Below are 45,734 nucleotides of genomic sequence, written 5' to 3'. Positions count from 1 at the left end.
CACGGCACCCCCACCACCTGGCACACCACCCCCACCACCACACCCCCCACCAACCTCCCCACCTACCCCTTCCAACACCACCGCTACTGGCTCGAAGGCCCTGCCGCACACAGCGACGCCGGAAGCCTCGGCCTCGACGCGACCGACCACCCGTTCCTCACCGCCGTCACCACGCTCGCCGACGGCGACTCCCTGCTCCTCACGGGCCGGATCTCCGCCGCCTCGCACACCTGGCTCGCCGACCACGCGGTGAACGGCACCGCGTTGCTGCCGGCCACCGCCCTGCTGGAGCTGGCCCTGCGGGCCGGCCAGCAGGCGCAGACCCCCCGGGTGGACGAACTGACGCTGGAGGCGCCGCTGTTCGTGCCCGAGCGCGGCAGCATCCGCGTCCAGGTCGCCGTGCAGGCGCCGGACGAGGCGGGACTGCGCCGGATCTCGGTGCACTCGCGCCCCGAGACCGGATCCGACCTGGACGCCGGGGACGAGCCGGCGCAGTGGACCCGGCACGCCTCCGGCGCCCTGGCCCCGGCGCCGCACGAGTCCCCCGCGGAGGCGCCCTGGCCGCCCGCCGGTGCCGAGCCCCTCGACGTGGCGGACCTGTACGGGGAACTGGACCGCCTCGGGTACGAGTACGGGCCCGCGTTCCAGAACCTCACCGCCGCCTGGCGCGACGGCGACACCGTGTACGGGGAGGTCTCGCTCGCGCCGGAGCACCACGACGACGCGGCCCGTTTCACCCTGCACCCGGCGCTGCTCGACTCCGCCCTGCACACCATGGCCCTCGGCGGTTTCCTGGGCGACGGCGTCCGGCTCCCCTTCTCCTGGAGCGACGTCTCCCTGCGGGCCGAGGCCGCGACAGCGCTGCGGGTCACCGTCTCGCCGGGGCCCGGCGGACAGGATTCCGTGACGGTGTCCGTCGCCGATCCGGCCGGGGAGCCCGTACTGACGGTCGGCGCGCTGACCCTACGGCCGGTCGCACCGGGGCAGCTCCCCTCGGGGAGGCGCCCGTCCGGCGTCCGCTCGCTGTACGAACCGGTCTGGACCGAGGTGGCCGAGCCGTCGGCGCCCGCCGAAGTGGGCCCGTACGAGCTGCTCGACGCGACGGACACTCCCGCGGGCCCCGCCCCCGAGGCGGTGCGCGCCGCCGTGGCGGACGTGCTCGGCCGGCTCCGGGACTGGATCGAACGGGACACCGACGGCACGCTGGTGGTGCTGACCCGGCGCGCCGTCGCGGCCGGGCCCGGTGACGCGCCCGATCTGACGGCCGCCCCGCTGTGGGGCCTGGTCAGGTCGGCGGCCACCGAGAACCCGGGCCGGATCGTGCTGGTCGACGTCGACGACCCCGACGGGTCGTCCCCGTCGCGCCGGGCGCTGGACTCCGCGCTCGGCACCGGCGAGCCGCAGTTCGCCCTGCGGGAGGGCCGGATCCTCGTCCCGAGGCTGGTGGCCGCGCCCGGCGGCGACCCGCTGGCACCGCCCGCCGGGGCCGGGGCCTGGCGGCTGTCGACCCCGGGCGGCACGCCCGACGACCTGTACGCCGCCCCCCACCCGGAGGCGGAGGCGCCGCTGGCCGAGGGCCGGGTGCGGATCGCGGTGCGGGCCGCGGGGCTGAACTTCCGCGACGTGCTGACCGCTCTGGGCATGGTGCCGGTCGGCGCCCCGCTCGGGACCGAGGCCGCCGGCACCGTGCTGGAGACGGGTCCCGGGGTCGAGGGGCTGGCGGTCGGCGACCGGGTGTTCGGGCTGGTGCCGGGCGCGGTGGGCCCGGTGGCGGTGGCCGACCGGCGGCTGATCGCCCGTATCCCGGACGGCTGGTCCTTCGCCCGGGCCGCGGGTGTCCCGGCGGTGTTCACGACCGCGTACTACGGGCTCGTCGAGCTGGCCGGGCTGCGGCCCGGCGAGCGGGTGCTGATCCACTCCGCCGCCGGCGGGGTGGGCCTGGCCGCGCTGCAGCTGGCCCGCCGGCTGGGCGCCGAGGTGTTCGCGACGGCGAGCCCCGCGAAGTGGGGCGCGCTGCGGGCGCTCGGCGTGGACGGGGCGCACCTCGCCTCGTCCCGTACGACCGGCTTCGAGGAGAGCGTGCGCACGGCCACCGGCGGCGACGGAGTGGACGTGGTGCTGAACTCCCTGACCGGGGAGTTCATCGACGCGTCGCTGCGGCTGCTGGGGCCGGGCGGACGGTTCGTCGAGATGGGCATCGCCGACCCGCGGGACCCGGAGGCGGTCGCCGCGGCCCGGCCCGGGGTCGCGTACCAGCCGTTCGAGCTGCTGGACATGGACCCGGAGGCGGTCGGCGCGGCGCTGACCGCCGTCCTCGCCCTCTTCGAGCGGGGCGAGCTGGAGCCGCTGCCGGTGACCACGTGGGACGTGGGGCGGGCACCGGACGCGTTCCGCTGGTTCGCCCAGGCCCGGCAGGTCGGCAAGGTCGTCCTCACGCTGCCCGCGCCGTCCCGGCCGGGAACGGTGCTGATCACCGGCGGTACGGGCACGCTGGGGTCGGCGCTGGCGCGCCACCTGGTGACCGAACGCGGGGTACGCGACCTGCTGCTGACCGGCCGCCGGGGCCCGGAGGCTCCCGGGGCCCGGGAGCTGGCCGAGGAACTGACCGCACTGGGGGCGCGGGTGCGGATCGCCGCCTGCGACACCGCCGACCGGGAGGCGCTGGCGTCCCTGATCGGATCGGTCGACCCCACGCATCCGCTGACGGACGTGATCCACGCGGCGGGCGTGCTGGACGACGGCGTACTGGCCTCGCTGACGCCGGAGAAGACGGAAGCCGTACTGCGTCCCAAGGTGGATGCGGCCTGGCACCTGCACGAGCTGACCCGGGGGCTGGACCTGTCCTCGTTCGTCCTGTTCTCCTCCGCCTCGGGTCTCCTCGGCGGCGCCGGACAGGCCAACTACGCGGCGGCGAACGTCTTCCTGGACGCCCTGGCCGTCCACCGCCGGGCGCTCGGCCTGCCGGCCGTGTCACTGGCCTGGGGCATGTGGGAGGACGCCAGCGGGATGACCGGGCACCTGGCCGACGCGGACCTGGCCCGGATCGGCCGCGGCGGCCTGGTCCCGATGACCGTGCCCGAGGGCATGGCGCTGTACGACGCGGCGCTGGCGGCCGGGCAGCCGCTGCTGGCGCCCGCGCCGCTGGACCTGACCGCGCTGCGGGACGGTGCGGGGCCGCAGGGGGTGCCGGCGGTGCTGCGGGCGCTGGTCCGCGGTCCGGGCGTACGGCGGGCCGCCCAGGCGGTCCGGGTGTCGGCCCAGGGCTTCGGCGAGCGGCTGTCGGCCCTGCACGGGCCGGAGCGCGAGCGGGTGGTGCTGACGCTGGTGCAGGACCAGGTCGCGGCGGTGCTCGGCCACGCGGCCGCCGACGGGATCGCGGCGGACCGGGCGTTCAAGGAGATCGGCTTCGACTCCCTGACGTCGGTGGAGCTGCGCAACCGGATCGTCGCGGCGACGGGGCTGCGGCTGCCGACGACGCTGGTGTTCGACTTCCCGACGCCGCAGGCCCTGGCCGGTCACCTGCTGGGGCTGCTCGCACCGGACGACGCGGCCGCCGACCTGGACCGGCTGCTGGCCTCGGTGACCTTCGACAGCCCGGACTTCCCCGCCCTGCGCGACCGCCTGCGGGCCGCGCTGTGGCGGTGGGAGGAGGAGGCCGGGCCGGCGGACGGCCTGGACGGGGACGGGATCGGTGACCTCGCGGAGGCCACCGACGAGGAGCTGTTCCGCGAACTGGACGGGGAATTCGATGTCTCCTAGGACCTTCGGCGCAGAGAGTGTGACGGCGATGAGCGGCAACACCACCGGCAACGGCAACACCACCCGCAACGAAAACAACAACGGCAACAGCAACGGCACCTCCAGCGAGGACAGGCTCCGCGACTACCTGAAGCGGGCCACGGCCGACCTGAAGCAGGCCAAGCGCAAGATCCGGGAGCTGGAGGACCGGGGCCGCGAGCCGATCGCGATCGTGGCGATGGGCTGCCGCTTCCCGGGCGGCGTCGACTCCCCCGAGGCCCTGTGGAAGCTGGTGGCCGAGGAGCGCGACGCGGTCTCCGGCCTGCCGCTGGACCGGGGCTGGGACCTGGACGGGCTCTACGATCCGGACCCGGACCGGCCGGGCACGACGTACACGCGGGAGGGCGGCTTCCTGCACGAGGCGGGCCGGTTCGACGCAGCGTTCTTCGGGATGGGGCCCCGCGAGGCGATCGCCACGGACCCGCAGCAGCGACTGCTGCTGGAGGTGGCGTGGGAGACCTTCGAGCGGGCCGGGATCGCGCCGGCCTCGCTGCACGGGAGCCGGACGGGCGTGTTCGCCGGGGTCGTCTCCCAGGCGTACGTACCGCCGCCCGCCGAGGTGCCCGACGGGTACGAGGGGCACCTGATGACGGGCAACGCGACCAGCGTCGCGTCCGGGCGGATCGCCTACCACCTGGGGCTGGAGGGGCCGGCCGTCACGCTCGACACGGCCTGCTCGTCCTCCCTGGTGGCGATGCACCTGGCGGCCCGGTCGCTGCGCGCCGGGGAGTGCGATCTCGCGCTGGCCGGCGGGGTGACCGTCATGGCGACGCCGCTGCTGCTGGTGGAGTTCAGCCGGCAGCGCGGGCTCTCGCCGGACGCCCGGTGCAAGGCGTTCGCGGCGGCCGCGGACGGAACGGGCTTCGCCGAGGGCGTCGGCCTGGTCCTGCTGGAGCGGTTGTCGGACGCCCGGCGCAGCGGGCGCCGGATCCTGGCCGTGCTGCGCGGCTCGGCCGTCAACCAGGACGGCGCGAGCAACGGCCTGACCGCGCCCAACGGGCCCACGCAGGAGCGGGTGATCGCGCAGGCGCTGGCGTCGGCGCGGCTGGCACCGCAGCAGGTCGACGTGGTGGAGGCGCACGGTACGGGCACCCGGCTGGGCGATCCGATCGAGGCGCGGGCCCTGCTCGCCGCGTACGGGCAGGGCCGGCCGGCGGGCGAGCCGCTGCTCCTGGGCTCGCTCAAGTCGAACATCGGGCACACCCAGGCGGCGGCGGGCGTCGCCGGCGTCATCAAGATGGTCGAGGCGATCCGACACGGGGTGGTGCCGCGGACGCTCCACGTGGACGAGCCGACCCCGCACGTCGACTGGTCGGCCGGGGCGGTCGAACTGCTGACGAAGTCGGTTCCGTGGCCGGACCGGAAGCGGGCCCGGCGGGCCGGGGTGTCGTCGTTCGGGATCAGCGGCACCAACGCCCACGTGATCCTGGAGCAGGCGCCCGAGGCACCCGAGGCCGCAGGGGCCGCCGCAGCCGGATCGGCCGGATCGGCCGCTCCCGGCCCTGCCGCGCCGCCGCCGGTGCCGGAGCCGCCCGCGCCGTGGCTGCTGTCGGCCCGCTCGCCGGACGCGCTGCGGGCCCAGGCCGGCCGGCTACTGGCCCGGCTGGAGGACTCCGGGACCGACTGGCCGGACGCGGCGGTCGGGCGGACGCTGGCCCTGGGGCGCAGCCACCTGCGCCACCGGGCGGCCGTCCTGCCGGGCGGCCGAGCGGGGGCGCTGACGGCGCTGGCGGACCTGGCGGCGGGCCGCGTCGCCCCGCGCACGGTGCGGGGCGATGCGGGCGAACGCCCGACCACCGCGTACCTGTTCACCGGCCAGGGCAGCCACCGGGCGGGCATGGGGCGCGGGCTGTACGAGAGCCGTCCGGCTTTCCGGGAGGCGCTCGAAGAGATCTGCGCGGCGTTCGACGGCTCGCTGGAGCGTCCGCTGCTGCCGGTGCTGCTGGCGGCCGAGGGGAGTGCCGAGGCGGCACTGCTGGAGCGCACCGAGTACGCGCAGCCCGCCCTGTTCGCCCTGGAACTGGCGCTGTTCCGCCAGCTGGGGCGGCTGCTGCCGGAGCCGGAGTGGGTGGCCGGGCATTCGGTCGGCGGCCTGACGGCCGTCGTGGCGGCCGGGGTCCTGTCGCCCGCGGACGGGGCGGCGCTGGTCGCGGCCCGCGGCCGTCTGATGCAGGAGCAGCCGGCCGGCGGGGCGATGCTGGCCTGCGAGGCGTCGGAGCAGGAGGTGGCGGCGCTGCTCGGCGAGTACGGCGGCCGGGTGGGGCTGGCCGCCGTCAACGGCCCGTCCTCCGTGGTGGTCTCGGGTGACGCGGACGCCGTGGCGGAGATCGCGGCGGCGCTCGGCGTGTGGCGGCGGCGGACCAGCAGGCTACGGGTGAGCCACGCGTTCCACTCCGCCCACATGGACGGGGCGCTCGACCCGCTGCGCACCGTGGTGGCCGGGCTGGACTTCCGGCCGCCCTCGCTGCGGATCGCCTCCGACCTGACGGGCCGGCCCGTGGAGCTGGAGGAGCTGCGCGAGCCCGACTACTGGGCGCGCCAGCTGCGTTCGACCGTGCGCTTCGGCGAGGCGGTCTCCGCGCTGCACGGGGCGGGGGTGACGGCCTTCGTGGAGGTGGGGCCCGACGCGGTGCTGGCCCCGATGGTCACGGCGGCCCTGCCCGCCGGGGCCTCCCCGCTGGTGGTGCCCGCGCTGGTGCGGGAGCGGCCTGAGGAGTCCTCGCTGGCGGGGGCGCTGTCCCGGCTGCACGTGGCGGGCCGGGCGGTGGACTGGCGGGAGTGGTACGGCGGTCCCGCGGAGGCGGGAGCGGACCTGCCGACGTACGCGTTCGAGCACGCCCACTACTGGTGGCCGGCCCGGGACGCGGCCAGGCCGAGGCCGCTGGCGAGCGTACGGTCGCTCACGCAGCCGCAGCCGCACTCGACGCCGGCGGACGCCGTGGACGCTTCCGGGGCGGGCGCTTCGGGAGCCGGCGCTTCCGGGACGGGCGCCTCCGGGGCCCGTGCAACCGGGGCGGCCGCCGGCCAGGCAGCGGACGGTCCGGCGGCCGAGGCCTCGTACCTGGACCTCGTCCGCGTCCACGCGGCCGACGTCCTCGGTCATGCCTCGCCCGAACTCATCGACGCCGAGGACAACTTCCTCGACATCGGCTTCTCCTCCTTCACCGCGCTGGAGGTCCGCAACCGGCTGTGCGAGGCGACGGGCATGCTCCTGCCGCCCGTCCTGCTGTACGACTACCCGACTCCGGCGGCCGTGGCCCGGTTCCTGCGGGAGCAGTCGCCGGCAGCCTGACAGCGGTGAGCGGCGGGGGGGCCCCGCCCCCCCCCCGGGGCCCCCCCCCCCCCCCCCCCCGGCGGGCGGGGGGGGGGGGCGCCCCGGGGGCGGCCCGGGCCCCCGCCCCCCCCCCCCCCGCCCCCGGGGGGGGGCCGGGGCCGGGGGGGGGGGGGGCCGGCCCCCCCCCCGGGGGGGGGGGGCGGGCCCCCCCCCCCCCCGCGGGCCCCCCCCCCCGCCCGCACGCCCGGTGCGATCGGAAGCAGGGCTACCAGGTGACCGGCAGCCGCAGGATCCCCTGGACCGAGCCTCCCGGTTTGGTCCCGAGCTGCTCGACCGGTTCGGAGAGCCGCAGGCCGGGGATCCGTACCGCGAGTTCGTACAGCGCGATCTCCAGCTCGGCGCGGGCCAGGTTCTGGCCGATGCACTGGTGGATGCCGTACCCGAAGGCCAGGTGGTGCCGGGTGCCGCGCCCGACGTCCAGGGTGTCCGGGTCGGGGAAGGCCTCCGGGGCACGGTTCGCCGCGGCGTTCGGCAGGTAGACGGCGTCTCCCTCCCGGATCACCAGCCCGGCGATCTCGATGTCGGCCGCCGCCACCCGCTGGAGTTCGTCCGCGACGGACAGGAACCGCAGGAGCTCCTCGACCGCCCCGGAAGCGAGCGTCTCGTCGGCGCGCAGGCGGGCGAGCTGCTCGGGGTGCAGCAGGAGGGTCAGCACGCTCAGCCCGATCATGTTGGCCGTGGTCTCGTGCCCCGCCACCAGGAGGAACATGGCGATGGAGGAGAGTTCCTCCCGGGTCAGCTCGCCCGGTGCGAGCCGGTCCGCGATGAGCTCGTCGATCAACCCCTCGCCGGGCTCCGCCCGCTTGGTGTCGATCAGCTCGTCGAAGTACCGGATCAGCGCGGTGGCCGCGGCGGACGCCTCCTGCGCCGTGCTGGTGGCCATCAGCATGCGCCGGGTCTGCTCCTCGAAGAACTCGTGGTCCCCGTAGGGCACTCCGAGCAGTTCGCAGATCACCGTGGACGGCACGGGCAGCGCGAACTCGGGGACCAGGTCCGCCGTCCGCCGCTCGCCGGCCAGCAGGCCCTCGATGCGGTCGACGACGATCCGGCGGATGGCCGGCCGCAGGGAGTTGACCCGCTTCACGGTGAAGCTGGGGATGAGCATGCGGCGCTGCACGTCGTGCTCGGGCGGGTCCATGCCGACGAGTGCGACGAGCTTCGCGGCGGCCATCCGGGGCACCAGCACCGGGAAGTCGGGCCGCGACCGGTCGGAGGAGAGCCGCGGGTCGACCAGGAGCCGTCGGGTCTCCGCGTAGCCGGTGACGGCCCACGCCGTGCGCCCGTCGTAGAGCCGGACCCGCGCCAGCGGACCTTCCTTCTTCAACTCCTCGTACCCGGGCGGCGGGTGGTAGGGACACTGTCTCGACATGGGAAACGCGGGCAGCATCGGGCCCCCTGGCTTTCGGAACGGCAGGACGGCGGACGCCGCCCGCATGACCCGGCATTTTCCGCATCCCCGATAAAGCACCTCTAAAGCCCCCGGGCCGGCCGCAGCCGGCCCGAGGCCGCCTCGCCGGGACGCGGCGGTCGGCGTGTGAAAGGCTCTTCCTCCGGAGGCGACGCCCGCGGGTGTCCAAGGGCGAGGGGGCGAGCACGGTGGTGCGACCGGCGAGGGGCGCGAGCGGGTTCCGAGGACCGGATGGACACGAGCCGCTTGGGTCCACGGACCGGGCGGCCTTCCGCCGGGCCTGCTTCGAGACCGCGAGGGGGATCGGGGCCCGCGTGGCCGAACCGCCGCTCGCCGGGGTGGCCGCCTTCCACGCGATCACCCTCACGACGCGGGCCGCTTCGCACACCGTGCTGTGCCACGCCCACCTGCCGGTCGTCGCCTTCACGGTCACCCCGCCCGCGCCGGGAAACGTGTGGGACTTCGTCGACCCCCCGGACTGGGCCCGCGGTTTCGAAGCCGCCGGCTTCCAGGTCCTGACGGCGCGCCGGCTGGGCACGCCGATGTCCCGTGTGGACGTGGGTGATCTGTCGCGGGCCGAGCTCGTTCAGGTTCGGTACTGGCGGCCCGAGGTGCTGGGTGACCTGCTGTTCAACTGGTGGGACTGACGCTGTGCCGCTCCCGGCGGCTGGTGCGGGAAGAATTCCCCGGCCGTGCGCGCTGAGGAACGTATGACACGTGGACACGACATCACCATCGAGCAGGGCACCGAGCACGTGCGCGTCGTGAAGGACGGACAGGTGCTGGCCGAGAGCCGGCGGCCCCTCGTTCTGCGCGAGACGGGCTGTCCCCCGCGGTACTACCTGCCGCCCCAGGACGTGCGGACCGACCTGCTGACCCCCTCCGACACCCGTACCCACTGTCCGTTCAAGGGGGACGCCGGCTACTGGTCCGTGCCCGGCGCAACCGACCTGGTGTGGGCGTACGCGGACCCGAAGCCCGATGTCGCCGCCATCAAGGACCACTTCTGCTTCTACGACACCGAGACCGTCTGAATCACGGGGGCGCCCGTCGCGGTTCGTCCGGATGGCGCAGCGTGCCCTGGCGCGGACGGGGCATACGGGTCGGACGACCAGTCCATCCCCGGAGGCCTGCCTTGCTGTCCCGTGTGTCCGCTCTGATCGCCGTCCGCCTCCACGACGCGGCCGGGGGCGAGGTGCCGCTCCTCGGCCGGTTCTCCTACGACAGCGCCGACCCGTACGCCGTACGGGCCCAGTTCTTCGCCGGGGACACGGTCCTGCCGCACTGGTACTTCGACCGCCAGATGCTGGCGGACGGCCTCCACGGTCCGGTGGGTGACGGGGACGTCACCTTCCGGCCGCAGCGGACGGCCGGCGGCGAGGAGCTCAGGGTCACCCTGCGGGATCCCGCCAGCGGGCCGGGGGTGGTCCTGCTCGTGAACGCGCGGGCCGTCGCCACGTTCCTCGACGAGACGTACGCCGTCACCGCACCCGGCAGCGAGACCTTCGACGCGGACGGCTTCCTCGAGGACCTCCTGACGCGCTGAACCCCCGGTCCCCGACCCCCGGCGCGAACCGGGGCCGGGAATCGGGGGCCGGGGACGGGGGTCGGGGGCCGGAGGGCCCGCGGCCGCCGCAGCCTAGTCCGGGGGCTCCTGGGCCTTGGCCCGTCCGGAACCGTCTCCCGCGCCCTTGTCCGCCTTCGGCTCCTCGGCGTCTGCTGCGCCTGCGCCTTCGGCGTCGGATCGGGGGGCGTCACCACCCGCGCCCGGCAGGTCGGGAGCCCCCGGTCCGACCGGGGGCAGGTCCGGGGTGACCGGGTTGCGCTTCTCCGGTACGGGCGCCGGAAGTTCCGGCTCCGAAGCGTCGGACATGGTGTTTCTCCTCGCTCGATTCGTACGGTTGTTCTGGCCTGCGTCTGCCCCGCTCCGCGCGGCGGAACCCTGCGGCCCACCTTCGGGCCGGGCCCCGGACCGGACCGCGGTACGACTCCGCACCGGTTTCAGTCCGCGAGCCGGTGTTCGCGTCCCGCCGCGTCGAGGGTCTCGGTGAGGACCCGCACCGCTTTCGGGCCGACTCCGTGCATCGCCCGCAGCTCGGCCCCGGTCAGCTCGGCGACCTGCGCGAGCGTGGTGATGCCGACGCCGGCGAGCGCCCGTGTGGCGGGTCCCCCGATGGCCCGGGGCAGGTCGCCGGCCTCGCCCGCGGCCACGGCTTCCCCGGCCTCCGCCCGGGCGGCGAGCTGCTTCGGTGCGCGGGCGAGCCAGGCCCGGCGCACCCAGTGGTTGAGCTGCCGGCCGTCGATGTCGGCCAGCGGGACGCGTACGCCGATCAGCGCCGCCCCCCTCGTCAGCCGCTCCGCGGTCGGATGCGCGCCGAGGAGCTCGTCCCCCTCCGCCGCGGGAAGGCGGAGCCGTACGCGGCCGGCGTCGTCCGCCGCCGCGAACCAGGTGTCCCGGACCGTGAAGGAGACGAGGCCGGAGGACGTGGCGTGCTCCTCTCCCGTCTCGGGGAGCGAGAGTGCGGTCCTGCGGAGCTGGGCGAGGGTGGTCATGCGGCCCACTCTGACATGCCGGCCGGGGCCCGCGCCCGACGGTCCGCACGCCTGTGCGCGTCCTCCGTACCGGGGCCTGCCCTGCCCCCGACCCCGCCCTGCCCTCGCCCCCGACGTCCCGCCCCACCCCGCCCCGCCCCCGTCAGACCGTGATCACCGTCTTGCCCAGGAGCGTCCGCGACTCGATCGCCTCGTGGGCCGCGGCCGCCCGGTCCAGCGGGAACGTACCGCCGATCACCGGGCGGAGGTCGCCCGCCGCCGCCGACCGGAGGACCTCGGCCGCGAAGGCGGCGTGCTCGGGGACCGTCATCTGGACGTCCCCGATGCCGAGCAGGCGGACTCCCCTCGCCGCCGCGTCCGCCGGGTCGACCGGCGCGAAGCCGCCCGTCGGGGCTCCGTGCGCCGAGAAGCGGCCGCTGTCCGCGACGAGGGCGTACGCGGCCAGGCCGATCTCCCCGCCCACCCCGTCCAGCACGACGTCCGCTCCGCTGCCGCCGAGCGCCTCGCGGGCCTGCCCCGCCCAGTCGGGAGAGGCCCCGTCGATGACGGCGTCCGCGCCCAGCTCCCGCACCAGGGCGGTCTTGCGCTCACCCCGCGCCACCCCCACGACCCGCGCGCCCGCGGCCTTGGCCAGCTGGACCAGTACGGTGCCCATGCCGCCCGACGCACCCACGACCAGCACCTGCTCCCCGGGCTTGAGAGCCGTGACGTCCAGCAGCTTCGTCGCCGTCACGCCGTCGTGCACCAGTGCCGCCGCGTCCGTGAGCGAGACCCCGTCCGGCACCGCGGCCAGGGCCTCGACCGGGGCCACGGCCAGCTCCGCGTAGCCGCCGGTGGAGCCGATCGAGGCGACGACCCGGCGGCCGGTCCACCCGGGGTCCACGCCCTCGCCGGTGGCGCGTACGGTTCCGGCGATGCCGCCGCCCGGGACGTACGGCGGGGTGATCGGGAAGAACTCCTGGCCCCACCCCCGCCGCACCTGGGTCTCCACGAAGATCGTGTCGACCGCCGCCACGGCGACCAGCACCTGACCCGGGCCCGCCACCGGGTCCGGCAGCTCCACCGGAACCAGTACCTCCGGGCCGCCGAACTCCTTCGCCTGTGTCGCACGCATAGCGCTTGTCCCTCCGCCCGGGCTTCCGGTCTCTCCGATGCCCGTGCCACGAGTCTCCAACGTCAAGCGCGGTTGAGGTCAAGCGGGCGCGCGTCGGACCCGCCACACGGGCGGGCGAAGCGGCAGGAGCCGGCCCCGGGGAGTTCCTTAACGGGACGTTAGATCTCCGTGCCCGGCCTTGTCCGGCTCCGGGGGCGACCCGATGCTCTGGTAGCCGCACCACCCCTGACCAGCCGTCGGGGCGATCGCCCCGCTCCACTGCCCACTCGTCTCGCCGTCCGTCTGGAGCCGCCATGCCCCCGTCCGCCGTCAAGCCCGCCCCGTCGTCCGCGGAGGAGCGCAAGAAGCGCCGCCTCGCGCTGATCGGCGGGTCCCTCGGCAACCTCGTCGAGTGGTACGACTGGTTCGTCTACGCCAGCTTCGCGATCTACTTCGCCGACTCCTTCTTCCCCGGCGACAATCCGACCACGCAGCTGATGAACACCGCGGGGATCTTCGCCGTCGGCTTCCTCATGCGGCCCGTGGGCGGGTGGATCCTCGGCCGCGCCGCCGACCGGCACGGCCGCAAGAGCGCGCTGACGCTCACCGTCACCATGATGTCGGTGGCCGCCCTGCTGATCGCCGTGGCCCCCACCTACGGCCAGGCCGGGTACTTCGGCGCTCTCGTACTGCTGCTCGCACGCCTGCTCCAGGGGCTGAGCATCGGCGGTGAGTACGCGGCCAGCGCCACTTACCTGACCGAGGCGTCGGCCCGCAACCGGCGCGGGCTCGGCTCGTCGTTCCAGTACGTGTCGATGACCTGCGGCCAGCTGCTCGGTCTCGGCATCCTGATCACGATGCAGCACACGCTCACCACGGACCAGCTGGAGAGCTGGGGCTGGCGGATCCCGTTCCTCCTGGGGGCGCTGTTCGCGGTGGTCGTCTTCTGGCTGCGGCGCCGGCTCCAGGAGACCGACGCCTTCCGGGAGGAGGAGTCCGCCGAGGCCCACGACACCACCGCGCGGGGCTCGTTGAAGGCCCTGTGGCAGTACCGGCGGCAGGCCGGCCTGGTCATGGCACTGACCCTCGGCGGCACCGTGGCGTACTACACCTACACCACCTACCTCACCAAGTACCTCGTCGGCAGCGCGGGCATGGAGAAGACGACCGCCACCCTGGTCAGCTTCACCGCGCTGACGCTCTTCGCCGTCCTCCAGCCGTTCGCCGGGATGCTGTCGGACCGCGTCGGCCGGCGCCCGCTGCTCATCACCTTCGCGGTGGGCTGCACCGTCGGCACGCACCCGATCATGACCGCCCTCGGATCGGCGTCCTCGTACTGGTCGGCCCTGGGACTGTCCCTGCTGGCCCTGGTGATCGTCACCGGATACACGTCGATCAACGCGGCGGTCAAGGCGGAGCTGTTCCCGACCCGGGTGCGCGCCCTCGGGGTGGCGCTGCCGTACGCGATCGCCAACGCGCTGTTCGGCGGCACCGCGGAGTACGTGGCGCTCTGGTTCAAGAACAGCGGCCGCGAGTCGATGTTCTTCTGGTACGTCTCCGGGTGCGCGCTGGTGTCCCTCGTGACGTACGTCCTGATGCCGGACACCCGCAACGCCGCGCTCAGCCGCGCCGAGGCCGAGGCCGCCGACGGGACGGCGGACCGGGCCACGGACCGGGCCGCCGCCGAGCCCGCCCGCTGACCGGCACCGATGACCCGGGGCGGCAGCTGCCCTAAGCTGCTGCCCCGGGATCACGGGACACGGGTCCACGGATCCCCAGGTCCACAGGTCACGAGCCGGGCGTCACGAGGAACTGTCTATGCACGCGCTTCTCGTCGAGGACGACGACCGCATGGCCCGGGCCCTCGGCACGGCGCTCGCCCAGCGCGGACACACCGTCCGCCGGGTCGGCCGCGCGACGGACGCCCTACGCCACGCCCACGAGGCCGAGTTCGTCCTCCTCGACCTGGGGCTGCCCGACCTGGACGGCCTCCAGCTGCTCCGCCTCCTGCGTACCGTCTGCGACGCGCCGCTCATCGTGGTGACCGCCCGCTGCGAGGAACGCGACATCGTGCAGGGCCTGCGGGCGGGAGCCGACGACTACGTCGTCAAGCCGTTCCGCATGGCCGAGCTGATCGCCCGCATCGACACCGTGCGCCGCCGGACGGACGCGCGCACCCCGCGCTCCGGGTACGGGCCGGCGGGCGCGGCGGGCCGGGCGGTGCGCGCCGGAGACGTCGAAGTCGACCTGGCGGGGCGGACGGTCACGGTGGCCGGCGCCGACGTCCGGTTGACCCGCCGCGAGTTCGACGTACTGGCGCACCTGGCCGCACGCCCGGACGAGGTCCACTCCCGCGCGGAGATCCTGGACCGGATCTGGGGCGACGCCTTCCTCGCCGCCTCCCGCTCGCTGGACGTCCACGTGGCGGGCATCCGGGCCAAGACCGGCCGTTCCGGGCTGGTGCGCACGGTCCGCGGGTTCGGCTACCAGCTCGGCTGCCCGCCGGACCGCGGCGGGCAGGACGGGCACGGCGGGCGGAGCGGACGGTGAGGCGCAGGCTCCTCGCCGTGCTGACGGTCCTCATGGGCGTCGCGGCGCTGCTCCTGTGCGTCCCCCTGGCCGACGCCTACGCGCGGGGGCGCACCGAGCACCTGCTCCTGCAGCGGCGTTCGGAGGCCGTGCGGTTCGCGGACCTGGCCGACCGGGTGCGGACCGGTGCCGACCGTGCGGAGCTGTCCGCCGAGATCAGCCGGTACGCACAGCTGTACGGAGCCGGCGTGGTCGTGGTCGACACGCAGGGGACGACGGTGGCCCGGGCCGGGAGCGAGGACGCCCCGGTCGCGCCCTCCGCGGTGGCGGACGCCCGTCGGCGGGCCCTCACCGGCCGCTCCACCGACCGGCTGCCCGTCATCCGCCCCTGGGGGCCGGGGAGCGCCGTGCTCGCCGAGCCGGTGGGCCGGGACGAGCGGGTCAGCGGGGCGGTCCTGATGACCGTCCGCACCGACGCCGCACGCCGGGACGTGACGGTGCGCTGGGGGCTCATCGCCGTGGCGGCGGTGGCGGCGTTCGCGGCGGCGGCCCTGGTGGCGGCCGGGATCTCGCGGTGGCTGATGCGCCCGGTCCTCGACCTCGACCGTGCGGTGGAGGGGCTCACCGCCGGCAGTCTGGGCGCGCGGGCCGCCTCCGACACGGGGCCGCCGGAACTGCGCCGCCTGCGACGGCACTTCAACACCATGGCGGAGGCCGTGACCGCGTCGATCGGGCGCCAGCGCGACTTCGTCGCGGACGCTTCCCACCAGCTGCGCAACCCGCTGGCCACGCTCGTGCTCCAGCTGGAGAACGTCGAGCCGCACCTCGCACCGGGCCCCGGCCGGACCGAGCACTCCCGGGCCCTGGACGAGGCGGAACGGCTGGAGGAGCTGCTCGACGGGCTGCTGGCCCTGGCCCGGGTGGAGTCGGGCACGGCGGAGCCGGACGAGCAGGACGTGGCCCGGGCCGTCCGGGATCGGGTGGCCGCCTGGACCCCGGTCTTCCGTGACGCGGGGCTGGACCTGACGCTCTCGTGCCCTCCGGCGGGCCTCACGGCCCGGGCCCTGCCCGACGCGGCCGGCCGGATCCTGGACGCGCTCCTCGACAACGCCGTCAAGTTCGTGCCGCGCGGCGGCCGCGTGTCGGTGTGTGCGGCACACGGCACGGACGGGGGCGCGGTGGTCCGGGTGTGCGACGACGGCCCGGGGGTCACGGAGGACCAACTGGGTCTGTTGGTCCGGCGCTTCGCCCGCGCCCCGGAGCACCAGAACGTCCGCGGCAGCGGGCTGGGGCTGGCCATCGCCGACGAGATCGCCCGCGCCGGCGGCGGCCGGCTCACCGTGGGCGGCAACGCGCCGCACGGCCTGGCCGTGGAGTTCCGGCTCCGGCCCCCGTGAGCCGGCTCCTCCCGCCGAGCGGGACGGTGCCGCGACCGCTCAGCCGTACACGGACCGGTAGTGGGCGACCGCCCCGGGGTGGAGCGGGACGCCGCCGGTCGAGATGGCGAAGCGGGGCTCCAGCCTGGCTCCCGCGGTCACCTCCCGCAGCAGGTCGCGCCACCGGCCGAACAGCACCCGCAGCAGGTCGCGTACGACGCCGTCCGGTACGTCCGTGCGGGCCAGGAGGTAGTTGCCGACCCCGATGGTCCCGACCGGTTCGGTGAGTCCGTACGCCCCGGCCGGAAGCGTGACCGCCGAGTAGACGGGGCCGTACCGCTCCCGCAGCGCGCCCACGTAGCCGTCCAGAGGCAGCATCCGCAGCGGGACCCCGCGCGCCAGCTCGGACAGGGCCGGCGTGGGCACGCCGCCGGACCAGAACAGCGCGTCGACGGCGCCCCCGCGCAGCGCGTCCACCGAGGCGTCGAGGCCCAGGCGCCGTTCGCGGACCGGCGCGGTCCCGCCGCCCGGGCCGGCCGCGCGCAGCACGCGGTCCGCCACCACCTGCACCCCCGACCCCTCGGCCCCGGAGGCGAGCCTGCGGCCCGCGAGGTCCGCCACCGCCCGTACGGGCCCCCGCGCCGGAACGACGAGGTGCGTGTGGTTCACGTAGATCCGGGCCAGCGCCGTCACCGGGGCGGGCCGGGAGAAGGGCTCGTGTCCCGTCACCGCGCCCTCGGCCACGTCCGCCATGGCGAGGGCCAGGTCCACGGAGCCGTCCTCCAGCTTCCGCAGGTTGTCGACGCTCGCCGCCGTGCCGACCGCGGCGATCTCCAGCCGGCCTCCGTCCGCCGCCACGGCCGCGGCGAGGGCCCTGCCGAACGCGTTGTACGGGCCGCCCTCGGGCCCGGTCGCGAGGCGCAGCCGCCGCGGCGGGCCGGGGTTGCCCGTACACCCGGACAGGGCGGCCGCGACGGCGCCGAGTCCGGCGCCCACCGCCCGCCGGCGGTTCCACTCCGCACTGGTCACGGCGGAAGCCTAAGGGCCGGCCCGGGGCGGGCGAAGAGCCGGGCGCACGGGTGCCCGGGATCCGGGCGTGCCCGCCCGCCGGCACGCAAGACTTCCGGGACTGTTCACCCCCGCGTGGCCCGCACCCTCCCGGGCCGGTCGGGTGCTGCCGGTCGAATGGCATCGGGGCTGAGGTCTGGACCATGCCGGACTCGCCAATTCCGTGTCTCATTCGGCCCGTTGCCCCGCTCCGTGACGAGTGGTCTATACCTTTGGCATTAGGGTGGGACACCTGAAACGGGCACATACACAGCCGTGGGGGGCTTTATGACCGTGCATCACCTTCCGCAACCGCCATCCGACGAGGAGCTCTACTGGTACTTCGGCCCGCAGCGCCGTTGGGTCCTGGTCAGTACCTCGCTCGCCTTCGTGTTCACCGCGGCGACCATGTTCACCTTCGCGCTGCGGACTCCGGCCCTGTGGGCGTTCCTCGCCGTCCTCGGGCTCAACGTCGTCGCCCTCGCCCTCTCCTCCGTCAACAGCCTGCGCCAGCGCCGGCTGACCCGGCAGTCGCACGAGGTGCTCGTCCACGCCTGGCGGCCCGCCGACCTCCCCTCCGTCGACCTGTACCTGCCCACCTGCGGCGAGCCCCTCCCCGTCCTGGCCAACGCCTACCGCGCGGTCGCGGCCGTCGACTGGCCCGGCGCGCTCACCGTCTGGGTCCTGGACGACGCCGACCGTCCCGAAGTCGCCGCGCTGGCCGCCTCGTACGGCTACGCGTACGTCGTGCGCCCCGACCGGGGGCACCTGAAGAAGGCCGGCAACCTCAACCACGCGCTCGCGCTCAGCAGCGCCGAGTTCATCGCGATCCTGGACGCGGACTTCGCGCCGCGGCCGGACTTCCTGCGCCACCTCGTGCCCTACCTGGCCGACCCCGCCGTCGGCATCGTGCAGAGCCCGCAGTGCTTCGACACCGACGAGACGATGGACTGGATCCAGCGTGCGGCCGGGTCCGCCCAGGAGTGGTTCTTCCGCTGGATCCAGCCGTCCCGGGACGCGAGCGACGCCGCCATCTGCTGCGGCAGCAACGCCGTCTACCGGCGCAGCGCGATCGACCTGGCCGGCGGCTTCGCCCGGCTCGACCACAGCGAGGACCTGTACACCGGACTCGCCCTCCACGAGCAGGGGTTCCGCACGCTGTACGTTCCGGTGCTGGTGGCCAAGGGCACCTCCCCCGACGAGCTCACCTCCTTCGTCAACCAGCAGTACCGGTGGGCGATGGGCAACCTCCACCTCCTCGGCACGCCCGTCCTCAAGCGGATGCGCGCGCCCTGGCGGATGCGGCTGTGCTTCTACGAGGGCATCGTCGGATACCTGACCACGGCGGTGAACACCTTCGCCGCGCCGCTGCCGCCGCTCGTGATGATGTTCTGGTACCCCGACCACATCCGCCCCTGGCACGTGCTGCCGCTACTGGCCCCGCTCTGGCTCTGGCACGTGCTGCTGCCCCGGATCAGCCGGACCCGCTGGCGCGTGGAGGTCATCCGGGCGAACGTCCTGACGAGCGTGGCCGCCGCGACCGCGTTCCTCCACACCCTGCGGGGCCGCAGCGCCGCCTGGGTGCCCACCGGCGCGCGCGGCGCGACGGCGTCCGGCGGGATGGCCCGCCGGGTCGTCGCCGTCTCCCTGGTCTGGCTCGTCCTGTCCAACGGCGCGGCCGCGGCGGGCCTCGCCCTGGCCGTGGCCCGCAACGGCTGGGAGCCCAACTGGGGCCTGCTCCTCTACCTCCTGGTGCAGTGCCAGATCAACCTCCCGCTGATCCGGGACCTGACGGCCGAACTGCGCCCCGCGGCCCGGTCCCGCCGTGCGGCGGCGGCCCCCGCCGCTCCGGCGGCCCCGGCGGCCCCCGCGGTGCGGCGCCCGGCCGCCGAACCCCTGCGCACCCGCGTACGGACCTCCCTGCTCTCCCGGACCGGCATGCTCCCCCGCCGCTGGCCCGAGACCCTCGCCGCTTCGGCGGTCCTCCTGCTCACCGGCCTGCTGGCATCCGGGTGGGTCAACCCGATGCTCCCCTGGCTGAGTTGAAAGGCGTCACCACCATGTCGTTCCCCGTGGCACCCGGCCTGCGCCACCGCCGGAGGCGCGCCGCACAGCCGCCCGGACCTCCGCCGTCCGGCTCCCGCTCCGGCGGCGAGTCCGGACCCAGCCCGCACCGTTCCGCCTTCCGCCCCGACATCGAGGGGCTGCGCGCGGTCGCGGTCCTGGCGGTCCTCGCCTTCCACGCCGGAGTTCCCGGCACGGCGGGCGGCTTCGTCGGCGTGGACGTGTTCTTCGTCATCTCCGGCTACCTGATCACCGGGCTGCTGGTCCGCGAAGCCGTCACCACCGGCCGGATCCGCCTCGGCGACTTCTTCTCCCGGCGCGCCCGGCGGCTGCTGCCCTCCGCCGCCGTGGTGCTCGGCGTCGTGGCGGTGGCCGGTGCCTGGCTGACCGTGCCGCTGCGCCGCGCCGACCTGGAGTACGACGTCGTGGCGTCCGCGCTGTCGGTGGCGAACTGGCGGTTCGTCGCACAGCAGACCGACTACCTCGCCGCCGGCCACGCCCAGAGCCCGCTGCTGCACTTCTGGTCCCTGGCCGTCGAGGAGCAGTTCTACCTGTTCTGGGCCCCGCTGCTGGCGGTGATCGTGCTCTGCGCGGCCGGGGCGGTCCGCCGGGGACGGGCCGTGCGCTCCGCCGTGGCGCTCGTCGCGGTGCCCCTGGTCCTCGGCTCGTTCGCCCTGTCCCTGTACTGGACGGGTTCCTCCGCCTCCCTCGCGTACCTCGGAACGCCCTCGCGCGTCTGGCAGTTCGGGGTCGGCGCGCTGCTCGCGCTGCTGCCCTGGCACCTGATGCGCGGACCGCGTCCGCTGCGGCTGCTCTGCGGCTGGGCCGGCGCCGCGGCGATCGGCTGGTGCGTCGTGTCGTACGACGCCTCGACCCCGTACCCCGGCGTGGCGGCGCTCGTGCCGACCCTGGCCACCGCCGCCGTCATCCTCGCCGCGATACCCGGCCGCGGCGAGCGCACCGTCCAGGGCGCCTACGGCGTCGGCCGGCTGCTGGCGGGCCGGGCGCCCCGCGCGGTCGGGCGGCTCTCCTACACCCTGTACCTGTGGCACTGGCCGGTGCTCGTCCTGGCCGAAGCCCGGTTCGGAGCGCTCGGCTGGCCCGCGAAGGCCGGGCTGACGCTCGCGGCCGTCCTGCCCGCCCTCGCCACCATGCGCTGGGTCGAGCAGCCGCTGCGGCGCAGCCGTACGGTCTCCGAACTGCCCCGGCGCGGCCTCTCGGTGGGCATCTCGGCCATCGTGCTGCCGGTCGTGCTGGCGCTGGTCGTGGGCAGCACGACGCTGCACCTGCTGGGCCCGGCGACCCCGGGAGACCCGAAGGGCCTGCCCCCCGGCGCCGCCTCCGGCCCCACGCTGCTGACCCGGACCGCCGGGGCGCCGCCGGCCGACGGCCCCGTGGTCCCGAGTCCCCTGCAGGCGCGCAAGGACTTCCCGCCGGACGCGCCGTGCGAGGTCGCCCCGGCCGTGACCAGCAGCCCGGACTGCCTGTTCGGCGCGGTGGACAGCCCCGACCGGATCGTGCTGCTCGGCGACTCGCACGCCGGCCAGTGGTTCTCCCCGATGCTGGCGCTGGCCGCCGAGCGGGGCTGGGCGCTGCAGGAGCTGGTGAAGCAGGGCTGCCCGCTGGCGCGACTGGAGGTGCACAGCCCCCAGCTCGGGCGGGCGTACCGGGAGTGCGACACCTGGCGGGCGGACGCCCTGGAGCGGCTGCGGCAGCAGCCGAAACCGCGGCTCATCGTGATCGCCTCGCTGGGCCGGTACACCGCCGACGCGAAGCTCCTGGCCGAGGGCTGGGAGAAGACCCTGGAGCCGTTGCGGGCCCTGGGGGCGCCGATCGTCTACATCGAGGACACCCCGGTACCGGGTACGGACGTCCCGGCGTGCGTGTCCGGCAGCCCCGAGTCCCCCGACGCCTGCGCGTTCAGCCGCGCCGACTCCCTGCAGCCCGATCCGCTGGCCGTGCGCATCGCGTCCGGCGGGCTGCCCGGCGTACGGAGCGTCAGCGTGAACCCGGTGCTGTGCCCGGGCGGCGGCCCGACCTGCCCGGCCGTGGTCGACCGGATCCTGCTCTACCGGGACGACGCCCACCTGACCAACGTGGCGGCCGTCGTCCTCACGCCGCGGCTGGAGCGGCTGCTCACCGAGGCCGGCGCCCTCCCGGTGCGGGCCCCGGCCGGCACCACCCCGCCCGGCGCGTCCGGGACGCCCGCCGCGGACGGGTGGACCCGGCTGCTGCGCGACGACTTCGACGGCCCGGCGGGCAGCCCTCCGTCCGCCGACTGGATCCACGACGTGGGCACCTGCTACCCGGGCTGCCCCGCACCGCAGTGGGGCACGGGCGAGATCGAGACCATGACCGACTCCACCGACAACGTCCGGCTCGATGGGAAGGGCGCACTGGAGATCGTCCCCACCCGCAAGGACGGTGCGTGGAGTTCGGGGCGCATCGAGACGAAGCGCTCGGACTTCGCCGCCCCGCCCGGCGGGACCCTGCGCATCGAGGCCTCGATCGCACTGCCCGATGTCACCGGGGCCGCGGCCGCGGGGTACTGGCCGGCGTTCTGGACCCTGGGGGCGCCGCTGCGCGACGGGTACACCGGCTGGCCGGGTGTCGGGGAGCTCGACGTCATGGAGTCGGTGAACGGGCGGGACACCGTCTTCGGCTCCATGCACTGCGGCGTCGCGGACGGCGGCCCGTGCGCGGAGCCCGTGGGCCTGACGTCCGGTCCGCAGCCGTGCCCGGGCTGCCGCGGCGCGTTCCACTCGTACGCGGTGGAGGTCGACCGCACCCCCGGCGCGGAGGAAGTGCGCTGGTATCTGGACGGCCGCGCGTACCACCGGGTGAGCGCCGACCGGATGGACGCCGGGACGTGGAAGCGGGCGGTGGACCACGGGGTGTTCCTGATCCTCAACGTGGCCGTCGGCGGCAAGCTCCCGGAGGCCGACGGCGCCACCGCGGGCCCTTCGACCGAACCGGGCCGTCCGATGCGGGTCGACCACGTCACCGTCTCGACCCGGGCGGCGGCCGGATAGCGGGCCCGGTCCGGGCACACACGCCGCAGGGGCAGCCGACGCGATCGCGTCGACTGCCCCTGCGGTGCTGTCCGGGTGTCAGCCGCGAACGATGAAGTGACCGTAATCGGCGTGGTCCCGCTCACCCTCGCCCGCACACGACGAGGTCCAGACGGGACCGATGCTCGCCGGAACCGCGGCGGCCGCCGAGCAGGTGAACGCGTAGCTCGAGTGCCCGCCGGAGAAGGCCTCGCCCTCGACTCCCTCGTTGGCCAGGGAGGCGCCGGCGCCTCCGAGCAGGATGCCCGCGGCCAGGACGGAGGCGGTGAGGGCAGAGCGCATGCGCATGACTACTCCAATGGATCTTTGGAAGACGCGCCGGGAAGGACGCGTCGGCCGGTTAAACGTCACGGAACGTCACGAGAAACGGCCCGCCACTCCAATGGCGGATCAAAGGGAACAGGTGGGTTCATCGCACCGCGCGCGCGGATCCCGCTCCCTCGCCCACCCGGCGCCGACGCCAGCGACCAGCAGTGAAGTGCACTTCCGCGCGCAGGGGTTGTGGATCCATGACGGTACGGGCCTCGGGCACGACCGCTCCGGCGAGTTCGGCGAGCACCCGGCCGGGTGACGCTGTGTCATCCAGGACGAGCCGGATCCTGAGACAGGGGTCCTTCGCCGTCCCCCGCAGCGTGGTGCGGGCGGCGCGGACACCGGGCAGTGCGAGCAGCCGGCCGGTCACCGCCGCCGTGAGGGCGCCCGAGTCGAGTGCGGTGCCGGGCGCGGGGAGCGGCAGCCGCCGCACGGCACGCCGCCGCAGCTGGAGCAGCAGCAGCGCGGCGGCCGAAAGGGCCGCGAGGACCAGGACGGCGATCGCGGCGGCCTCCCGGCCCCGGCCGCCGTGCCACGCCGCCCGGACCCGGGGTTCGACCCAGGGGCGGTCGGCGGCCCAGTCCGACCAGTGCGCGGGCAGCCGGTCCGCCGCGGGGACCTGCGGAGCCAGGACGGAGATGCCCGCGGCGAGCAGCAGCAGGCCTGCGGCGAGGAGGACGCCCCGGTTGACCGGGTTACGCGAGCGGTCCATCGGGCCCCCCTTCCCCGGGTGCGGCGTCCGCCGGCCGCCACGCGGGGGCCGTGCGGAGCCGGACGCGGGTGCGCAGGGGCGCTGCCAGGCCCAGGCCACGTACCGCGGCGGCGACTGCGTCCGCGACCTGCGCGTCCGCCTGTGCCCGATCCCCGTGGGCGAGTTCGGCCCGTACGGTCATCCGCCGCCGGCCGGCCCGGACCCGTACGCCGGTGATGCCGGGCACCTCGGCGAGGGCCGTGCGGACCAGCCGGCCGGCCGGGCGGCGGCGGACGACGGCCCGTACGCCCGGCTCCGGGGCCGCCATCACCAGGGCGCCGCGGCGTCCCGGGGTGAGGGCCAGGGCGACCAGCCACAGCCCCGCCGGGACCAGGGCCGCCGCCGCCCACACGGGGGTGTCGGCGGGGCCGTTGGCTGTGAGCAGGCCGAGCAGCTGCCGCCGCCACGGGGCGGGCGGGTGCCCCAGGAGTCGGACGGCCGCCACCTCCCGGAGCAGGGCGGCGGCGCCCGTCACGGCGAGCACCGCCAGGAGGCCCGCGGGCAGGCGGCGTTCGGACCAGCTCCGCGTCCGGTACCACCTGCGCCCCGGCTTCGGCGCACCGCCCGGTGCGACGGCGGCTCCGGTGTCGCCCGCGGTCGCGGCGGCGCCGGTCCCGGCGGTGGTCCCGCCGGGCGGCGCCGCGTGTGCAGAGGTGCCGGTGGCGGGGTCCTCTGGCGGCCCGGTGTCCTCCGGCTCCGCGGGGCCGGGTCCGCCCGCCGTGACGAACTCCCGGATCCGGACGCGGGGGGCCGGCAGCCGCAGCCCGGTCAGGTGCGCGGTACGGGCCGCCACGTGCTCCCGTACCGCACGGGTGGCCTCCCCGGCCGAGCCCCGGTAGGCGAGCGCGATGCCGACGGACACGTCCGCCCTGGTCCCGTGCACGGACGCCGACCCCCCGGTCACCCTGCCGCCGGAGCCCGCGACCGCTTCCCGCGCCGCCTGCTCGGCGATCCTCCGCACCGCCCGGTCGGCGATCGCGGTCGTGCCCCGGTCCCGAGCCGTCACAGCCGGCCCCGTTCGCGGGAGACCAGCAGTTCGCGCAGGTCGCCGCCCTGCTCCAGGTAGTTGCCGGCCGCGAAGCCGACCGCGCCGAGGGCGGCGACCAGGAGGAAGGCGCCGAACCCTCCGAACCAGCCGGCGAACGCCAGCGCCATGCCGACCAGGAGGCCCAGCACGTCCTTGCCCATCACTTCACCTCTCGCGGAACGGACCCCGGCCACGGAAACGGGCGGCTCATTCCACGCGGGAGGCCGCGGCGGCCTCGGCCTCGTCGTCCTCGGGGAGGTGGACGTCGTGGACGGCCACGTTCACCTCGACGACCTCCAGGCCGGTGATCCGCTCCACGGCCGCGATCACGTTCTCGCGGACGTCCCGGGCGACGTCGGCGATCGCCACGCCGTACTCGACGACCAGCTCGACGTCGATGGCCGTCTGGCGCTCGCCCACCTGCACCTTCACCCCGCGGCCGACGTTCGGGCGGCCACCGGGCACCCGGTCGCGGACGGCGCCCAGGGTGCGGGACAGCCCGCCGCCCATGTCGTGGACGCCGGGGATCTCCCGGGCCGCCATACCCGCGATCTTGACCACGACCACGTCGGCGATGGACGTCTTGCCGCGGGTGGAGGCCGGTTCGCTGACGCCGCTCCGGCCGGCGCTGAGGGTCGTACCGCTGGTGGGGGCCGTGCCGGCGCTCTTGCGGGTGCCGGTCTCGGGGGCCAGTTCCTGCGTGGTCATCCGTGCTCCTCGAAAACCTCGTCGGTGAGTGGGGCTTCCTCCGTTCGACACGGACGGGGGCAGTCCCGTGACGCACCGGTTCCGAATGCGGCGGAAAGGAGGATTCCGCGGCCGGGCCCGTAACGGAGTCGCGCCGGCGGTGTCCAACGAGGTGACGCGAGAGGAGCCGAGGCGTGACGGCTGAGCGGGACCAAGGGCCACACCGGCCGGGTGCGGCGGAGCACCCGGACGACGCGCTGCTGACGGTCCGGGCGGCGGAAGGCGACGAGGAGGCCTTCGAGGCGCTGGTCCGCGGCCACGGGCCTGCCATGCTCCGGCTGGCGGCCAACCTGCTGGGCAGCAGGTCGGAGGCCGAGGACGCGGTGCAGGAGGCCTTCGTCAGTGCCTGGCGCAAACTGCCGGAGTTCCGCGGCGACGCGGGGTTCGGGACCTGGATGCACCGGATCGTGACCAACCGATGTCTGAACACGCTGCGCGCGCGGCGCCCGGTCGCCGACATCGACGAGGTTCCGGAGCGGCCCGCGCCCGATCACCTGAACTCGCCCGAACGCGCCGCGGAGTCCCAGGCCGCGGTCCGGGCGCTGGGAGAGGCGATGGCCCTGCTCTCACCGGAACAGCGCGCGTGCTGGGTCCTGCGGGAGATCGAGACGATGCCGTACGAGACGATCGCGGAGATGGTGGGAATCAGCCAGGAAGCCGTACGGGCCAGAGTCTTTCGCGCTCGGCGCTGTCTGACGGAGGCGATGGGCGCATGGCGATGAACGAACCCGAGCACGGCCCGGGCGCCGGGGACGACGGATTCCTGCCCTGCGGCAGGGACCTCGCGGCGCTGTGGGACCAGCAGCAACGGGACCCGCGGGCCGCGGTCGACCCGCACACGGCCGACTGCCCCCACTGCGCCCCCGCCCTGGCGGACCTCGCGCTGTTGCGGGACGCCGTGCGCCGCGACGACGCGGACGCCGGGGCAGACTGGCGGGCGGACACGGCCCGGATCACCTCCGGGATCATGGACGTCGTGCGCCTCGAACTGCGGCCCGGCCGCACCCTCGCGCTGGGCGGGGCGGACGAGGACGCCTGGGTCTACGAGGCCGTCGCCGCCCGCGCCTTCCGCACCGCGGCCGAGCGCGTCCCGGGGGTGAGGGCGGGCAGCTGCCGGGTCGGCCCGGAGCCCGGCGCGGGGTCCGGGGCGCGGCTGCGGACACCGGCCCGCGTACGGATCGAGATCACCGTCGGCGGCGCCCGCGACCTGCTACGGGCCGCGGATCAGGTCCGCCGGCGGATCGAGGAGAGCGCGCGGCAGGACCTGGGCATGCGGATCGCATCCGTCGACGTGGTCGTCACCGACCTCCACCACGAATCCCCCGATGAGGACCCCCGATGACGACGGCGAACAGCGGCGGCCCCTCTCCGGCGGCGCTCGGCGAGGCCGTGCTCGGCGTCCGGGGCGTCGCGTTCCTGCGGCCCGCCCTGGGCCACCGCCTGCGCTCCGCCGCCGCGGCGGCGAGATCGGGGTGCGTACCGGCCCCGTCCGGCCAGGCGTCGGGCATCCGGATCACGGCGGCCTCCCCCGAGCGGGCGGCGGCCGTGGACGTCCACGTCGTCCTGCTGCGCGGTTACCGCGCGCTCGACGTCACGCGTGACGTCCGGGAGGCGGTGCGCGCCTCGTACCCGGACGCGGCGCGGACGATCCCGGTGCACGTGGTCGTGACCGGGATCGTCTGAGCCGTGCCGTCGCGCGGTTCAGCCGGCGGCTCCCGGCAGGTACGCGTCCAGCAGTACGAGGACCAGCACCCAGGCGGCGAGCGTCGTGGCGACGGCGCCGACCCGGGGCAGCGACCCGGAGGCCGGTACCCCGACGCCCACCGGCAGCGCCCGTTCGGCGGCCGCCGCTGCGGGCGTGCGCTGCGGCACCACGGCGGCCGGACCCGCGGAACGGTCGTGCACGGCCGGCTCGGGGCTGCGGCTGCCGGGCAGGGCGGCGACGGGCGGGGAGCTGACGGGCAGCGCGGCGGGCGGGGCGACGGACGACGGGGCGGCCGCCCGGGGCTGGAGGTCGGCGCGCTGGGCGAGCCCCTGGAGGAAGCGCCGGTAGGCCGCCCGGCGTTGTCCCTTCGGCTCGCTCCGCCCCGACTCCCAGGAGCGGACGGTGGCGGTGCGGACCCCGAAGGCCACGGCCACCTGCTGGGGGGTCAGGTCCCACAGTTCACGGAGCCTGCGTCGTTCGTCAGGCGAGGGAAGGGAGTTCTGGGCGGTCTCCCGGGCCGTCAGCCGGGACATCGTGCGCGAAGTCGTCATGCCCATATGACAATCCGTCCGTATCCCCGTTACGGGCGCGGTCCGGAGATCACCCGTATGCAGGACCGGGCGGCCCCTTCACCACGCGTGGCCCCGGTTCGACACCGGGGCCACGGGGGCGACGGACGGTTCGGGGCCGTCCGTCGCCGCATGGGCGGTGCTCGCCGACTGGTTCGAGCGGCCGCCGTCCCACGACCGTATCGGCGCCCGCCCCACCGCGACGCCGAACCCTCATGTGGGTGACGCAGCCCCTACCGGCCGGGGCCGGGTGGTACGCCGGCCGCGCCGGTCGGCGAGCAGGGTGAGGGCGACGCCGGCGGTGAGCCAGAGGCCGAGGACCAGGACGGAGGGGCCGGCGCCCGAACCGTCGAAGAAGGCGTTGGCGCGCAGGAGGCTCCCGGAGGCGCCCGGGGGGAGGAGCCGGCCCAGCGCGGCCCAGCCGGCGGGGAGCCAGTGGGGGCCGGTGGCGAGCCCGGAGAGGGGGTTGCCCAGGAGCATCGTCAGCGCGCCGCCGAGGGCGAACCCGGGCATGCCCAGGAGGGCGTGGAGACCGAGGAGGGTGGTCGACAGGGCAGCCGTGCCGAGGATGACTCCGAGGGCCGTGAGCGGGTAGTCGCCGTCGATCGAGTGGGTGGCGAACTGCAGGACGGCGGCGACGGCGGCACCCGCGACGACGGAGAACAGCAGGACTCCCGCCAGGCGGGTCCGCACGCCGTGCCGACCGGGGAAGGCGCCACCGAGGATCAGGGCGGGGAAGATGCCGCCGAAGATCATGGGCAGGAGCGCCGAGGCCAGCCCGGCGCCACGGGGATCGTCGGGGGTGAACGGCACCAGATCGTGGACGGAGGCGCTTACCCCGAGCTGCGCGGCGAGTCCGTCTCCCAGAGCGGTGAGGGCGCCGGTGGCGGAGGGGGCTCCCGCCGTCGCGGTGTAGACGTCGACGCCGTGTTCGGTGACCTCGAGACCGCCGGCCACCTCACGGTCCTCGACCGCGGACCGGAGGGCGGCGGGGGTCGGGAAGGCGCGCACGTCCCATGCGTCGGCGTCCGCGTGCTCCCGGAACGCCTCGGCGGCGTGCTGCGGCCCGGTGACTCCGATGGGGACCCGGTGCGGGCCGCCGTGGAGCGAAGGCAGCACGAAGGCGCACAGCATCGTGGTGATCAGGGCCGCCAGGCCGAGGACGATCAGGGTCAGCTTGCGGCCCGTACCGGGCGGAGCGGAGGGGTTCGACATCGTGGGTCCTTCGTCGGTTCGAGCCGTGCGCGGAGGGGCGCAGAGGGGCGCAGCCGTCCCGGCCGGGACGGTGGGGAGGGGTCGGACGCGCACCCGGCGCCCGCGAGCGCGTAGCCGGAACGGGTCTCCGCGGCGCGCCCCGGCAGCGGCGGCGGCCGCACCGCTGGCGGCCGCGCCACTGCCCGGCCGGGCGTCGGGCGGCGACGGCCGCGGCCGGCCCCGGGGACCGTGCGGCCCGGGGCCGGCCGGGGGCGTCAGGCGCGGTCCGCCGCGGCGGCGGCGATCCAGTTCCTGAACTCGACGGCGTAGTGCCGCAGGTGGTGCTCCAGGACGTCGGGCGGGCAGGTGGCGGGCACGTAGACGGTCAGGCTCGCGGTGAAGCCCTCGGCGGTGTCACCGAACTGGGTCAGCGCCCGCCCGACGACGGTGCCGTCGGCCAGGAAGAGGTTCGACGACATCACGTGCGGGAACCCGGACCTCGGAAGCAGTTCGTCCGCGTCGGCGGCCCACGCCATCGCGTCCGTGCCCCAGCCCCCCATGAAGAAGGAGCAGACGTGGGGGCCGATGTTCTCCACCACGTGGAACGCGCCGTCGGCGCCGGGGGCCATCACGTAGTGCTCGGGGTGCGCCGCGAGGAGCGCGTGCTCGTCCCCGGCGAAGGCCTTCTCCATCCACGCCAGGAACGCGCCCGAGGTGAGGCCGCGCGTCGCGAGGACCGTCGTACCGGCCGTGAAGCTGCCGTCGGAGGCGAGCGCGTTGTCCCGGAGGAAGGCGTTGCCCTCCTCGATGTCCGCGGCCAGGAGGTCGAGCAGACCCTCGCTCCCCAGCCGCGTCCGGAAGCGGTCCAGTGCGCGGCGGGCGTAGAACAGCTCGAAGTCGTCGATGCTCCCGGAGCCGGTGGGGCCGGACGCGAGCGTCACGGTCACGGGCTGGAACGGCTGGTTTTCGGTCATGGTCGAACCTCCACTAGAATGCGAATGTGAATTCACGTTCACAAACCGAGGTTACCCGGAGGAGTGCACCGTTTGTCAAAAGCACCAGGTGGGGCCGCCGCCCGTACCATGCGGGGCATGACCGAGGAGCCAGACCGACCCGCCCCGTACCGGGAACCCAGGCAGGCGCGCAGCGCCGCGACACTGGCCCGCGTGCTGCGGGCGGCCGAGGAGATCGCCTCGTCGTCGGGCGTGGAGGAGATGACGATCACCGCCGTCGCGGAACGCGCGGGCGTCGCGGTCGGCACCATCTACCGGCGCTTCGACGACAAGGACCAGCTGATCACGGCCCTGACCGAGCGGATGCTGGAACGCCGCGAGGAGTACGTGGCCGAGCGGCTGCGCGCGGCCGAGCCGTCGCTCACCGGCGTGATGGACGCCTACGCGGAGGCCCTGCTGCAGTCCTTCGCCGACAGCAGCCGGCTCTTCCCCGAGCTGCTGCGCGCGCGGGGCCCGCGATCGCTGGACCGCGGAGCCCGCACCATCACCGAGCTCCACCGGCTCCTGATCGAAGCGGCGGCCCCCCACGTCGGCCAGATCAGGCGCTCCGACCCCGGCGCGGCCCTGGACACCGCGGCCCGAGCCGTCCTCGGGGCCTGTTTCCACAACTCGGTGCGCCCCGACGCCGCCACCGGCGAAGCGGCCCGGCGCCGCTACGCGGACGAACTCAGCGACATGGCGATCGCCTACCTCCTCACCCCCGACCGCCCCCGCTCCGCGCGCACCTGAGCCGGCGCGGCAGCACGGCCGTCGGGACGGCTCCGCAGCCTCGTTTGACCTTGACACGGTGGCAGGGCTTTCACTGCGCCCCGAGGAGGTGGTCTCGATGACGGTCACTGAGCGGGACACGGACGCGGTACGGGCACTGCGGGCACTGGAGGACGGCAGGTCGTCCGTCCGGCTGCGCGCGGCACTGGCGCTCGGCACGACACCCGACCCCGGCTTCGTCGGCCCGCTCGTCGAGCGGTGCGCGGTCGAACCCGAGTTCTTCGTCCGCGACATGCTGACCTGGGCGCTCACCCGCCACCCGGAGTCCCTGACGCTCCCCGGGCTGGTCCGCGAGCTCCGCTCGGAGCGCGCACGGGCACGGAGCCAGGCCCTGCACACGCTGTCCAAGATCGGGAACCGGCAGGTGTGGCCGGCGATCACGCCGACGCTGCTGACCGACGCCGACGACGAGGTGGCGCGCAGCGCCTGGCGGACCGCGGTCGTGCTCGTTCCGGAGGGCGGGGAGACCGCTCTGGTGGTGGTGCTGGCGACGCAGCTCGGGCGCGGCGAGCGGGAGACGCAACTCAGTCTCAGCCGGGCACTGGTCGCGCTGGGCGAAGCGGCGGAACCGGCCCTGCGGGCCTCCGCCGCGGCCCCCGACCCGCGCGTGCGCGCGCACGCCCTCGCCACCAGACGGCTGCTGCGCGACCCGGAGACGGGATTCGAGTGCGCGATCGAGGAGGCGAAGCGCGTCGTGGCCCTCGGCGGGTCCGGACGCGAGGGAGGATAGGGCGTGCTGATCGGCGAGGTGGCGAGACGGTCCGGGGTCAGCGCCCGCATGCTCCGGCACTACGAATCGCTCGGACTGGTACGGCCCTCCGGCCGCACGGGGTCCGGCTATCGGGCGTACACGGAGGAGGACATCCGGCGGATCTTCCACATCGAGAGCCTGCGGTCGCTGGGGCTGTCGCTGCGCGAGGTCGGGCGCGCGCTCGACGACCCCGGCTTCGCGCCCGCGGCGCTCGTCGGGGACCTCGTACGGGAGACGCGCGAACGCATCGCCGCCGAGACCGAGCTGCTCACGCGGCTGCGCCGGATCGACGCGGCTGATCCGGCCGGCTGGGAGGACGTCCTCCGGGTCGTCTCGCTCCTGCAGGCGCTGGGATCGAACAGCGCCGGCGCCCGCCAGCGCGCGGCCCTCTCATCGGTCGACGAGGTTCAGGTGCCGACCGAGGCGCTGGTGGAGGCGGCCCTCGGCGAGGCGGATCCGTACGTCGCCGGAGCCCTTCGCTGGGCGCTGGCGCGATCGGGCGACGGCGCCGCCTCCCCGGTGGCGGAGGGCCTGGGCTCCCCGGTGGCCGCAGTGCGGGAACGCGCCGTGCGGACCCTCGCCGAGCTGCCCGGGGACGAGGCCGCCGAGCAGCTCCGGGCGGCCCTCGCGCACCCCGACGCCGTGGTCCGCGGGTACGCGGCCCTGGCCCTCGGGACGCGCGGGGCCGCGGACGCGGTCCCGACGCTCATCGACATGATCGCGACGGGGCGCAACGACGTCGACGCGGCCGACGCGCTGGGCGCACTGGCGGGCGACACCGCGACGGCGGACCGGATCGCGGGCGGGATCGCCGACCGCCTCGCCCGCGACACCGGCGGGGCGCCCGCCCGCGGCCGGCTGACGCAGGCGCTGGCCGGCGTCCCGGGGCCGGAGGCGTCCCGGATCCTCGTGGAGCTGTCGCACGACCAGGACCGGGCCGTGGCGCTGACCGCCACGTACCTGCTCCGGCTGCGCGCCGAACGGTGACGCGCCGGCCGCCCTGCGCGGGGACGGCCACACCCGTCCGTCACCCTCGTCCCCACCTGTACGTCACCACCGTCCCAGCCGCCACAGCGGTGGGGCGTGCCGCGGGGGTGTGGTCGCGCGCAGGGCGTCCAGGAGGGTCCGGGCCTGCGGAGCCGTCAGGCCCAGTTCCTCGGTGATCCTGCGGGACGTGACGTACGCGAGGCCGTCGGCGCGCAACGCGCGCTCCCAGGCCGCGAACCGGGCCAGGACGGCCGCGGCGCCACCGGCACCGTGACCGGCACGGCCGCTGTCACCGTCCCCGTCACCGTACGAACCCGCCGGGGGCGTCGTCCCGGAGCCCGTCGCCGCCCGGTGGCGTTCCCGCTCGATCTCCGAGAAGCCGCACACCGCACGGGAGGCGTCCTCGGCCTCCTCCAGGCTGCCGGAGCCGGCGAGGGCGCGGGCGAGGGGGTTGAGCGCGAGGGCCCGGTCGAGCGTGAGGCGGTGGACCCGGCACGCCGAGTCGTCCAGGAGGACGGGGCGGGGGGCGTCCCGGGTCCCGCAGACTCCGCGCACCCCCCGGGCGGCCGCGACGAGCAGGGCGCTCGCCTCGGACGGATGCCAGTCGAAGACGGGCAGCACCCCGTCGGTGTGCGCTGCGGTGAGGGTGAGCGCGGGCTCGCCGAGCCGGGGCAGCAGGTCGGCCGGCGGAACCTCGTTGTCGAGGCCGGGACCGGCGACGTACACGGCGGTGGGGAGGCCCGTCGCCGCACAGGCGGCGAGGGCGAGGGCGTCTCCGAGCGGGCTGCGCAGCGTGGGTTCGTCGCCCCTCGCCACGATGTCGCCGCCGACGTCCACGAGGTCGATCCGCCCGGCCCGGCACCAGCGGGCGGCCGCGCCGATCTGCCGGGCCAGGCCCCGGGCGCCGTCGTACGGGTCGAGCAGCCCGAGGCGCGGACCCAGCCCGGCGGCCAGCCGCGGCAGCAGCGAGCCCGCCGGGGCGATCGGCCGGGTCTGCGGCGTGACCAGGGCGAGGTCCGGAGCGGCCGGTTCGCTACCGGTGAAGTCGGCGGCCCGGCGCGGCCCCGGGACGGGATCCACGACCAGGCGCTCCCAGGCGTAGGTCAGGACCAGCGCAGGGGTGCGCGCTCCGTACAGGGCCGTGTGGAGCACGGCTGCGGTGATGGCGTCACCGCCACCCCCCGCCGCGACGAGAAGTCGTGTCATGCCGGACACGGAACCTCAACTGCCCCCGCGCCGCCACCTCGACGGAGGCATCGCGAAAAGTGCATATGAACGTCCATGGCGCCAAACCCGATTTATGCGGTTCGCACTACTGAAGCGGACGACGCCACCACCCTAGGGTGACGCGGTGTCACATACGGCGATCACGATCACTTCCGAAAGTGAGTCACGTCCCCCAATGACAACCACCGTTCCGCTTCCCGTGCCCTCGGTTCCCCGCCGTCTCCCCGCCACCGAGCCGGAGACCCCGTACGAGCAGTACGTGTACGCCTATCCCCACCAGAAGGCCTACCGGCTCCTGGAGGACGGGCCGCTGCTGCGCGACCTCTGGTCCACGGAGCGGCTCGACGCCCTGTCCCTCTACGTGCACGTCCCGTTCTGCGAGATGAGGTGCGGGTTCTGCAACCTGTTCACCCGGACCGGGGCACCCGAGGAGGTCACCCGGGACTTCCTCGGCACCCTGGAGCGCCAAGCCCGCGTCACACGAGGGGCGTTGGAGGCACAGGGCCAGCCGATACGGTTCCCGCTCGCGGCGTTCGGCGGGGGCACCCCCACCTACCTGACGGCGGCCGAGCTGTCGCGGCTGTGCGACATCTGCGAGAACGTCATGGGTGCGGACCTCCAGGCCTCGTCCTGGTCGGTGGAGACCTCGCCGGCCACGGCGACCGCCGACCGGATCGCGGTGCTGGCCGAGCGTGGCGCGACGCGGCTGAGCATCGGCGTACAGAGCTTCGTCGACGAGGAGGCCCGGGCGGCCGTCCGCCCGCAGAAGCGCGACGAGGTCGAGGCCTCGCTCGCCCGGCTGAAGGCGGCCGGGTTCCCGATCCTCAACATCGACCTCATCTACGGCATCGAGGGCCAGACCGAGCGGTCGTTCAAGGTCTCCCTGGACGCCGCGCTCGCCTGGGAGCCGGAGGAGGTCTACCTGTACCCCCTGTACGTGCGCCCGCTGACCGGACTCAGCGGCCGCCACGCCACGACGCTCCAGGACTGGAACGAGCAGCGGCTGCGGCTGTACCGCTACGGGCGCGACCACCTGCTGTCCGCGGGGTACGAGCAGACCTCGATGCGGGTCTTCCGGCGCGTCGGCACCGCCGCCGTGGAGGACACCGACGGCAGCAGCATCAGCGAGTACAACCAGCAGGCCGGCATGGTCGGACTCGGCGTGGGGGCCCGGTCGTTCACCACAGACCTGCACTACACCACCGACTACGCGGTCGCCGTACCCGAGGTCCGCCGCATCATCGACGACTACATAGCGACCCCGACCGCTCAGTTCGAGTGCGCGCAGTGGGCCTTCCGGATGGACGGCGGCGAGCGGCGCCGGATGTACGTGCTGCAGCACCTGCTGGAGTCGAGCGGTCTGCGCGTGGCCGACTACGAGCGGCGGTTCGCCACCCGCTTCGAGGACGACTTCGCCCGCCAACTGGAGACCCTGCTCGGGAAGAACTGGCTCCGGGAGCGGGGAGGGACGCTGGCACTGACCCCGGAGGGGATGGCCTGGGCCGACGCGGTGGGCCCGATGTTCTTCTCCTCCCGGGTGCGCGAGACCATGTCCTCCTACCGGGACCGCTGACCCCGTCGGACCGTCCGGCCCGGCGCCCGCCGTCGCGTCATCCCGGCGCGGGCGCCGGAGCCGGTTCCGCCCCGGCCCGGCGGCGCCGCCCGTACGGCAGGGACACGAGGACCAGCCCGCCCAGCAGCAGCGCCCCGCCGGCCGCGACGAGCGGACCGGGCCGCTCGCCCAGCAGCGCGATGCCGAGCAGGGCGGCGACCAGCGGCTCGGTCAGGCTCAGCGTGCCGGTGGTGGCGGCGCTGAGCCGTCCGACGCCGCGCGTGAACAGCAGGTAGCCGAGCGCGGTCGTACCGAGTCCGAGCCAGGCGATCAGTGCGAGGGTGCGCGGGTCGGCCGACCCTCCGGGGGCCGCCAGCAGGAAGGGCGAGACCAGCAGGCCCGCGCACAGCACGCTCACCGGCGCCGCCGTGGCGAGGTCCGCACCCCGTGCGCCGAGCTCCTTGACCGCCGTGATGTAGACGCCGAAGCTCGCCCCGGCCACCACCGCGCAGAGCACGCCCGGCACGTCCGCGCGCGCCCCGCTGCCGGGCAGCAGCAGGAACCCGATGCCGGCGACGGCGCAGGCCGTGCCCCACAGCCAGCGGCGGGTCATCCGCTCTCCGGAGAACAGCCGGGCGCACACGCCGCTGACGACGGGTACGGTCCCGAAGGCAGCGGCGGTGGCCAGCGCGGCCCCGCACCGCTCGACGGCCTCCAGGAAGCAGACCTGGAAGGCCGCCGTGACCAGGACGGACAGTCCCACCCAGCGGCGCACCCCGGGCCGCACCAGCGTGCGCAGGCCCGCCGGCCGCACCACCAGCGCGCTCAGCACCAGCCCGCCCAGCAGCATCCGGGCGGCGCCGAGCGCCCCGGAAGGCATCCCGGTGTCGGCCCAGATCTGCGCCGGCCCCACGGTTCCCCACAGGACCGCCGCCACCAGCACGGATGCCACAGCGCCCACGATGCCCCCTCCACGGATTCCGGAACGTGGCGAACGTATCCGGGGCCGGCTCCGCAGACCCACTGGGTGAAACCATGAGATTTCCGGCCCTCGGGACGGCCGGTCCGTGCCTTCGCACCAAACGCCCGGGCATGCGGAGGGGAGCGGCGCGGGTGGACGTGCTCCGGGCGGACGTGCTCCGGGCGGCCCGTGTCAGCCGGCCGCCGGCGTCGTCAGCCGTGCGCACCGCGTGACCACCGCGGCGAGGCTCCCCTCGGTGCGCAGCAGCTCGCGCTGGACGCGCGCCCCGTTGCCCCGCTCCGTCAGCCGGGCGATGCCCTCCCGGACGAGAACGTCGTCGCCGTGGTCGACGAGGGCCTCGCGCACATGGGCGTACAGCGCCTCGACGGCCTCCGTGGCCGAGGTCTCGTGCATCGTCCGCGGGTGCAGGAGCGGTCCGTCCAGGCCGGAGCGGCCGGCCCGCCACGAGGCCAGGCGCAGCAGGCTCGTGCTGATCCCGGCCGGAGGCTGCCCGTCCTGCCAGGCGCGCGAGGCCGTCTCGACGAGGCCGCGCACCAGGGCCGCCAGCAGGACCGGGGTCGACGCCTCCAGGCAGACGTCCGCCACCCGGACCTCCACCGTCGGGTAGGTGGCGGACAGCCGGGCGTCGAACCAGATCATGCCCTCGTCGCGCAGCACGCCCGTGCCGACCATCGCGCGGACCTGCTCGTGGTAGCGGTCGGCGGACCCGAAGACGTCGGTGGGTCCGGCCGACGGCAGCCGGTTCCACACCCGGCTGCGGTAGCTGCCGTAGCCGCTGTCCTCGCCCTGCCAGAACGGCGAGTTCGCGCTCATCGCGGTCAGCACCGGCAGCCAGGGGCGGATGCGGTCCAGCACCGCGACGCCCTCCTCGTCCGACTCCACCGACACGTGCACGTGGCAGCCGCACGTCAGCTGCTCCTGCGCGGTCAGGCCGAACTGCTCGCCGACCCACTCGTACCGCCGGCCGGGGCTCATCGAGGGCCGCACGGGCAACGGGGAGGTGCCGAGGGCGGCGACCAGTGCCCCGGCGTCCGCGGCGTGCCGGGCGGCCTCCGCCCGCCAGCCGGTGATCTCCTCCAGGAGCTCACCCATCTCCGTCACCGGTTTGGTGGCGAACTCCACCTGCTCCTCGTGCAGCTCCTTCTCGAAGGTGTGGCCCGGGTCCTCGCCACTGCCCGGCTCGTGTCCGGCGGACCGGTCCGCGGCGGCCAGCACGGCCCCCGACAGGGCCCGCGGCTCGCCGCTGCGGGCGTCCACCAGCAGCAGTTCTTCTTCCACGCCCACGCTTCGCACATCGCCCCAATCGGTCTCACAGTCTCGTGCAGTACCGCCCCTGCCCCTCGCACGGTCACTCATGCGGGTACGGGGCGGTGCGGCACGCGCCGGAGCCGCGCACGGGGCGACTCCGGCCGGCCGGGAGCGACCCCGGGCCGGCCGTAACCGTAAGCGCCCGGGAGCCGCTCAGAGGCCGAACTGTGCGCGGCGCGCCTCGGGCACCAGGTCCACGTACTCGGGGTGCTTGCCGATCCACCCCCGGATGAAGGGGCAGTGGGGCAGCACGGCCAGCGAGCGCGCCCGGGCGTCGTCGAGGGCGCCGCGGGCGAGGAGTCCGCCCAGACCCTGTCCGGCGAAGCGGGGGTCGGTTTCGGTGTGGACGAAGGAGATCTCGCCCTCGGAGAGGAGGTAGTCGGCGAAGCCCGCCGTCTCGGTGCCGTCCTCGCCGGCGAGGATCTCGTACCGGGACTTCTCCGGGCGGTCCACCACGTGGGGTTCCATGGGCGCTGCTCCTGTGCCGTGATCGAGGGATCGTACAAAGGATTGTGCCAGGGGCCGGTCGCCCGGCGGCGGCCTCCCTGCCGGTCCTCGCCCGTGGGGTGCGGGCTGCCGGGTCCCGGTGCCTGGCACCGCCCGGCTTCCGGCGAGCCGCTCGCGGCCGCGTCGCGCGGTCAGCGGGCCATCCACGGAACACGGCAGGCGTGGGGCGCCGTTCCCTCCGGGCACAGGTCCCGGACGACCGCTTTGCGGATCGCCCGCCACGTGCGCAGGGAGCACGTCATGCGGACGCGCAGCTCGATCGGTTGCCGCTCCCCGCTGTCCTGCCCGGGGTGCTCCACCGCCCACTGCTCCGCCAGGAAGTCGTACACGTCGGCGGTCGACAGTCCGCTCTCGGGGAAGGCGTGGGCGACGGTCTCCCCGGCGATCCGGGCGGCCCGGGCGCTCGCGGCGTGCGCGACGAGCCCCCTGACCCAGGTCAGCCCCTGCTCGTCCGTGTACAGGCCGAACCTCAGGTCGCGCGTCTTCATGCCGCGGAGCCTAGCCAGCCCCGGCGCTCGCCCCAAGCCGATTTTCCCGGCGGGGGCCGCCGTCGGCGTTCGTCAGAGTTCGGCGCGGGTCGCGGACTGAGCGGCGCGGACGGCGACGTTCGCCGCTTCCTCCACGAGCGGCGCGGTCGCGCGGCCGCCGCCGGTCAGCGTCCATCCGCACGCTGCCGCCCAGGCCAGGGCGGCTGCGGCCGCCTTGGCGCGCTCGGTTCGCCGGGCCAGGAAGGTGCCGAAGAGGAGGGCGTCCCCCGCGTCGACCGCGACCCGGCACAGTACGGCCGTACGCAGCGCGGCGCCCCCCGGGACCGTCACCATCGCGGCGCCGATGACCGCGTCCCGGACGCCCAGCGCCCGGATCAGCAGCGCGGAGGAGCCGTGTTCGGGGAGCCCGCAGGGGCGGGCCAGTACGCGGGGGCTGATCGCGACCGCCACGCCGTATCCGAGGGTGGCCACGCCCATCGCCCTGGCCGCTGCGGTACGCATTGAGATCACTCCGTTCGGGTGGCCCGGCCCACCCGGCGGGGGCTCGCTGCCGGGGCGCGCCTACCCCCGCCGACAGCCTCGAATCCCCGTGTCCGGGAGGGGCGGACCGGCGGTCGCCGGCGCCGAGCGGGCGCCGGCGTCAGCGGTCCCGCTCTCCGCTGTCCGGGCGGGCCTGCTCCTCACGGCCCAGGCCCGGACTCTGCCGCTTGGCGGAGTGGCCCCCGGCGTCGGCGTCGTCCTCGGCGGACGGGGACCGTCGTACGACGGCCTCGTCCGCCTCCTTGCGGGCCTCTTGGTCGCCGCTTTCGCCCACGGCCTCGGACGGCGTGGTCCGCGGGGGGCGGGGCTTGTTCTGATCTGCCATGTCGGCCTCCTTCGCTGGTGCTGTCGTCCAGCGACTACCCCGCCCCACCGACCTCAGACGCAACGCTCCCGTCAGTCGGGGAAAGCGTTCGCCCTGATGTGCGCCATCGGCGCGCTGGAAATCCGGTACCGGGAGCCGGGCTCCAGGTCGGCGGGCCGCAGGCGGACCGCCAGGGGGCCGGCCCATTCGTAGTGGTGGATCTCGCCGTGCCGTACGAGGGCATCGGTGAGCTGCAGCCCGATCTTCCGGGCGTGCCGGGCGATCTTCCGGTACACGTCCGGGGGCAGGTCGATCTCGTAGGCGTTGGGCGCGACGGCGCGACGGCGGCTGCACACCACGACCTGTTCGTCGCACTCGCGCTGCAGCGCCTCCACCAGCTCCACCGGCTCGCGGTGTCGGATCCGGTCGAGGAGCGCGTCCTGCCAGCGTTCGACTGCGTCCTCCCAGCGGCTCAAGGCATTCATGGTGTGCGTGTGCCCGCCGTACGCCGTCTTAGCCCGTTCCCCGGGCCGGACGCGGAAGCGGCCCGCGGGCGCCGGAGTTCGGCAACTCCCCTCGGGCCGCGGCGACTTGTCCTTCCGTCAGCCGGACGCGGGCGTGCGGCCGGCGGCAGTACGCGCGGCGGCCTGGGCCGACCGTGCTCCGGGGCGGATGCGGCGGGCCGCCGCGCGCAGGCGCAGGGCCGTCTGGTGGCGCCAGAGGGACGCGACGGTGAGGGACAGCAGCCCGCCGAACAGGGCCACGAGCATGAGGGACACCCACATCCGGCGGCTGCCGGGATGCTGGCCGCCCTCCCAGGCGGCGCCGGCCGCCCACAGGACGATTCCCGCGGCGTACACGGTGCGGATGCGGCGCAGCTGCCGGACGGCGCGCGGGGCAAGGGGGGCGGGCCTCAGCGATTCCATGGCGACCGACTACCCAGAACCCGCGCGGACTACCGGCCGGGATCCCTCGAAACTCCGCCCGTCCGGCTCAGACCATGACGAGCAGGCGCGTCTTCGCCTTGAGCTTGCGGTTCACCGAGAGGCTCTGCACGTAGACCTCCAGCTTGGGGTTGCTCCCCGCCTTCACCGAGACGGTGCCCCGGACGCCGGTGCCGAACAGGAGGCTGCGTGCCGCGTCGCCCGTGTAGGCACGGTCGGTGTCCTTCTCCACCACGACGATCTCCTTGTCCGGCTGCACCTGGACCCGCGCGCCCAACTGGTAGTAGCAGGATCCGCGTTGGTAGGTGACGTCCGGGTGCGCGTCGACGAAGGACCGGATCGCGACGTCCGCGTCGACGTCAAGGAGGCGGAACGCGTCGGCCGGGACCGGTTCGAGGGTGGCGCGCACCTCGTCGATCGATATGTCCTGGCCCACCGCGAACAGGTTCTTCGTGCCGCGCACGCCCTTCTCCCGGCCGCGGAGGAAGCTGGTGGCGGCGGCGCGCACCGTGCCGATCGCCTCCTTCACACCCTCCTGGGAGTCCGCGTCCCAGATGGCGATGTTCCCGGCCGGGAAACCGTAGTTCTGGGCGGTTCGCTTCGCCAGGGAGTTGGGCACGAGGATCGCGGACGTCCAGTGGTCCGGGAGCGCACCCATCCTCGCGGAGATCTTGTCGAGCCACGGGCCGAGGACAGCCATGTCGCCGTCGTGGCGCCGGTCCCCGCCGGAGGCGTTCTCCTCGCCGTCCGTCACCACGATCTGGAGGAAGCTGTGCTCCCCGTACTCCTCCCAGATGTGGTCCAGGTCGTCCAGGGACTTCAGGGAGGCTTCGATCAGGGCCGTGGCCCCGTTGTTCACCTTGTACAGACCCCGCATGGACGGCAGGTGCTTCACGTCCATGTCCCAGACCAGGTTTTCCACCCTGTGGTCGAAGGAATAGAGGCTGATGCGGGTCTCGTGCCCGAGCTTGTCCGACTCGGCCTTCAAACCCGCCACGAACTCGTCCACGACGCGCATGAGTTGGCTCTCGTGCGGGCGCATGGAACCCGAACTGTCCACTACCAGCGCGACGTGATTGACCTTGTGCTGGATTCTTTTCGCGGACATGTTCCTGCTCCTTCTCCACGGCTCCCCGAGTGATGTATTCACCCTAGGCGGCCCCACTGACAACGCAGCCGGGCGCCGCCGTCGCGGCAACGAGCGGATGAGCCACAGAACTTCATCGTTGTCGTCCGCGGAGGTGTTCCGCCCATCCGAGTTGTTCTTTCTTCTACGGGGAAGCGGTCCACGTCGTCCGGGGGGGGTGGCACCTGTCTTGGAGGACCGCAACCACAGTGGCGGAACGTCCCGCTCCTTCGACAGATGCTCGACCTTCAACCGCGTCGTCCGCGGGGCCGAACCGGACCGCGTCCGGGATCGCGGTCCAAGAGGTGAACGTGGCAGAACAGCCGGTCCGCCGAGCACCGCGCGTCCGCGCGCAGCTGGTCGACGTCAATCCGGCCGTAGTTCAGGCCGCCGTGCATCGCTCCGGGCGGTCAGACTCTCGTAGAAGGCTCCCCGGAAGCGTGACGCTTCCGCGAACGCTTCCCCCCGGACAGCGTCTGGCGGCACACTCACCCTCACGGCCTTCGTCGTGATCACGTGTACTCCTTGGTCGGAGCACATGATCAGACGAAGACCGTCCCCACGTCCGGCGATTCCCCAGGCGAACGAACCCGTTCGGGACACCGTTCGAGGTCGTGGCACCATGTTCGGCATGACGACCAACCGAAAGGCCCATGCCGCGTAGACGGCCAGGACACATCCGGGCCAGCATTCCGGACCGGCAACCGTCACCACGCTCAAGGCCGGCCATCGACCGCCTCTCTCCGCGAGCACTGTCCGAGATCGTTCGCCTTGAACGCACGCGGAACTACCTCCAACCCGGGGACACCAGCGCTGCACTGCGCCTGTGGAAGGACTACGTCCACCGCCCCGAGCGCGAGCTCTGGCACGACGACGAGTTCGGCAACGTGCACTGGTACTGCTGCGGCAATCCGCTCGAAGGCCGTGCACTACTCGATGGCGTGATCCAAGCAATGTCGCCTCGCGGAGCCCGCAAACTCCGCAAGATCATCGAAGAGCTCGACGCCTTCATGGGGCCGCCCGACCCAGCCACGGACCGCCGAACATAAAGAACAAGCTCAGGGGATCCGGTTTGCCGACTCCCCTGAGGGGTGTGTCGGCTGGGATTCCTTCGTGGCCCCGGCTCCCCTTTCACAGCTGCTGCCGCAGGAGTGCGCGCCGAGTGTTGATGCCTCGCTCGCTGGTCAGTGTCGAGGGGCAGGACTGTTGACGACTTCCGCCAGTTCGCCAGCGACCTCGGGGGTCAGGCGGTAGAACCCCTGAAGGCTGATCGCTCTCTCAAGACGACCATCCACCACGTACTTCAGACCGCGGGTCCGCCCTCGGCTGTTCCGCCAGGTAAGTCTCGCGAGCAGTTCACCGGAGATGGGGACGTCGAAGCGTACGGGCGTCGCGTCCACGTGCACGGCTTGGGCCCCACAGCCGCCGGCGCCGATCATCGACCAGTCGTCGTGCCCGGGATACGCGGGGTCGTCCCAGGCGGCGGGGGCTATGCCGCAGCAGTCGCGGCGCTCTGCGTCAATCACCCGCATCTGACTCACCACGAACACTTCGCGCTGGTCGACGTGCAGAGCGTATACCTCGTCCCCAGCGCGGGCACCCGTCCACGCAGGTAGGGAGGAGTGAGCGCCGCTGAAGGCGACCGGCGGTCGCTCGCCGACACGCCCTGCCTTGCGCAGCGCCCGGCACGTGTCATGGGTCCACAAGACGGTGAAAGCATCAGACATGCCGTAATCCTACGAACAGGGACTGACAACCCCTGGCAGACGACACTGACGGAAAGCTGACAGGCTCCACGTCATGCTTTATGGCGTGATCGATCATTGAACCGTGCATGACTGCCAGCAGGGTGGGGGCCGACGGCGTGCCGGTGACCGGAAGGCATTGGCCGCGATAACGCGTCATCCGCCACCGCTGGGTCGGCGAGACGACCGTATCCTGGTTGGCTGGCTGCCGATGCCTCGATCGGCGGATCAAACCGAGAAGCCAGTGAGCCGAGGGTGGGCTTCCTCCCGTCCGAAGGTCAGCACCTTCACAAGAGCCTCCCGCATCTCGTCGATGCTCTCGGCTGGCAGGTCGAGCACTGCCTCGATCTTCGCGTCCTCCAACTCCAAGTCATCCAGACAACCGGGGTCCAGCGAGACCGTGAGCAAGCTGCCTGTCAGAACCACCTCGCGGACACAGCCATAGGAGTTGCGTTGGTCCGGGGTCATCACGCAATACGTGTCGAGCCCGAGCGAGATGTCCTGTACGGACGGTTCGCCGACAGCGCTCGTGAACAGCAGGAAGAAGCCCTCACCCTCCTCCGCCGCGCCGGCCCGCACCTCGCCATCAACGTCGACCTCGGCAGCCAGCGCACGGGCCGTGAACCTGTATGGCATGCGCCGGTTCTACCAGGAGCCCGACCCAGTGCACGCTCACCCCCTCTGCAACAAGTGGGGTTGATCCTTACATCCATGAGAATCGACGTCTCAGGGCTGTCCCATAAGCGATTTCCGCCTCAGGGGCGACGGGGGTGGTCAGGGTGATCGGCGTAAGGCAACGCGAGGTCGAGCAGGTCATCGCACGGCCAGGTCTCGCCGTCGTACTGGCAGTCATCGCGGTTCTCCCACGGTAGTTCGGGGTCGCCCGTGGCAGGGCTGAGCACATGGCGGGCGAGCACGCGTCGCTTGGCCTCGACCTCCCGCAGGACGCGAGCCGGGTCGTGCAGCGCGACGTGCAGGGCGATCGTGGAACGGAAGCCGGAGAGTTCACCGTGGCAGAAGCCGACCGTGTGCCCGTCAGCAGTCCACTCTCCGCAGCCGTCACCATCGCACCGTCGGGCCAGGTCGGCCTCCTCGTCCAGCCGAGCGTGGAGGAACGTCACAAGGTCTTGGTGCATGGGGTCATCCTGGATGATGCGCCAAGTCCGGTCGCCTGCTTTCCATGCTGTGCGCAGGACCACCCACGACCACACCACCGCCGAGTGGTCGAAGAACCACCGGAACCCTCCCTGGAAAGCGTCCTCTGGGACTACCGCCTCAAAAGCGACAGGCGTCGGCGTCCACCACGCCATGCTCGGCATCGCTCGGATGCACAGCCTCGCCCTCGCCGGATGGGCGAGCAGACCGCACGGCGGCCGGCAAGGCCCGAGGCGTCTCGGGGATCATGTACGAGACAGCCCTCAGGCCGGCTTGTCCGGGGAGGGGTCGGTGTTCTCTTCCTCCGGGCCGTCGAGCCGCGCCGTGACCGGGGTGGCCGCGACGCCGTGCAGGAGCACCGAGAGCAGCACGGTGAAGGTGACCACCGCCCACAACTCCCGGGCGGGGGCCGCGAAGTCGGCCTCGCCGAGCGCGTACGCCAGGTAGAAGAAGGAACCTATGCCGCGGATGCCGAAGACCGCGATGGCGGCCCGTTCCTTCCCCTTCGCCGCGCCCCGCGCCTGGACGGCCCAGCCCACGGCGGGGCGGATCACCACGAAGAGCACCAGTCCCAGCAGGGCCCCGCGCCAGGTCAGGGCCGCGAGGCCGCCGTCGGCGACGAAGCCGCCGACGAGGAAGAGCACGACGGCGGTGAGGAGCCGCTCGATCTGGTCGGTGAAGGCGTGCATGACGCGGTGGTAGCGGTGGGCGCGTTCGGCTCCGCGGATCGTGACGGCGGCGACGAACACGGCGAGGAAGCCGTAGCCGTGGAGCAGTTCCGTCAGCCCGTACGCCGTGAAGGTGGCGGCGAGGGCGACGAAGCCCTCGCGGTGCTCGGAGAGCCGCAGCGCCTTCCAGCGCGCCTGGAAGAACATCCAGCCGAGCAGCCGGCCGACCCCGACGCCCACCAGCAGGCCCACCGCGCTGCGTACGGCCACGTCGCTCCAGGCCCAGTGCCAGAGCCCCTCCGTGGACCAGCCGGTCGCGGACGACGCCGTGAGGGCGATGGCGGCCAGGACGAAGGGGAAGGCGAGCCCGTCGTTGAGCCCGGCCTCGCTGGTCAGCGCGAAGCGGACCTCGTCCTCGTCGTCCTTCTCGTCGGTCGGCTCCCCCACGCGCACTTCGGCGGCGAGGACCGGGTCCGTGGGTGCGAGAGCGGCCGCCACCAGCAGCGCGACGGCCGGGGGCCACCCCAGCAGCCATCCGGCGGCGGCCGCCGTCAGCAGGATGGTGAGCGGCATGGCCAGCCCCAGCAGCCGCCACGTCGTCGACCAGGCCCGCAGGCCGGGCGGCCGGTTGATGGCCAGGCCGGCGCCCATCAGCGCCACCACGACGCAGACCTCCGTGAGGTGCTCCACCATGCCGCGGTGCCGGACGGGGTCGAGCGCCGGCAGCGCGTCCAGCGGCAGCAGGAACACCAGGAAGCCCGCCGCGAGGAACACCATGGGGAGGGACAGGGGCCGTTTCGCCAGGGCCGTCGGCAGCACCGCCGCGCCCAGGGCTCCCAGCCCCGCGCAGGCGTACACCACGTCGATTCCCGTCAGGCTCAATCCGACCACCGCTCCTGTAGATGTGCGTACCGCTCGTCACTCGCCTACCCGGTCCCGGGCGCGGCACCTCGCCCCAGCCCGGCGGCGAGCATGGGAGTGGGGGGGGGGGGGGGGGGGGGGCCGGGGGGGGCGCCGCCCCCCCGGGGGGGGGGGGGGGGGGCGGCGGCGGCGGGGGGGGCGGGGGGGGGGGGGGGGGCGCCGGGGGCCGG

General features: G+C 74.5%; 44 protein-coding genes. 17 read left to right on the top strand and 27 right to left on the bottom strand.

What is annotated here, in order from left to right; all coding sequences use genetic code 11:
- A partial coding sequence (locus ACZ6S8_RS36360) for an SDR family NAD(P)-dependent oxidoreductase (protein WP_469462273.1) occupies positions 1 to 3,759 on the top strand: 3,759 nt, incomplete at its 5' end.
- A gap of 28 nt (positions 3,760 to 3,787) precedes the next feature.
- Entirely contained in the window at positions 3,788 to 7,090 is a 3,303-nt protein-coding gene (locus ACZ6S8_RS36355; protein ID WP_469462271.1) for a type I polyketide synthase, read from the top strand.
- A gap of 247 nt (positions 7,091 to 7,337) precedes the next feature.
- On the opposite strand, the gene ACZ6S8_RS36350 is transcribed toward ACZ6S8_RS36355, so the two are convergent.
- Entirely contained in the window at positions 7,338 to 8,501 is a 1,164-nt protein-coding gene (locus tag ACZ6S8_RS36350; RefSeq protein WP_469462269.1) for a cytochrome P450, read from the bottom strand.
- Positions 8,502 to 8,854: 353 nt separating this feature from the next.
- Here ACZ6S8_RS36350 and ACZ6S8_RS36345 point away from each other — a divergent pair, with 353 nt between their 5' ends.
- From ACZ6S8_RS36345 to ACZ6S8_RS36335, 3 genes are all read left to right on the top strand, one after another.
- A complete protein-coding gene (locus ACZ6S8_RS36345) occupies positions 8,855 to 9,187 on the top strand; it encodes a hypothetical protein (RefSeq protein ID WP_469462268.1) in 333 nt (110 codons plus the stop codon).
- Positions 9,188 to 9,250: 63 nt separating this feature from the next.
- The gene (locus ACZ6S8_RS36340; RefSeq protein ID WP_469462266.1) at positions 9,251 to 9,574 is read left to right on the top strand and encodes a DUF427 domain-containing protein; all 324 of its coding nucleotides are present in this window, start codon (positions 9,251 to 9,253) and stop codon (positions 9,572 to 9,574) included.
- Positions 9,575 to 9,687: 113 nt separating this feature from the next.
- Positions 9,688 to 10,086, top strand: coding sequence for an SsgA family sporulation/cell division regulator (locus ACZ6S8_RS36335; RefSeq protein WP_469462264.1), 399 nt, complete (start codon positions 9,688 to 9,690; stop codon positions 10,084 to 10,086).
- 93 nt (positions 10,087 to 10,179) lie between these two features.
- Here the strand turns inward: ACZ6S8_RS36335 and ACZ6S8_RS36330 are convergent, their stop codons facing one another.
- The 3 genes from ACZ6S8_RS36330 to ACZ6S8_RS36320 all read right to left on the bottom strand — a co-directional run bounded on the left by ACZ6S8_RS36330 (position 10,180) and on the right by ACZ6S8_RS36320 (position 12,207).
- Positions 10,180 to 10,413 carry a hypothetical protein gene (locus tag ACZ6S8_RS36330; protein WP_469462263.1) on the bottom strand — a complete coding sequence of 78 codons (234 nt, stop codon included), beginning with the start codon at positions 10,411 to 10,413 and terminating at the stop codon, positions 10,180 to 10,182.
- Positions 10,414 to 10,541: 128 nt separating this feature from the next.
- Complete coding sequence (locus ACZ6S8_RS36325) at positions 10,542 to 11,093, bottom strand: hypothetical protein (protein WP_469462262.1); 552 nt, start codon at positions 11,091 to 11,093, stop codon at positions 10,542 to 10,544.
- A 142-nt stretch (positions 11,094 to 11,235) separates the two neighbouring features.
- Positions 11,236 to 12,207 carry a zinc-binding dehydrogenase gene (locus ACZ6S8_RS36320; protein WP_469462261.1) on the bottom strand — a complete coding sequence of 324 codons (972 nt, stop codon included), beginning with the start codon at positions 12,205 to 12,207 and terminating at the stop codon, positions 11,236 to 11,238.
- A 293-nt stretch (positions 12,208 to 12,500) separates the two neighbouring features.
- Here ACZ6S8_RS36320 and ACZ6S8_RS36315 point away from each other — a divergent pair, with 293 nt between their 5' ends.
- From ACZ6S8_RS36315 to ACZ6S8_RS36305, 3 genes are all read left to right on the top strand, one after another.
- Positions 12,501 to 13,886 (top strand): MFS transporter, encoded by a 1,386-nt coding sequence (locus tag ACZ6S8_RS36315; protein ID WP_469462260.1) that lies wholly within the window; start codon positions 12,501 to 12,503, stop codon positions 13,884 to 13,886.
- Positions 13,887 to 14,004: 118 nt separating this feature from the next.
- The gene (locus ACZ6S8_RS36310) at positions 14,005 to 14,736 is read left to right on the top strand and encodes a response regulator transcription factor (protein WP_469462258.1); all 732 of its coding nucleotides are present in this window, start codon (positions 14,005 to 14,007) and stop codon (positions 14,734 to 14,736) included.
- Positions 14,733 to 16,112: a sensor histidine kinase gene (locus ACZ6S8_RS36305; RefSeq protein WP_469462257.1), complete on the top strand. Its 1,380-nt coding sequence runs from the start codon at positions 14,733 to 14,735 to the stop codon at positions 16,110 to 16,112. Before ACZ6S8_RS36310 ends, ACZ6S8_RS36305 begins: the two co-directional genes overlap by 4 nt.
- A gap of 39 nt (positions 16,113 to 16,151) precedes the next feature.
- On the opposite strand, the gene ACZ6S8_RS36300 is transcribed toward ACZ6S8_RS36305, so the two are convergent.
- The gene (locus ACZ6S8_RS36300) at positions 16,152 to 17,120 is read right to left on the bottom strand and encodes a TAXI family TRAP transporter solute-binding subunit (RefSeq protein ID WP_469462255.1); all 969 of its coding nucleotides are present in this window, start codon (positions 17,118 to 17,120) and stop codon (positions 16,152 to 16,154) included.
- A gap of 306 nt (positions 17,121 to 17,426) precedes the next feature.
- Here ACZ6S8_RS36300 and ACZ6S8_RS36295 point away from each other — a divergent pair, with 306 nt between their 5' ends.
- Both ACZ6S8_RS36295 and ACZ6S8_RS36290 read left to right on the top strand, forming a co-directional pair.
- A complete protein-coding gene (locus tag ACZ6S8_RS36295; protein ID WP_469462253.1) occupies positions 17,427 to 19,184 on the top strand; it encodes a glycosyltransferase family 2 protein in 1,758 nt (585 codons plus the stop codon).
- 14 nt (positions 19,185 to 19,198) lie between these two features.
- Positions 19,199 to 22,234, top strand: a complete 3,036-nt coding sequence (locus ACZ6S8_RS36290) for an SGNH hydrolase domain-containing protein (protein WP_469462252.1) — start codon at positions 19,199 to 19,201, stop codon at positions 22,232 to 22,234.
- A gap of 78 nt (positions 22,235 to 22,312) precedes the next feature.
- On the opposite strand, the gene ACZ6S8_RS36285 is transcribed toward ACZ6S8_RS36290, so the two are convergent.
- The 5 genes from ACZ6S8_RS36285 to ACZ6S8_RS36265 all read right to left on the bottom strand — a co-directional run bounded on the left by ACZ6S8_RS36285 (position 22,313) and on the right by ACZ6S8_RS36265 (position 25,071).
- Positions 22,313 to 22,561: a hypothetical protein gene (locus ACZ6S8_RS36285; protein WP_469462251.1), complete on the bottom strand. Its 249-nt coding sequence runs from the start codon at positions 22,559 to 22,561 to the stop codon at positions 22,313 to 22,315.
- Positions 22,562 to 22,682: 121 nt separating this feature from the next.
- On the bottom strand, positions 22,683 to 23,297 hold the full coding sequence (locus ACZ6S8_RS36280) for a hypothetical protein (protein ID WP_469462250.1): 615 nt from the start codon (positions 23,295 to 23,297) through the stop codon (positions 22,683 to 22,685).
- Complete coding sequence (locus ACZ6S8_RS36275; protein ID WP_469462248.1) at positions 23,281 to 24,342, bottom strand: DUF6286 domain-containing Asp23/Gls24 family envelope stress response protein; 1,062 nt, start codon at positions 24,340 to 24,342, stop codon at positions 23,281 to 23,283. The genes ACZ6S8_RS36280 and ACZ6S8_RS36275 overlap by 17 nt, the downstream gene beginning before the upstream one ends.
- Entirely contained in the window at positions 24,339 to 24,524 is a 186-nt protein-coding gene (locus tag ACZ6S8_RS36270; protein ID WP_469462247.1) for a hypothetical protein, read from the bottom strand. Before ACZ6S8_RS36270 ends, ACZ6S8_RS36275 begins: the two co-directional genes overlap by 4 nt.
- 46 nt (positions 24,525 to 24,570) lie before the next feature.
- Positions 24,571 to 25,071 (bottom strand): Asp23/Gls24 family envelope stress response protein, encoded by a 501-nt coding sequence (locus ACZ6S8_RS36265; RefSeq protein WP_469462245.1) that lies wholly within the window; start codon positions 25,069 to 25,071, stop codon positions 24,571 to 24,573.
- 173 nt (positions 25,072 to 25,244) lie between these two features.
- Between ACZ6S8_RS36265 and ACZ6S8_RS36260 the strand changes: the two genes are divergently transcribed.
- The 3 genes from ACZ6S8_RS36260 to ACZ6S8_RS36250 are packed head-to-tail and all read left to right on the top strand — an operon-like array spanning position 25,245 to position 26,793.
- On the top strand, positions 25,245 to 25,832 hold the full coding sequence (locus ACZ6S8_RS36260) for an RNA polymerase sigma factor (protein ID WP_469462243.1): 588 nt from the start codon (positions 25,245 to 25,247) through the stop codon (positions 25,830 to 25,832).
- The gene (locus ACZ6S8_RS36255) at positions 25,823 to 26,452 is read left to right on the top strand and encodes a hypothetical protein (protein ID WP_469462242.1); all 630 of its coding nucleotides are present in this window, start codon (positions 25,823 to 25,825) and stop codon (positions 26,450 to 26,452) included. Before ACZ6S8_RS36260 ends, ACZ6S8_RS36255 begins: the two co-directional genes overlap by 10 nt.
- A complete protein-coding gene (locus tag ACZ6S8_RS36250) occupies positions 26,449 to 26,793 on the top strand; it encodes an Asp23/Gls24 family envelope stress response protein (protein ID WP_469462241.1) in 345 nt (114 codons plus the stop codon). The genes ACZ6S8_RS36255 and ACZ6S8_RS36250 overlap by 4 nt, the downstream gene beginning before the upstream one ends.
- Before the next feature lie 18 nt (positions 26,794 to 26,811).
- On the opposite strand, the gene ACZ6S8_RS36245 is transcribed toward ACZ6S8_RS36250, so the two are convergent.
- From ACZ6S8_RS36245 to ACZ6S8_RS36235, 3 genes are all read right to left on the bottom strand, one after another.
- Positions 26,812 to 27,366, bottom strand: coding sequence for a helix-turn-helix domain-containing protein (locus ACZ6S8_RS36245; protein WP_469462240.1), 555 nt, complete (start codon positions 27,364 to 27,366; stop codon positions 26,812 to 26,814).
- 231 nt (positions 27,367 to 27,597) lie between these two features.
- Positions 27,598 to 28,599, bottom strand: a complete 1,002-nt coding sequence (locus tag ACZ6S8_RS36240; protein WP_469462239.1) for a hypothetical protein — start codon at positions 28,597 to 28,599, stop codon at positions 27,598 to 27,600.
- 254 nt (positions 28,600 to 28,853) lie between these two features.
- The gene (locus tag ACZ6S8_RS36235) at positions 28,854 to 29,552 is read right to left on the bottom strand and encodes a hypothetical protein (protein ID WP_469462237.1); all 699 of its coding nucleotides are present in this window, start codon (positions 29,550 to 29,552) and stop codon (positions 28,854 to 28,856) included.
- 117 nt (positions 29,553 to 29,669) lie between these two features.
- On the opposite strand from ACZ6S8_RS36235, the gene ACZ6S8_RS36230 reads away from it, so the two are divergent.
- The 3 genes from ACZ6S8_RS36230 to ACZ6S8_RS36220 all read left to right on the top strand — a co-directional run bounded on the left by ACZ6S8_RS36230 (position 29,670) and on the right by ACZ6S8_RS36220 (position 32,097).
- On the top strand, positions 29,670 to 30,320 hold the full coding sequence (locus tag ACZ6S8_RS36230; protein ID WP_469462235.1) for a TetR/AcrR family transcriptional regulator: 651 nt from the start codon (positions 29,670 to 29,672) through the stop codon (positions 30,318 to 30,320).
- Positions 30,321 to 30,417: 97 nt separating this feature from the next.
- Complete coding sequence (locus tag ACZ6S8_RS36225; protein WP_469462278.1) at positions 30,418 to 31,089, top strand: HEAT repeat domain-containing protein; 672 nt, start codon at positions 30,418 to 30,420, stop codon at positions 31,087 to 31,089.
- A gap of 3 nt (positions 31,090 to 31,092) precedes the next feature.
- Entirely contained in the window at positions 31,093 to 32,097 is a 1,005-nt protein-coding gene (locus ACZ6S8_RS36220; RefSeq protein WP_469462233.1) for a MerR family transcriptional regulator, read from the top strand.
- A gap of 63 nt (positions 32,098 to 32,160) precedes the next feature.
- Here the strand turns inward: ACZ6S8_RS36220 and ACZ6S8_RS36215 are convergent, their stop codons facing one another.
- On the bottom strand, positions 32,161 to 33,303 hold the full coding sequence (locus ACZ6S8_RS36215) for a DUF1152 domain-containing protein (protein ID WP_469462231.1): 1,143 nt from the start codon (positions 33,301 to 33,303) through the stop codon (positions 32,161 to 32,163).
- Between the two features lie 196 nt (positions 33,304 to 33,499).
- On the opposite strand from ACZ6S8_RS36215, the gene ACZ6S8_RS36210 reads away from it, so the two are divergent.
- Positions 33,500 to 34,897, top strand: coding sequence for an STM4012 family radical SAM protein (locus tag ACZ6S8_RS36210; protein WP_469462230.1), 1,398 nt, complete (start codon positions 33,500 to 33,502; stop codon positions 34,895 to 34,897).
- A gap of 37 nt (positions 34,898 to 34,934) precedes the next feature.
- Here ACZ6S8_RS36210 and ACZ6S8_RS36205 read toward each other — a convergent pair whose 3' ends face one another.
- The 13 genes from ACZ6S8_RS36205 to ACZ6S8_RS36145 form a co-directional block, all read right to left on the bottom strand.
- Complete coding sequence (locus ACZ6S8_RS36205) at positions 34,935 to 35,837, bottom strand: DMT family transporter (protein WP_469462228.1); 903 nt, start codon at positions 35,835 to 35,837, stop codon at positions 34,935 to 34,937.
- A gap of 192 nt (positions 35,838 to 36,029) precedes the next feature.
- Positions 36,030 to 37,151 (bottom strand): glutamate--cysteine ligase 2, encoded by a 1,122-nt coding sequence (locus ACZ6S8_RS36200; protein WP_469462226.1) that lies wholly within the window; start codon positions 37,149 to 37,151, stop codon positions 36,030 to 36,032.
- A 168-nt stretch (positions 37,152 to 37,319) separates the two neighbouring features.
- Positions 37,320 to 37,634, bottom strand: coding sequence for a GNAT family N-acetyltransferase (locus tag ACZ6S8_RS36195; protein WP_469462224.1), 315 nt, complete (start codon positions 37,632 to 37,634; stop codon positions 37,320 to 37,322).
- A 170-nt stretch (positions 37,635 to 37,804) separates the two neighbouring features.
- Positions 37,805 to 38,161 carry a hypothetical protein gene (locus ACZ6S8_RS36190; RefSeq protein ID WP_469462222.1) on the bottom strand — a complete coding sequence of 119 codons (357 nt, stop codon included), beginning with the start codon at positions 38,159 to 38,161 and terminating at the stop codon, positions 37,805 to 37,807.
- A gap of 72 nt (positions 38,162 to 38,233) precedes the next feature.
- On the bottom strand, positions 38,234 to 38,662 hold the full coding sequence (locus ACZ6S8_RS36185) for a hypothetical protein (RefSeq protein WP_469462221.1): 429 nt from the start codon (positions 38,660 to 38,662) through the stop codon (positions 38,234 to 38,236).
- 139 nt (positions 38,663 to 38,801) lie between these two features.
- The gene (locus ACZ6S8_RS36180; protein ID WP_469462220.1) at positions 38,802 to 39,026 is read right to left on the bottom strand and encodes a hypothetical protein; all 225 of its coding nucleotides are present in this window, start codon (positions 39,024 to 39,026) and stop codon (positions 38,802 to 38,804) included.
- A gap of 71 nt (positions 39,027 to 39,097) precedes the next feature.
- Positions 39,098 to 39,490 carry an FhaA domain-containing protein gene (locus ACZ6S8_RS36175; RefSeq protein WP_469462219.1) on the bottom strand — a complete coding sequence of 131 codons (393 nt, stop codon included), beginning with the start codon at positions 39,488 to 39,490 and terminating at the stop codon, positions 39,098 to 39,100.
- A gap of 117 nt (positions 39,491 to 39,607) precedes the next feature.
- Positions 39,608 to 39,931: a hypothetical protein gene (locus ACZ6S8_RS36170; RefSeq protein WP_469462217.1), complete on the bottom strand. Its 324-nt coding sequence runs from the start codon at positions 39,929 to 39,931 to the stop codon at positions 39,608 to 39,610.
- A 67-nt stretch (positions 39,932 to 39,998) separates the two neighbouring features.
- Entirely contained in the window at positions 39,999 to 41,057 is a 1,059-nt protein-coding gene (locus ACZ6S8_RS36165; RefSeq protein ID WP_469462276.1) for a vWA domain-containing protein, read from the bottom strand.
- A gap of 1,202 nt (positions 41,058 to 42,259) precedes the next feature.
- Positions 42,260 to 42,802: a hypothetical protein gene (locus tag ACZ6S8_RS36160; RefSeq protein WP_469462214.1), complete on the bottom strand. Its 543-nt coding sequence runs from the start codon at positions 42,800 to 42,802 to the stop codon at positions 42,260 to 42,262.
- Positions 42,803 to 43,048: 246 nt separating this feature from the next.
- Entirely contained in the window at positions 43,049 to 43,456 is a 408-nt protein-coding gene (locus tag ACZ6S8_RS36155) for an Imm10 family immunity protein (RefSeq protein WP_469462213.1), read from the bottom strand.
- Positions 43,457 to 43,575: 119 nt separating this feature from the next.
- Entirely contained in the window at positions 43,576 to 43,956 is a 381-nt protein-coding gene (locus ACZ6S8_RS36150; protein ID WP_469462211.1) for a DUF6221 family protein, read from the bottom strand.
- A gap of 282 nt (positions 43,957 to 44,238) precedes the next feature.
- A complete protein-coding gene (locus tag ACZ6S8_RS36145) occupies positions 44,239 to 45,519 on the bottom strand; it encodes a cation:proton antiporter (protein ID WP_469462275.1) in 1,281 nt (426 codons plus the stop codon).
- Between the last annotated feature and the right edge of the window lie 215 nt (positions 45,520 to 45,734).

The sequence above is a fragment of the Streptomyces sp. NPDC048461 genome (assembly GCF_055587105.1).
Note: the sequence above shows the minus strand (reverse complement) of the source record. Positions and strands in the feature narration are given on the sequence as shown.

What these genes read in the sequence shown, in the direction of transcription:
- ACZ6S8_RS36195 (WP_469462224.1), bottom strand. Translation starts at nt 37,634, where the DNA reads ATGGAACCCCACGTGGTGGACCGCCCGGAGAAGTCCCGGTACGAGATC.
- ACZ6S8_RS36315 (WP_469462260.1), top strand. Translation starts at nt 12,501, where the DNA reads ATGCCCCCGTCCGCCGTCAAGCCCGCCCCGTCGTCCGCGGAGGAGCGC.
- ACZ6S8_RS36320 (WP_469462261.1), bottom strand. Translation starts at nt 12,207, where the DNA reads ATGCGTGCGACACAGGCGAAGGAGTTCGGCGGCCCGGAGGTACTGGTT.
- ACZ6S8_RS36255 (WP_469462242.1), top strand. Translation starts at nt 25,823, where the DNA reads ATGGCGATGAACGAACCCGAGCACGGCCCGGGCGCCGGGGACGACGGA.
- ACZ6S8_RS36250 (WP_469462241.1), top strand. Translation starts at nt 26,449, where the DNA reads ATGACGACGGCGAACAGCGGCGGCCCCTCTCCGGCGGCGCTCGGCGAG.
- ACZ6S8_RS36285 (WP_469462251.1), bottom strand. Translation starts at nt 22,561, where the DNA reads ATGCGCATGCGCTCTGCCCTCACCGCCTCCGTCCTGGCCGCGGGCATC.
- ACZ6S8_RS36295 (WP_469462253.1), top strand. Translation starts at nt 17,427, where the DNA reads ATGACCGTGCATCACCTTCCGCAACCGCCATCCGACGAGGAGCTCTAC.
- ACZ6S8_RS36155 (WP_469462213.1), bottom strand. Translation starts at nt 43,456, where the DNA reads ATGCCATACAGGTTCACGGCCCGTGCGCTGGCTGCCGAGGTCGACGTT.
- ACZ6S8_RS36150 (WP_469462211.1), bottom strand. Translation starts at nt 43,956, where the DNA reads ATGCACCAAGACCTTGTGACGTTCCTCCACGCTCGGCTGGACGAGGAG.
- ACZ6S8_RS36280 (WP_469462250.1), bottom strand. Translation starts at nt 23,297, where the DNA reads ATGGACCGCTCGCGTAACCCGGTCAACCGGGGCGTCCTCCTCGCCGCA.
- ACZ6S8_RS36310 (WP_469462258.1), top strand. Translation starts at nt 14,005, where the DNA reads ATGCACGCGCTTCTCGTCGAGGACGACGACCGCATGGCCCGGGCCCTC.
- ACZ6S8_RS36210 (WP_469462230.1), top strand. Translation starts at nt 33,500, where the DNA reads ATGACAACCACCGTTCCGCTTCCCGTGCCCTCGGTTCCCCGCCGTCTC.
- ACZ6S8_RS36180 (WP_469462220.1), bottom strand. Translation starts at nt 39,026, where the DNA reads ATGGCAGATCAGAACAAGCCCCGCCCCCCGCGGACCACGCCGTCCGAG.
- ACZ6S8_RS36330 (WP_469462263.1), bottom strand. Translation starts at nt 10,413, where the DNA reads ATGTCCGACGCTTCGGAGCCGGAACTTCCGGCGCCCGTACCGGAGAAG.
- ACZ6S8_RS36235 (WP_469462237.1), bottom strand. Translation starts at nt 29,552, where the DNA reads ATGACCGAAAACCAGCCGTTCCAGCCCGTGACCGTGACGCTCGCGTCC.
- ACZ6S8_RS36230 (WP_469462235.1), top strand. Translation starts at nt 29,670, where the DNA reads ATGACCGAGGAGCCAGACCGACCCGCCCCGTACCGGGAACCCAGGCAG.
- ACZ6S8_RS36165 (WP_469462276.1), bottom strand. Translation starts at nt 41,057, where the DNA reads ATGTCCGCGAAAAGAATCCAGCACAAGGTCAATCACGTCGCGCTGGTA.
- ACZ6S8_RS36270 (WP_469462247.1), bottom strand. Translation starts at nt 24,524, where the DNA reads ATGGGCAAGGACGTGCTGGGCCTCCTGGTCGGCATGGCGCTGGCGTTC.
- ACZ6S8_RS36350 (WP_469462269.1), bottom strand. Translation starts at nt 8,501, where the DNA reads ATGTCGAGACAGTGTCCCTACCACCCGCCGCCCGGGTACGAGGAGTTG.
- ACZ6S8_RS36175 (WP_469462219.1), bottom strand. Translation starts at nt 39,490, where the DNA reads ATGAATGCCTTGAGCCGCTGGGAGGACGCAGTCGAACGCTGGCAGGAC.
- ACZ6S8_RS36190 (WP_469462222.1), bottom strand. Translation starts at nt 38,161, where the DNA reads ATGAAGACGCGCGACCTGAGGTTCGGCCTGTACACGGACGAGCAGGGG.
- ACZ6S8_RS36170 (WP_469462217.1), bottom strand. Translation starts at nt 39,931, where the DNA reads ATGGAATCGCTGAGGCCCGCCCCCCTTGCCCCGCGCGCCGTCCGGCAG.
- ACZ6S8_RS36185 (WP_469462221.1), bottom strand. Translation starts at nt 38,662, where the DNA reads ATGCGTACCGCAGCGGCCAGGGCGATGGGCGTGGCCACCCTCGGATAC.
- ACZ6S8_RS36215 (WP_469462231.1), bottom strand. Translation starts at nt 33,303, where the DNA reads ATGACACGACTTCTCGTCGCGGCGGGGGGTGGCGGTGACGCCATCACC.
- ACZ6S8_RS36340 (WP_469462266.1), top strand. Translation starts at nt 9,251, where the DNA reads ATGACACGTGGACACGACATCACCATCGAGCAGGGCACCGAGCACGTG.
- ACZ6S8_RS36325 (WP_469462262.1), bottom strand. Translation starts at nt 11,093, where the DNA reads ATGACCACCCTCGCCCAGCTCCGCAGGACCGCACTCTCGCTCCCCGAG.
- ACZ6S8_RS36240 (WP_469462239.1), bottom strand. Translation starts at nt 28,599, where the DNA reads ATGTCGAACCCCTCCGCTCCGCCCGGTACGGGCCGCAAGCTGACCCTG.
- ACZ6S8_RS36265 (WP_469462245.1), bottom strand. Translation starts at nt 25,071, where the DNA reads ATGACCACGCAGGAACTGGCCCCCGAGACCGGCACCCGCAAGAGCGCC.
- ACZ6S8_RS36160 (WP_469462214.1), bottom strand. Translation starts at nt 42,802, where the DNA reads ATGTCTGATGCTTTCACCGTCTTGTGGACCCATGACACGTGCCGGGCG.
- ACZ6S8_RS36290 (WP_469462252.1), top strand. Translation starts at nt 19,199, where the DNA reads ATGTCGTTCCCCGTGGCACCCGGCCTGCGCCACCGCCGGAGGCGCGCC.
- ACZ6S8_RS36245 (WP_469462240.1), bottom strand. Translation starts at nt 27,366, where the DNA reads ATGACGACTTCGCGCACGATGTCCCGGCTGACGGCCCGGGAGACCGCC.
- ACZ6S8_RS36355 (WP_469462271.1), top strand. Translation starts at nt 3,788, where the DNA reads ATGAGCGGCAACACCACCGGCAACGGCAACACCACCCGCAACGAAAAC.
- ACZ6S8_RS36225 (WP_469462278.1), top strand. Translation starts at nt 30,418, where the DNA reads ATGACGGTCACTGAGCGGGACACGGACGCGGTACGGGCACTGCGGGCA.